Source organism: Streptomyces sp. RFCAC02, from assembly GCF_004193175.1.
Lineage (GTDB): Bacteria > Actinomycetota > Actinomycetes > Streptomycetales > Streptomycetaceae > Streptomyces.
In genome coordinates this window covers 847,501-902,762 of record NZ_SAUH01000001.1, presented here as the reverse complement: position 1 = coordinate 902,762, position 55,262 = coordinate 847,501, and the positions used below count along the sequence as shown (strand labels likewise).

55 protein-coding genes, 5 pseudogenes and 1 riboswitch (2 of these 61 only partly in view) are annotated in these 55,262 nt (G+C 74.3%); of the genes and pseudogenes, 36 read left to right on the top strand and 24 right to left on the bottom strand.

Going from position 1 to position 55,262, the window contains the following annotated elements; translation table 11 throughout:
* From EMA09_RS04040 to erm, 10 genes are all read left to right on the top strand, one after another.
* Positions 1-643, top strand: partial view of an ABC-F family ATP-binding cassette domain-containing protein gene (locus EMA09_RS04040; protein WP_129838950.1) — the final stretch only. The gene continues 956 nt to the left of window position 1, outside the view; only the last 643 of its 1,599 coding nucleotides appear in the window; the start codon falls outside the window, past its left edge; the stop codon is at positions 641-643.
* A gap of 379 nt (positions 644-1,022) precedes the next feature.
* Positions 1,023-1,244 (top strand): helix-turn-helix domain-containing protein, encoded by a 222-nt coding sequence (locus tag EMA09_RS04035; RefSeq protein ID WP_206305894.1) that lies wholly within the window; start codon positions 1,023-1,025, stop codon positions 1,242-1,244.
* 116 nt (positions 1,245-1,360) lie between these two features.
* Complete coding sequence (locus EMA09_RS04030) at positions 1,361-2,152, top strand: enoyl-CoA hydratase/isomerase family protein (protein WP_129838948.1); 792 nt, start codon at positions 1,361-1,363, stop codon at positions 2,150-2,152.
* Between the two features lie 119 nt (positions 2,153-2,271).
* The gene (locus tag EMA09_RS04025) at positions 2,272-2,742 is read left to right on the top strand and encodes an Asp23/Gls24 family envelope stress response protein (RefSeq protein ID WP_129838946.1); all 471 of its coding nucleotides are present in this window, start codon (positions 2,272-2,274) and stop codon (positions 2,740-2,742) included.
* 55 nt (positions 2,743-2,797) lie between these two features.
* Entirely contained in the window at positions 2,798-2,992 is a 195-nt protein-coding gene (locus EMA09_RS04020) for a hypothetical protein (RefSeq protein WP_129838944.1), read from the top strand.
* A 3-nt stretch (positions 2,993-2,995) separates the two neighbouring features.
* A complete protein-coding gene (locus EMA09_RS04015; protein ID WP_240796220.1) occupies positions 2,996-3,403 on the top strand; it encodes a hypothetical protein in 408 nt (135 codons plus the stop codon).
* A complete protein-coding gene (locus EMA09_RS04010; protein ID WP_129838942.1) occupies positions 3,400-4,020 on the top strand; it encodes a DUF6286 domain-containing protein in 621 nt (206 codons plus the stop codon). The genes EMA09_RS04015 and EMA09_RS04010 overlap by 4 nt, the downstream gene beginning before the upstream one ends.
* A 50-nt stretch (positions 4,021-4,070) precedes the next feature.
* Positions 4,071-4,640: an alkaline shock response membrane anchor protein AmaP gene (gene amaP / locus EMA09_RS04005; protein ID WP_206305893.1), complete on the top strand. Its 570-nt coding sequence runs from the start codon at positions 4,071-4,073 to the stop codon at positions 4,638-4,640.
* Between the two features lie 382 nt (positions 4,641-5,022).
* A complete protein-coding gene (locus EMA09_RS28805; RefSeq protein ID WP_240796219.1) occupies positions 5,023-5,193 on the top strand; it encodes an rRNA adenine N-6-methyltransferase family protein in 171 nt (56 codons plus the stop codon).
* On the top strand, positions 5,178-5,873 hold the full coding sequence (gene erm / locus EMA09_RS04000) for a 23S ribosomal RNA methyltransferase Erm (protein ID WP_346655865.1): 696 nt from the start codon (positions 5,178-5,180) through the stop codon (positions 5,871-5,873). The genes EMA09_RS28805 and erm overlap by 16 nt, the downstream gene beginning before the upstream one ends.
* Positions 5,874-6,087: 214 nt before the next feature.
* Here the strand turns inward: erm and EMA09_RS28800 are convergent.
* Positions 6,088-6,249 (bottom strand): annotated as a pseudogene (locus EMA09_RS28800) (LysR family transcriptional regulator); the annotation flags it as partial.
* A gap of 123 nt (positions 6,250-6,372) precedes the next feature.
* Here EMA09_RS28800 and EMA09_RS03990 point away from each other — a divergent pair.
* Together EMA09_RS03990 and EMA09_RS03985 are read left to right on the top strand one after the other, a co-directional pair.
* Positions 6,373-6,879 carry a nuclear transport factor 2 family protein gene (locus EMA09_RS03990; RefSeq protein WP_129838938.1) on the top strand — a complete coding sequence of 169 codons (507 nt, stop codon included), beginning with the start codon at positions 6,373-6,375 and terminating at the stop codon, positions 6,877-6,879.
* Positions 6,880-7,039: 160 nt separating this feature from the next.
* A complete protein-coding gene (locus EMA09_RS03985) occupies positions 7,040-7,438 on the top strand; it encodes a VOC family protein (protein ID WP_129838936.1) in 399 nt (132 codons plus the stop codon).
* An 89-nt stretch (positions 7,439-7,527) separates the two neighbouring features.
* On the opposite strand, the pseudogene EMA09_RS03980 reads toward EMA09_RS03985, so the two are convergent.
* A pseudogene (locus tag EMA09_RS03980) lies at positions 7,528-8,660 on the bottom strand (NAD(P)/FAD-dependent oxidoreductase).
* Positions 8,661-8,768: 108 nt separating this feature from the next.
* Here EMA09_RS03980 and EMA09_RS03975 point away from each other — a divergent pair.
* Positions 8,769-9,473: a TetR family transcriptional regulator gene (locus EMA09_RS03975; protein ID WP_129838934.1), complete on the top strand. Its 705-nt coding sequence runs from the start codon at positions 8,769-8,771 to the stop codon at positions 9,471-9,473.
* Between the two features lie 21 nt (positions 9,474-9,494).
* Here EMA09_RS03975 and EMA09_RS03970 read toward each other — a convergent pair whose 3' ends face one another.
* On the bottom strand, positions 9,495-10,355 hold the full coding sequence (locus EMA09_RS03970; RefSeq protein ID WP_129838932.1) for an SURF1 family protein: 861 nt from the start codon (positions 10,353-10,355) through the stop codon (positions 9,495-9,497).
* 29 nt (positions 10,356-10,384) lie between these two features.
* Positions 10,385-11,431, bottom strand: a complete 1,047-nt coding sequence (locus tag EMA09_RS03965) for a DEDDh family exonuclease (protein WP_129838930.1) — start codon at positions 11,429-11,431, stop codon at positions 10,385-10,387.
* Positions 11,432-11,638: 207 nt separating this feature from the next.
* On the opposite strand from EMA09_RS03965, the gene moaA reads away from it, so the two are divergent.
* Positions 11,639-12,628, top strand: a complete 990-nt coding sequence (gene moaA / locus EMA09_RS03960; protein ID WP_129838928.1) for a GTP 3',8-cyclase MoaA — start codon at positions 11,639-11,641, stop codon at positions 12,626-12,628.
* Here the strand turns inward: moaA and EMA09_RS03955 are convergent.
* The 3 genes from EMA09_RS03955 to tyrS form a co-directional block, all read right to left on the bottom strand.
* Positions 12,611-12,880 carry a hypothetical protein gene (locus tag EMA09_RS03955; RefSeq protein WP_129838926.1) on the bottom strand — a complete coding sequence of 90 codons (270 nt, stop codon included), beginning with the start codon at positions 12,878-12,880 and terminating at the stop codon, positions 12,611-12,613. The two genes, moaA and EMA09_RS03955, sit on opposite strands and share 18 nt — an antisense overlap.
* Before the next feature lie 311 nt (positions 12,881-13,191).
* Positions 13,192-13,530, bottom strand: a complete 339-nt coding sequence (locus EMA09_RS03950) for a DUF3099 domain-containing protein (protein ID WP_129838924.1) — start codon at positions 13,528-13,530, stop codon at positions 13,192-13,194.
* A 41-nt stretch (positions 13,531-13,571) separates the two neighbouring features.
* Positions 13,572-14,972, bottom strand: a complete 1,401-nt coding sequence (tyrS, locus tag EMA09_RS03945) for a tyrosine--tRNA ligase (RefSeq protein WP_129838922.1) — start codon at positions 14,970-14,972, stop codon at positions 13,572-13,574.
* 180 nt (positions 14,973-15,152) lie between these two features.
* Between tyrS and EMA09_RS03940 the strand changes: the two genes are divergently transcribed.
* Positions 15,153-15,950 carry an alpha/beta fold hydrolase gene (locus tag EMA09_RS03940; RefSeq protein ID WP_129838920.1) on the top strand — a complete coding sequence of 266 codons (798 nt, stop codon included), beginning with the start codon at positions 15,153-15,155 and terminating at the stop codon, positions 15,948-15,950.
* Positions 15,951-15,973: 23 nt separating this feature from the next.
* Positions 15,974-16,741 carry a MerR family transcriptional regulator gene (locus EMA09_RS03935; protein WP_129838918.1) on the top strand — a complete coding sequence of 256 codons (768 nt, stop codon included), beginning with the start codon at positions 15,974-15,976 and terminating at the stop codon, positions 16,739-16,741.
* A 74-nt stretch (positions 16,742-16,815) separates the two neighbouring features.
* Here EMA09_RS03935 and EMA09_RS03930 read toward each other — a convergent pair.
* A pseudogene (locus EMA09_RS03930) lies at positions 16,816-17,598 on the bottom strand (inositol monophosphatase family protein); the annotation flags it as partial.
* Positions 17,599-17,694: 96 nt separating this feature from the next.
* On the opposite strand from EMA09_RS03930, the gene EMA09_RS03925 reads away from it, so the two are divergent.
* Complete coding sequence (locus EMA09_RS03925; protein ID WP_129838916.1) at positions 17,695-18,570, top strand: glycosyltransferase; 876 nt, start codon at positions 17,695-17,697, stop codon at positions 18,568-18,570.
* 32 nt (positions 18,571-18,602) lie between these two features.
* Here EMA09_RS03925 and EMA09_RS03920 read toward each other — a convergent pair whose 3' ends face one another.
* The 4 genes and pseudogenes from EMA09_RS03920 to EMA09_RS03905 all read right to left on the bottom strand — a co-directional run bounded on the left by EMA09_RS03920 (position 18,603) and on the right by EMA09_RS03905 (position 22,103).
* A complete protein-coding gene (locus EMA09_RS03920; protein WP_129838914.1) occupies positions 18,603-19,457 on the bottom strand; it encodes a bifunctional 5,10-methylenetetrahydrofolate dehydrogenase/5,10-methenyltetrahydrofolate cyclohydrolase in 855 nt (284 codons plus the stop codon).
* A 22-nt stretch (positions 19,458-19,479) separates the two neighbouring features.
* Positions 19,480-19,567, bottom strand: a riboswitch (ZMP/ZTP riboswitch).
* A 108-nt stretch (positions 19,568-19,675) separates the two neighbouring features.
* Positions 19,676-20,467, bottom strand: coding sequence for an ABC transporter permease (locus EMA09_RS03915; RefSeq protein WP_129838912.1), 792 nt, complete (start codon positions 20,465-20,467; stop codon positions 19,676-19,678).
* A pseudogene (locus EMA09_RS03910) lies at positions 20,464-21,405 on the bottom strand (ATP-binding cassette domain-containing protein). The gene EMA09_RS03915 and the pseudogene EMA09_RS03910 overlap by 4 nt, the downstream one beginning before the upstream one ends.
* A 26-nt stretch (positions 21,406-21,431) precedes the next feature.
* Positions 21,432-22,103 (bottom strand): DUF4097 family beta strand repeat-containing protein, encoded by a 672-nt coding sequence (locus EMA09_RS03905; RefSeq protein ID WP_129838910.1) that lies wholly within the window; start codon positions 22,101-22,103, stop codon positions 21,432-21,434.
* A 225-nt stretch (positions 22,104-22,328) separates the two neighbouring features.
* Here EMA09_RS03905 and EMA09_RS03900 point away from each other — a divergent pair, with 225 nt between their 5' ends.
* Positions 22,329-23,087, top strand: a complete 759-nt coding sequence (locus tag EMA09_RS03900; protein WP_129838908.1) for a helix-turn-helix domain-containing protein — start codon at positions 22,329-22,331, stop codon at positions 23,085-23,087.
* Between the two features lie 275 nt (positions 23,088-23,362).
* On the opposite strand, the gene EMA09_RS03890 is transcribed toward EMA09_RS03900, so the two are convergent.
* The 3 genes and pseudogenes from EMA09_RS03890 to EMA09_RS03880 form a co-directional block, all read right to left on the bottom strand.
* Positions 23,363-24,586, bottom strand: coding sequence for a hypothetical protein (locus EMA09_RS03890; protein WP_129838906.1), 1,224 nt, complete (start codon positions 24,584-24,586; stop codon positions 23,363-23,365).
* 286 nt (positions 24,587-24,872) lie between these two features.
* Positions 24,873-26,278: pseudogene (locus EMA09_RS03885) on the bottom strand (metallopeptidase TldD-related protein).
* Positions 26,279-26,401: 123 nt separating this feature from the next.
* The gene (locus EMA09_RS03880; protein ID WP_129838904.1) at positions 26,402-27,928 is read right to left on the bottom strand and encodes a TldD/PmbA family protein; all 1,527 of its coding nucleotides are present in this window, start codon (positions 27,926-27,928) and stop codon (positions 26,402-26,404) included.
* A gap of 279 nt (positions 27,929-28,207) precedes the next feature.
* Here EMA09_RS03880 and fabG point away from each other — a divergent pair, with 279 nt between their 5' ends.
* Complete coding sequence (fabG, locus tag EMA09_RS03875; protein ID WP_129838902.1) at positions 28,208-28,927, top strand: 3-oxoacyl-[acyl-carrier-protein] reductase; 720 nt, start codon at positions 28,208-28,210, stop codon at positions 28,925-28,927.
* Between the two features lie 2 nt (positions 28,928-28,929).
* A complete protein-coding gene (fabI, locus tag EMA09_RS03870; protein WP_129838900.1) occupies positions 28,930-29,709 on the top strand; it encodes an enoyl-ACP reductase FabI in 780 nt (259 codons plus the stop codon).
* 59 nt (positions 29,710-29,768) lie between these two features.
* Here fabI and EMA09_RS03865 read toward each other — a convergent pair whose 3' ends face one another.
* The 4 genes from EMA09_RS03865 to EMA09_RS03850 form a co-directional block, all read right to left on the bottom strand.
* Positions 29,769-30,230, bottom strand: a complete 462-nt coding sequence (locus tag EMA09_RS03865; protein ID WP_129838898.1) for a hypothetical protein — start codon at positions 30,228-30,230, stop codon at positions 29,769-29,771.
* Positions 30,231-30,271: 41 nt separating this feature from the next.
* Entirely contained in the window at positions 30,272-31,267 is a 996-nt protein-coding gene (gene galE / locus EMA09_RS03860) for a UDP-glucose 4-epimerase GalE (protein ID WP_129838896.1), read from the bottom strand.
* Positions 31,268-31,325: 58 nt separating this feature from the next.
* Positions 31,326-31,994 (bottom strand): Sua5/YciO/YrdC/YwlC family protein, encoded by a 669-nt coding sequence (locus tag EMA09_RS03855; RefSeq protein ID WP_129838894.1) that lies wholly within the window; start codon positions 31,992-31,994, stop codon positions 31,326-31,328.
* A gap of 117 nt (positions 31,995-32,111) precedes the next feature.
* A complete protein-coding gene (locus EMA09_RS03850) occupies positions 32,112-32,525 on the bottom strand; it encodes a hypothetical protein (RefSeq protein ID WP_129838892.1) in 414 nt (137 codons plus the stop codon).
* A gap of 322 nt (positions 32,526-32,847) precedes the next feature.
* On the opposite strand from EMA09_RS03850, the gene EMA09_RS03845 reads away from it, so the two are divergent.
* A complete protein-coding gene (locus tag EMA09_RS03845; RefSeq protein WP_129838890.1) occupies positions 32,848-34,557 on the top strand; it encodes a protein kinase in 1,710 nt (569 codons plus the stop codon).
* Positions 34,558-34,596: 39 nt separating this feature from the next.
* Complete coding sequence (locus EMA09_RS03840; RefSeq protein WP_129838888.1) at positions 34,597-38,427, top strand: CHAT domain-containing protein; 3,831 nt, start codon at positions 34,597-34,599, stop codon at positions 38,425-38,427.
* Positions 38,428-38,437: 10 nt separating this feature from the next.
* Here EMA09_RS03840 and EMA09_RS03835 read toward each other — a convergent pair whose 3' ends face one another.
* Positions 38,438-39,127 carry an FCD domain-containing protein gene (locus EMA09_RS03835; RefSeq protein WP_129838886.1) on the bottom strand — a complete coding sequence of 230 codons (690 nt, stop codon included), beginning with the start codon at positions 39,125-39,127 and terminating at the stop codon, positions 38,438-38,440.
* A gap of 64 nt (positions 39,128-39,191) precedes the next feature.
* On the opposite strand from EMA09_RS03835, the gene EMA09_RS03830 reads away from it, so the two are divergent.
* The 5 genes from EMA09_RS03830 to EMA09_RS03815 all read left to right on the top strand — a co-directional run bounded on the left by EMA09_RS03830 (position 39,192) and on the right by EMA09_RS03815 (position 42,793).
* Positions 39,192-40,463 carry an MFS transporter gene (locus EMA09_RS03830; protein ID WP_129838884.1) on the top strand — a complete coding sequence of 424 codons (1,272 nt, stop codon included), beginning with the start codon at positions 39,192-39,194 and terminating at the stop codon, positions 40,461-40,463.
* A 17-nt stretch (positions 40,464-40,480) separates the two neighbouring features.
* Positions 40,481-40,597, top strand: coding sequence for an SGM_5486 family transporter-associated protein (locus EMA09_RS29245; RefSeq protein ID WP_276324154.1), 117 nt, complete (start codon positions 40,481-40,483; stop codon positions 40,595-40,597).
* Between the two features lie 320 nt (positions 40,598-40,917).
* Complete coding sequence (locus tag EMA09_RS03825) at positions 40,918-41,880, top strand: EamA family transporter (RefSeq protein WP_129838882.1); 963 nt, start codon at positions 40,918-40,920, stop codon at positions 41,878-41,880.
* A 109-nt stretch (positions 41,881-41,989) separates the two neighbouring features.
* Complete coding sequence (locus EMA09_RS03820) at positions 41,990-42,202, top strand: hypothetical protein (RefSeq protein WP_129838880.1); 213 nt, start codon at positions 41,990-41,992, stop codon at positions 42,200-42,202.
* A gap of 72 nt (positions 42,203-42,274) precedes the next feature.
* Positions 42,275-42,793, top strand: coding sequence for a histidine phosphatase family protein (locus tag EMA09_RS03815; protein WP_129838878.1), 519 nt, complete (start codon positions 42,275-42,277; stop codon positions 42,791-42,793).
* 82 nt (positions 42,794-42,875) lie between these two features.
* Here EMA09_RS03815 and serB read toward each other — a convergent pair whose 3' ends face one another.
* On the bottom strand, positions 42,876-44,138 hold the full coding sequence (gene serB / locus EMA09_RS03810) for a phosphoserine phosphatase SerB (protein WP_129838876.1): 1,263 nt from the start codon (positions 44,136-44,138) through the stop codon (positions 42,876-42,878).
* 228 nt (positions 44,139-44,366) lie between these two features.
* Between serB and EMA09_RS03805 the strand changes: the two genes are divergently transcribed.
* From EMA09_RS03805 to EMA09_RS03785, 5 genes are all read left to right on the top strand, one after another.
* Complete coding sequence (locus EMA09_RS03805) at positions 44,367-46,886, top strand: FHA domain-containing protein (RefSeq protein ID WP_129838874.1); 2,520 nt, start codon at positions 44,367-44,369, stop codon at positions 46,884-46,886.
* 184 nt (positions 46,887-47,070) lie between these two features.
* A complete protein-coding gene (locus EMA09_RS03800; protein WP_129838872.1) occupies positions 47,071-48,255 on the top strand; it encodes a GAF domain-containing sensor histidine kinase in 1,185 nt (394 codons plus the stop codon).
* Entirely contained in the window at positions 48,248-48,937 is a 690-nt protein-coding gene (locus EMA09_RS03795; protein WP_240796218.1) for a response regulator transcription factor, read from the top strand. The genes EMA09_RS03800 and EMA09_RS03795 overlap by 8 nt, the downstream gene beginning before the upstream one ends.
* A gap of 199 nt (positions 48,938-49,136) precedes the next feature.
* Positions 49,137-49,376 (top strand): chaplin, encoded by a 240-nt coding sequence (locus EMA09_RS03790; RefSeq protein WP_129838870.1) that lies wholly within the window; start codon positions 49,137-49,139, stop codon positions 49,374-49,376.
* A gap of 154 nt (positions 49,377-49,530) precedes the next feature.
* Positions 49,531-49,770 (top strand): chaplin, encoded by a 240-nt coding sequence (locus EMA09_RS03785; protein WP_129838868.1) that lies wholly within the window; start codon positions 49,531-49,533, stop codon positions 49,768-49,770.
* 111 nt (positions 49,771-49,881) lie between these two features.
* Here the strand turns inward: EMA09_RS03785 and EMA09_RS03780 are convergent, their stop codons facing one another.
* Positions 49,882-50,679, bottom strand: a complete 798-nt coding sequence (locus EMA09_RS03780; protein ID WP_129838866.1) for a hypothetical protein — start codon at positions 50,677-50,679, stop codon at positions 49,882-49,884.
* A 108-nt stretch (positions 50,680-50,787) separates the two neighbouring features.
* Here EMA09_RS03780 and EMA09_RS03775 point away from each other — a divergent pair, with 108 nt between their 5' ends.
* The 3 genes from EMA09_RS03775 to EMA09_RS03765 all read left to right on the top strand — a co-directional run bounded on the left by EMA09_RS03775 (position 50,788) and on the right by EMA09_RS03765 (position 53,101).
* Positions 50,788-51,579, top strand: a complete 792-nt coding sequence (locus EMA09_RS03775) for an ABC transporter ATP-binding protein (protein WP_129838864.1) — start codon at positions 50,788-50,790, stop codon at positions 51,577-51,579.
* A gap of 75 nt (positions 51,580-51,654) precedes the next feature.
* Complete coding sequence (locus EMA09_RS03770; protein WP_240796620.1) at positions 51,655-52,086, top strand: NfeD family protein; 432 nt, start codon at positions 51,655-51,657, stop codon at positions 52,084-52,086.
* Positions 52,087-52,144: 58 nt separating this feature from the next.
* A complete protein-coding gene (locus EMA09_RS03765) occupies positions 52,145-53,101 on the top strand; it encodes an SPFH domain-containing protein (RefSeq protein ID WP_129838860.1) in 957 nt (318 codons plus the stop codon).
* A 66-nt stretch (positions 53,102-53,167) separates the two neighbouring features.
* Here the strand turns inward: EMA09_RS03765 and EMA09_RS03760 are convergent, their stop codons facing one another.
* Together EMA09_RS03760 and EMA09_RS03755 are read right to left on the bottom strand one after the other, a co-directional pair.
* Positions 53,168-53,695, bottom strand: a complete 528-nt coding sequence (locus tag EMA09_RS03760; protein WP_129838859.1) for an HNH endonuclease — start codon at positions 53,693-53,695, stop codon at positions 53,168-53,170.
* Between the two features lie 180 nt (positions 53,696-53,875).
* Complete coding sequence (locus EMA09_RS03755) at positions 53,876-54,415, bottom strand: YbhB/YbcL family Raf kinase inhibitor-like protein (RefSeq protein WP_129838857.1); 540 nt, start codon at positions 54,413-54,415, stop codon at positions 53,876-53,878.
* 315 nt (positions 54,416-54,730) lie between these two features.
* Between EMA09_RS03755 and EMA09_RS03750 the strand changes: the two genes are divergently transcribed.
* Positions 54,731-55,262, top strand: partial view of a DNA-3-methyladenine glycosylase gene (locus EMA09_RS03750; protein WP_129838855.1) — the 5' portion only. 170 nt of this gene lie beyond the right edge of the window; 532 of the gene's 702 nt are visible here — the first part of the coding sequence; its start codon is at positions 54,731-54,733; the stop codon falls past the right edge of the window.

Genomic DNA, 55,262 nt, shown 5'->3' with positions numbered 1-55,262 from the left:
GCCGTGCGGCAGGACGCCGCTGACCGCCGACGGCCTGTCGAAGTCGTACGGCTCGCTGGAGATCTTCACCGACGTGTCCCTCGCCATCGACAAGGGCTCCCGCGTCGTCATCCTCGGCCTCAACGGCGCCGGCAAGACGACGCTGCTGCGGCTCCTCGCGGGTGTCGAGAAGCCCGACACCGGCCGCGTCACCCCGGGGCACGGCCTCAAGCTCGGCTACTACGCCCAGGAGCACGAGACCCTCGACCCCGACCGCACCGTCCTGGAGAACATGCGGTCCGCCGCCCCGGACCTCGACCTGGTCGACGTCCGCAAGACGCTGGGCTCGTTCCTCTTCTCCGGCGACGACGTGGACAAGCCGGCCGGCGTCCTCTCCGGCGGCGAGAAGACCCGCCTGGCCCTCGCCACCCTCGTCGTGTCCTCGGCGAACGTCCTCCTGCTGGACGAGCCCACCAACAACCTCGACCCCGCGAGCCGCGAGGAGATCCTCGGCGCGCTGCACAGCTTCACCGGCGCCGTCGTCCTCGTCACGCACGACGAGGGCGCCGTGGACGCGCTCCAGCCCGAGCGCGTCATCATGCTGCCCGACGGCGTCGAGGACCTGTGGAGCCCGGACTACGCCGACCTCGTCGCCCTGGCCTGAGCCGCCGCCGCACCGTGCCCGGGGCGCCGCCCCCGCCCGCCGTGACCCCCCGTGACGGCCGGCGTCCCGCCCCGGGCACCGCAGGGTGATCATGGCCGGGTGGATCATTCGGCCGATGCTTGATCATTCATCTGAGTGAGGGGGGCTCGTACCCCGGCGTGTTGGCGCCCCGGCGCAGCCGCCCCGCCCCCGCCCCCGCGCTCACCCCGCTGACCTGCGCTTTCCCCGCCTTCACCCGCCGCACCCCCCATCACGCGCCCCCCACGCCCCACGTCATCCGTGGTCCGTTTGTCGTACGGGCGGAGACGAATGGGTGGCCAGGATGACGGATAGGGGTGATCATGAGAGTCACAGAGCGCACTTCCACGAGGAGGCACGGGTGGCCGAGACTCTGAAGAAGGGCAGCCGGGTGACCGGCCCCGCGCGCGAGCAGCTCGCGGCAGACCTGAAGCGCAAGTACGAATCCGGTGCGAGCATCCGCGCCCTGGCCCAGGAGACCGGCCGGAGCTACGGATTCGTCCACCGGATGCTGAGCGAGGCGGACGTCACCCTGCGCGGCAGGGGCGGCGCCACGCGCGGCAGGAAGAACCCCACTCCCTGATCCCCTCCCGATTCCCCCCGACCCCCTGACGGGCGGGGCGGCCCCACCGTTACGCTGCGGGTACCGCCGGGCAAGCCGGCCGGCGGGTTCCCGGCCCCTGTGACGGAAGGCCGCCCATGACCCTGCTCGACCGTGACGGTGTGCGTGTCACCGTCCAGGACGCCGTGGCGACCGTGACGCTCGCCCGCGCGGACCGGCGCAACGCCCAGACCCCCGCCATGTGGCGCGCCCTGGCCGAGACCGGGCGCCTGCTGCGGGGGGACGTGCGGGTCGTCGTCCTGCGGGGCGAGGGTCCCTCGTTCTCCGCGGGCCTGGACCGGCGGGCGTTCACCGCGGGCGGTCTCGCCGGGGAGCCGGGCGGCGATCTTTCGCTGCCCGAGCTGGCACGCTACGACGACGCCGCCCTGGACGCGGCCCTGAGCACGTTCCAGGAGGCGTTCACGTGGTGGCGCCGCCCGGACATCGTGTCCGTCGCCGCCGTGGGGGGCCACGCGATCGGCGCGGGATTCCAGCTCGCGCTGGCCTGCGACCTGCGGATCTGCGGTGACGACGCGGAGTTCGCCATGCGCGAGACCTCCCTCGGCCTGGTCCCCGACCTGGCCGGCACCAAGCCGCTGACCGCCCTGGTGGGGTACGGGCGCGCGCTGGAGATCTGCGCGACCGGCAGGTCCGTGGGGGCCGACGAGGCCGTCCGCATCGGCCTGGCGCAGCTCGCGGTCGCGCGCGCCGATCTCGACGCGGCCGCCACCGACCTGGCCGCGGCGCTGCTCGACGCCCCGCGCGACGCGCTCGTCGAGACGAAGGCGCTGCTCCTGGGTGCTGCCGACCGCGACTACGACGCCCAGCGCGCCGCCGAGCGCGCCGCGCAGGCCCGGCGCCTCCGCGACCTGGCGGGCCTCGGCGAGTAGGGGACGGCGAGCGGGCCGGCCACTCGTTCGGCCCGCGGTGATCACGCCGTCGCGCGTGCCCGCATAGTGTGGCAACAGGACCGGCACCACGCCATGCCCGGAAGGGGTGAACGGAAGTCATGACCGACGCCGCCACCGACGGCACCACCGAGGTGCCCGGCAGCACCCCGCCGCCCGCCGCCCGCCGGGGCACGGCCGAACCCGCCGACCGCGGCCGCACGACCATCGCGGACGGCGTGGTCGCCAAGATCGCCGGCATGGCGGCCCGTGACGTGCCGGGCGTGCACGCCATGGGCAGCGGCCTCGCCCGCACGTTCGACACCGTGCGGGACCGGGTACCGGGTGGGAGCAGGGCCGCCACCCGGGGCATCAGGGCCGAGGTGGGGGAGGTGCAGACGGCGCTCGATCTCGAAATCGTTGTGGAGTACGGCGTATCGATCGCCGAGGTCTCCCGTACGGTACGGGAGGGCGTCGTCGCGGCCGTGGAGCGGATGACGGGCCTCGAGGTCGTCGAGGTCAACATCGACATCGGTGATGTGCGGCTCCCGGACGACGGCGGTGACGAGGAGGAACGGCCGCCGCTGCAGTAGCGGCGCCGCTGAGCACGGGCAGGGCACGCGGGGCACGTGACCCGAGGAGCGCAGGATGAACATGGCTGTGGCCGGCATGATCGCCGGCATGGCACTCGGTTTCGCCGGGTACTTCGGCGGGTTCGCCGCCTTTCTGCTGGTGGCCGCCCTGGGGGCGATCGGGTTCGGCAGGTTCGCCGACGGCGACCTGGACCCGGGGGACTTCTTCCGGCCCCGTGACCGCGAACGCCGCGACGACCGGCGGGGCTGACCCGTGGAGCCGGTCCTGACGGCGCCCGTGCCCGCCGCCGAGCGCGGCACGACCCGGGTCTCGGAGCGCGTGGTCGCCAAGCTCGCCGCCCAGGCGGCGTGGGAGGCCCTGCGCGCCGGCCCGGAGAACACGCGCCCGCGCACGCCGGACGCCAGGCCGCGCGCGACGGCGGTCGTGCGCCGCCCGCCCGGCCCGGCGGGCACCGGCGGTCTCGCCGGCGTGCGGGTCGAGTTCGAACTGGGCTACCCGTGCGACATCGCCGCCCGCTGCCGCGCCGTGCGCGGCCGGATCGCGGAACGGCTGCGGGAGCTCGCGGGCATGGAGACCAGCGCCATAGAGCTGGAGATCACGCGCCTGCACTCGCCGCACAGCGCCGGCTCCGCGGGCGCGGGCAGGAGACGGGTCCAGTGAGCGCGCCCCCCGGCACCGGCGCGGAGACCGGTACGGAGCGCGGCGAGGACCGCCCGCCGGCGCGGGACGGCCGCGCGGCCGGCCGGTTCTGGTCCGAGCGCCGCGTCCCGGCCGCCCTGACCGCGGCCGCCGTCGTCGTGACGTGCGGCCCGCTGCTCTACGACGTGATCGCCGTCCGCGCCGACCGGCCGGCGGCCCAGTGGCGCCGCCGCCTCGCCGACGACCTCGCGGCGCGTGCCGTGGACGGCGCCTGGGTGGTGACGGGCTGCGTCGTGGCCGTCCTGCTCGGCGCGTGGCTGCTCGCGCTCGCGCTCACGCCCGGCCTGCGGACGGTTCTCCCGATGCGCCGCCGCGCCGCCGAGCACGTCCGCGCCGGCATCGAACGGGGTGCCGCCGCCGTGGTCCTGCGGGACCGCGCCCTGGAGGTCTCCGGGGTGCGCGCGGTCCGTGTCAAGGCCGGCGGGCGCCGCGTCACGGTGTGGGCCGAGGCGCACTTCCGCGACCTCGACGTGGTGCGGGCCGACCTCGACGCCGTCCTCACGGACGCCGTGCGCGGCCTCGGCCTGGCGCGGCAGCCGTCCCTCACCGTCCACGTCCACCGGCCCGCGAAACGCTAGGGTCCGGGACCACGCGCAGGAAAGGAGCGGCAGACCCCGTGCTCCGCGTCATGAACCGTGTTCTCCTCGCCCTCGTCGGCCTGCTGCTGGTCCTCGCCGGCCTGGCGGGCCTCGCCACGGCGGCCGGGGTCGTGCCGTCCGGCCGTCCCTGGCCGTGGCACCGGACGGACGACGTGATCCTGAGCCACGCCGAACGGCTCCACCTCCGTTCGCAGGGCTGGTGGTGGCCGGTGGTGATCGCCGTGCTGTCGGTCGTGCTGCTGCTGGCGCTGTGGTGGCTGTTCGCGCAGGCACGGCGCCCCCGGCTCGGCGCGGTGGCGGTCGACACGGGCGACGGCGGGTCCGCCGTGCTGCGGGGGCGTGCGCTGGAGGAGGTGATCGCGGCGGAGGCGGAGGCGCTCCCCGGGATCGACCGGGCGCGCGTCACCCTGATCGGCCGCCGCGCGCAGCCCCGGCTGCGGGTGGGTCTGATCCTGGCGCCGCAGGCCCGCCCCGACGAGGCGCTGACGGCGCTGCGCACCGTCGCGATCGAGAACGCCCGCGTCTCCGCCGGCCTGCGGGAACTGCCGGCAGAGGTGCGCCTGCGCTCGGCGGGCCACGCCCCCGAGCGCGTGAGCTGACGTCTCCGGTCCTCTTCTGCCGGGCGACGCCGTACGGGAACGGGAGGTGGCCGGCCGGCTCCCGCATCTCCCGGTAGGTCACCGGCGGCGACCGTACGACGGGGGGCGGGTGCTTCCACTCGCTGCGCACGGCGCGGCAGGACCCTTTGTCCGGACCGCCGGTTCACCGGCCGTGCGCGGAAAAGCGGTTGCCGGGGGAGCGGGTCGTCCGGGTAGCGTGGGCGGCATGTGTGCGTCCGCTTTCGCAGCAGCAGCGATGACGAGGCCCCGCCGCCCGTAGCGGCGGTCTTCGCGAACCCTCCGAGGAACCGCCGCCCGAGTGCGACCCCGCCGGGCGGCCCGCTCCGTGCTGCCCGGCTTCCCTCGAAGCCGCGGAGATCCTGTGCACACCCACCGTCCCGGCCGTCATGAACTGGGCCAGAACTTCCTCATCGACCCCGCCGTCATCGACACCGTCGTGGGCCTCGTCGCCGCCACCGGCGGCCCGGTCGTGGAGATCGGCGCCGGCGACGGCGCCCTCACCCTCCCCTCCAGCGGCTGGGCAGGCCGCTGACCGGCATCGAGATCGACGACCGGCGTGCCGCCCGGCTCGCGCGCCGCGTCCAGCCGCCCACGCGCGTCGTCCGCGCGGACTTCCTGCGCCACCCCCTCCCCAGCACGCCCCACGTCCTCGTCGGCAACCTGCCGTTCCACCAGACGACGGCCATGCTCCGCCGCGTCCTGCACGCCCCCGGCTGGACGGACGCCGTGCTGCTCGTGCAGTGGGAGGTGGCCCGCCGCCGCGCCGGTGTGGGCGGCGCGACGATGATGACGGCCCAGTGGTGGCCGTGGTACGACTTCCGGCTCGTCCGCCGCGTACCCGCCGCCGCGTTCCGTCCGCGCCCCGGCGTCGACGGCGGGCTGATGACCGCGACGCGGCGGGACAGGCCCCTCGTGGACCCGGCGGACGGCGAGCGGTACCGGGCGTTCGTCCAGCGGGTGTTCACCGGCCGGGGGCGGGGGCTCGCCGAGATCCTGCGCGCCGCCGTGCCCCGGGCCGCGCAGGGGCGGCTCCGGGCCTGGCTGCGGGCGAACCGGGCGCTGTCCACGGCCCTGCCGAAGACGCTGACGGCCGAGCAGTGGGCCGACCTGTTCGCGCTCCAGCGGGACAGCCCGCCCCGCGCGCCGGAGCGGCGTTCGGGTCAGGGGCGGCCGTCCTCCTGGGACCGGGCGGCGACGGGCAGGACGAGGTAGACGCCGAGGCCGCGCGGGCCGGTCGCGGCGGTGACGGCCTCGCGCAGCCGGTCCGCCCGCCGCTGCCGGTCGGCGGCCCGGTGGAGGCGATCCGCGGCAGCCCGGTCAGTCCCCTCCCGGCGTCGACGGCCCGCTCGTACGCGTGGGTGATCCGGGACCAGGCGGGGCGTATCCCTTCGTACGACTGCCGTTCCGGCGGGGGCGGCTCCACCCGGCGGCTGGTGCGGTCGGACAACAGGACGCCGATGCGGCGCTCCAGTCCGGCGACGGTCTGGCCGACCCGGGCGGTGGAGACGTGCAGCCGCTCGGCGGTGCGGCCGGAGTGCAGCTCATCGGCGAGCGTCAGGAACGCCTCCACCTCGTGCCGCTCCGGCATCCCGCTCCTCCCATCGTTGACCGACGCTTCACGGTCGTTCAGCAGATGCGCATTGATGCCCTGTCCGGACCGCAGCAGGATCGGAGCCGTTGAAAGGCCACCTCACGTGCACAGGAGAACTTCATGTACGTCACTCGCGACCGCGCCCTGACCGCCCCCGCGCGCGACACCGCCGCGGCCGTCGCGGAACTCAGGGACCGTGCGGAGATCACCGACGCGCTCCTCCGCTTCGGCCTGGGCCAGGATCTGAAGGACAAGGAGCTGTTCGCCTCGGCCTTCGCCGCAGACGCCGAGCTGGACTTCCGCCCGGCCGCGGCCAAGTGGGGGGCCGAGCCGCCGCTGATGTCCGGGCGCGACACCATCGTCACCACCATCCTGGCCATGTTCACCGGCCGGGTGGACACCACTCACCAGATCACCAACACGCGGATCCGTATCGACGGTGACACCGCCCGGCTCACGGCCCTGGTGGAAGCCCAGCACCTGCTCATCGCCGACCCCGCCACCCACGCGCTGCTGAAGAACCCCTACGAAGTCGACCTGGTCCGCGACGGCGACCGCTGGGTCATCCGTCGGCTCCGCATCGACAACACCTGGTACACCGGCGAACCCACCGCGATCTTCGGATGACACCCGTCCCTCCCCGGGCGGGGTCCCCGACCCGGAGACCTCCCGGCCCTCTCGACCTGCGCCCACCCGGCCGGATGACGCGTGGCGAGGCAGACGCCGAGCTGTTCGGCGCCCCGTGCGTCGGCGGCCCCGTCCGGTGGGCCGCCCCGGAGGGTTCGGCATGATCGACTCCACCGTCCCGGTCCGGGTGGCCCGGCCCTCGCGGGACCTCGCCGCCGCCGAACGCTTCTGGGTGGACGGCCTCGGCCTGGCCGTGCTGTGGCGCACGACCGGGCGCGTTCCGGACGAGCACGACCTGCTGATGGTCGGCCCGCCCGGCGCCGCTTGGCATCTCGAACTCACGTACGACCCGGGGCGGCCGCTGGAGCCGACCCCGACGGTGGACGACCTGTTCGTCGTCTACCTCGGCAGGCCGGCGGACGCGTCCCTGATCGACCGCCTGGTCGCGTTCGGCGGCACCCGCGTTCCGGCACACAATCCGTACTGGGACGAGCACGGGGTGACGATCACCGACCCGGACGGCTACCGCTTGGTGCTGTGCTCCCGCACCTGGGTCTGAGCTGCGTCCGGGCCGGTCATGAACGCGGGCGGAGCGGGATCGCGGCGGCGTGGTCACCGGGCTGCGCGTACGGGGCGTACGCCTCTTCCTCACGCTGCTTCGGCCTGGCCGGTGAACAGGCCGATCAGGCCGTGGGGCGCGTCGTCGCCGAACATGCGCTCGTGGAGGTCGGCCGCGTCGGCGGCCTCCGCCGCGCAGCGCCGGAACATCTCCCGCTCGTAGTCCCGAGCGCGGCCTCGATGTCGTCCGGCCGCGCGGCGATGGCGTTGCCGAGTTCCGCCGCGTCCTGCATGGCCAGGTTGGCGCCCTCGCCGGACGGGATCATGAGGTGGGCGGCGTCGCCGAGCAGCGTCACGCCCGGCACACGCTCCCACCGGTGCTCGTCGGGCAGCGCGTGGAGGGGCCGCAGGACCGGCGCGGAGTCGCCCCCGGTGATCAGCGCGGTCAGCTCCGGCGCCCAGCCGTCGAACTCCTGGGCGATCCGTGCGGCGGACGCGGCCGGGTCGGTGAAGTCGACGGCCGCGAACCAGTCGCGCGGCTCGCGGAGTGCCACATACGTGTGGAGCGTCCCGCCGGTCTCCCGGTGCGCCGTGATGCCCTTCCCCGGCGCGAGCGCGAACATCGAGCCGCCGCCGACGGCCGCCGCGCTCGCGGGGTGCCGGGTGTCGGCGTCGGACAGCCAGGTCTCGACGTACGACATGCCGGTGTACTCGGGTGCGGCGGCGGACAGGAGCGGCCGGACCCGTGACCAGGCGCCGTCCGCGCCGACCAGCAGGGTCGTGACCTCGGTGCTGCCGTCGGTGAAGGCCACCTCGTGGCGGCCGTCCCCGAGGGAGCGGACGCCGCCGACCTTGCGGCCCCACCGGACGGTGCCGGCCGGCAGTGAGTCGAGCAGCATGCGCCGCAGCTCGCCGCGCAGCACCTCGGGGCGTGAGCCCGTGCCGTCGTCGGGCTCGTCGAACAGTACGGTCCCGTCGGGGGCGAGCACCCGTGCCGCCTCCCGGCCCGCGAGGACGAGGCGGCGGAACTCCCCGGTCAGCCCGGCGGCCGCGAGGGCCGGCTGGCCGTTGTGCGCGTGGATGTCGAGCATCCCGCCCTGGGCGCGTGCCGTCGGGGAGGGCTCCGCCTCGTGGACGGTGGCGGGGATGCCGTGGACGTGCAGGACGCGGGCGAGCGTGAGGCCGCCGAGTCCGGCGCCGATGATCGTGACGTGGGGGGTCATGGTGTCTCCCTGGGGTGTGTGGAACGCCGTTCCATACCCACCGTGGAACGGCGTTCCAGGAATGTCAAGCTGGAACGTCGTTCCAGCGAGGTGTGTCAGGATGGCCCCATGGCACCGAGGACGCGTCGCTCCGAGCGACGGGAGGAACCGCTCTCCCGCGAGCGCATCGTCGGCGCGGCCGTCGAGCTGCTCGACACACACGGGGAGAAGGGGCTGACGTTCCGGGCGCTGACCGAGCGCCTCGCCACCGGCCCCGGCGCGATCTACTGGCACGTCGCGAACAAGGACGAGCTGCTGGGCGCCGCCACCGACGCGGTCGTCGCCGCCGCCGTCGGGGCGGCCGCTCCTGCCGCGTCACCGCGCGACGGCGTCCGCGCCGTCGCGCTCGGCCTCTTCGAGGCGACCGAACGGCACCCGTGGCTCGCGCCCCAGCTCGCCACGCAGCTCTCCCGCAGCCCCGCGGGGACGGTCGTGCCGCGGATCTTCGAGGGCATCGGCCGGCACGTCGGCGCGCTCGGGGTGCCCGAGGAGAGCTGGTTCACCGTGACCTCGGCGCTGATGCACTACGTCCTCGGCGCCGCCGGCCAGAACGCCGCCAACACCGCGAGCGCCCGCACCGCCCCGCCCGGCGGGGACCGTGCCGCCTTCCTCGACGGGGTGTCGGCGGCGTGGGAGGGGCTCGCCCCGGACGCCTACCCGTTCACGCGGGCCGTCGCCGGCCGGCTGCGCGAGCACGACGACCGCGAGCAGTTCATCGCCGGGGTCGATCTCGTCCTCGCCGGCATCACCGCGCTCCACCCGCCCGCCGCGTGACCGGCCCGACCGCACGGGAGGTCAGGGAGTGACGCCGGCCCCCGCGGTTGACTTCCCGGCGACCGGCCCGGCATCCGGCGTGCCCGCGGCCCCGGCCGCCTTCTTGGCCGCCTTCCCGGCCGCGGCCCGCTGGTCGGCGATCTCCCGCCGGAACAGGATCACCCACCCCACCGGCACGCCCGCCGTGAACAGCCACCACTGGATCGCGTACGCGAGGTGCGACCCGATGCTCGTGTGGTCCGGGTCCTTCAGCAGCTCGGGCTGCGCCGCCGCGTCCGCCGGCGCCGGCGACGTCTCCGTCAGCGCGAGATAGCCGCCGAGCGTCGGCACGCCGTCCATCGCGGCCGACCGCTCCTCGCTGTTGATCATCATGACCATGCCGTCCGGCAGCCCGGAGCGTTCACGGATGCCGGTGTTCCCGGTCGTCTCGTCCGGCATGAGCCGCCCCGTCACCGTGACCTCGCCGTCCGGCGGCGCCGGCACGTCGGGGACCGCCGTCGGGTCGTCGCCCGAGGAGATCCAGCCACGGTTCACGAGTACCGCCGTGCCGTCGTCGCGCAGCAGCGGCGTCAGCACCCAGTACCCGATCGACTCGTCGTTCGAGCTGCGGTTGCGCACCACGACCTGGTGGTCCGTGTCGTAGGTGCCCTCCGCCGTGACCCGCCGGTACCGGTCGCCGTCGGCCGGCTCCCCGCCCACGGCGGTCAGCTCGTCCACCGGCACGACGGGCGCCGACAGGGACGCGCCGATCAGGTCGTTGCGCGCCACCCGCTGCTCATGGCGGTGGAGCTGCCAGAACCCGAGCCAGATCATGCTCGGGATCAGGATCAGCGCGATGAGGGTGAGGACCACCCATTGCCGCGACAGCAGAAACCGGTACACACCACCCGACCGTACCGGAGCGCCCTGCCTCAGCCGTCCGCAGGGTCCTCGTCGGGCACCGGCGTGCCGGGCGCCACGTCGCCCAGGAGGCGGGTGAACGTCACCTCGTCCACGACGGGCGTGCCCAGTTGGCGGGCACGGACGGCCTTGCTGGTGGGGGCGAGCGGGTCGTTGGTGACGAGGAGGCTCGTCAGCCGCGACACGCTCGTCGCGATGTGGAGGCCCGCGTCGAACGCCTGGTCCTCCAGCAGTTCGCGGTCGGTCTCGGTGTCGCCGGAGAACGCCACCCGCATGCCCTGCACGAGACGCCCGCCCGGTTCGTACCGCCCCGGGTTGCCCCACAGGCAGGGCGGCCGCCGCTTCACCATCCGGCGCCCCGTGCCCCACCGCACGCCCCTGGCCGCCTGGGCCGGCGACGGGACGGCCGGCGCGTCGCTCCACCGCGTCACCGGCAGGCACGCCAGCAGCGGCAGCGGCAGGCCCGTCCCCGCGGCCTGGTGCAGGCTCGGCCGGAACGCCTCGGCCAGCACCCGCGCGTCGTCCAGCGCGTGGTGCGCGCGCCGCTGCTCGACGCCCCAGTAGGAGACGAGCGTCTCCAGACGGTGGTTGGGCAGCGGCAGGGCGAGGGCCTTCGCCAGGTGGATGGTGCACAACCGCTGCTTCACGGGCGCCACACGGCCCGCGCGCGCGTACTCGTGGGCCAGCATCGACCAGTCGAACTTCGCGTTGTGCGCGACGAGGACGCGCCCGGCGAGGCGGTCGGCCAGCTCGTCCGCGATGTCGGCGAACAGCGGCGCGTCCGCCAGCATCGACGCCGTCAGCCCGTGGATGTGCACAGGCCCCGGATCGCGCTGCGGATTGACGGTCGTGTACCAGTGGTCCTCCACGTCCCCGCGCGCGGTCAGCCGGTACACGGCGGCCGAGACGACGCGGTCCTGGACGGCCAGCCCGGTCGTCTCCACGTCCACCACCGCGTAACCGGTCGGATAGCCCGAGGGCCAGGGACCGAGCGGAGCCGACGGGACCGCCACCGGGGCGGGGACGTTCAGCGCGTGTGCCTGCTGGTCTTCGAGCATGGTTTCAGAGGATACGGGCCGCCTCTGACACCGCCCGCCGCGCGTGCCCGCCACGCCGCGTGCGCCGCCCGCCAGTTGGCGAAGGTCCCGGGCACGCGGCCCGATCGCCTCCGGTCCGCTGTCGGACCCGTGACGTACGCTGCCGGTATCCGGCCCGGAAGAACTGGCCAGAAACGACCAGGCGCGAACGCGGCGGAGGTTCCCCCCATGCTGCTCGACACCCACGGCCGCAGGGCAACCGACCTGCGCGTCTCCCTCACCGACCGGTGCAATCTCCGCTGCACGTACTGCATGCCGGAGGAAGGGCTCGCCTGGCTCGGCCGGCCCGAGCTGCTGACGGACGACGAGATCGTCCGCCTCGTCGGCCTCGCCGTCCGCGAACTCGGTGTCACCGACGTCCGGTTCACCGGTGGTGAGCCGCTGCTCCGCCCCGGCCTCGTCGGCATCGTCGAGCGCTGCGCGGCGCTCGCCCCCCGGCCACGCCTCTCCCTCACGACGAACGGCGTCGGGCTCGCCCGCACCGCGGCCGCCCTGCGCGCCGCGGGCCTCGACCGGGTCAACGTCTCCCTCGACACCCTCGATCCGGAGACGTTCCACCGCCTCACCCGCCGCCGCCGGCACGCCGACGTCCTCGCCGGCCTCGACGCGGCCCGCGCCGCCGGGCTCACCCCCGTGAAGGTCAACTCGGTCCTCATGCCCGGCGTCAACGACACGGAGGCCCCCGACCTCCTCGCCTGGGCCATCGCCCACGGCTACGAACTCCGGTTCATCGAGCAGATGCCGCTGGACGCCCAGCACGGCTGGCAGCGCGACGGCATGGTCACGGCCGACGCCGTCCTCGCGTCCCTCCGCACCCGTTTCGCCCTCACCCCGGAGGACGGCGGCCTGCGCGGCTCGGCCCCGGCCGAACGCTGGCTGGTCGACGGCGGCCCGCACCGGGTCGGCGTCATCGCGTCCGTCACGCGCCCGTTCTGCCGCGCCTGCGACCGGACCAGGCTCACGGCGGACGGCCAGGTGCGGAACTGCCTGTTCGCCCGCGAGGAGACGGACCTGCGCGGCGCCCTGCGCGGCGGCGCCGACGACACGGAGCTGGCCCGCCTGTGGCGGGCCGCGATGTGGGGCAAGAAGGCGGGCTCGGGACTGGACACCCCCGGCTTCACGCAGCCGGAGCGCCCGATGTCAGCGATCGGCGGCTGACCCCCCGGCCGCGCCGGCCGGCCGGTCCTCCCACTCGCCCAGCGCGACGACCTCCTTCAGGAAGCCCCGCACCCCGAGGAAGTGCGACAGATACTCGCGGTGGTCCTCGCACGCCGTCCACGTCTTGCGCCGCTCGGGCGTGTGGAGCTTCGGGTTGTTCCACGCGAGGACCCACTCCGCCGGCGCCCGGCACGCCTTCGCGGAACACACGACGGCGGCGTCCCCGTCCGGCGCACCACCCGGCTCGTTCATCACATGTCCCACCCTTCACGGTCGCATCACACCCGCACTTCTTCCACACCGGACGCGCGGTCGCGGCGGGGACGGGCGGGGGAAAGCTTAGTGCGGCGCCGGAAAACACCTCGGCACACGGCGACGCCGGGCAGCCACGGGGGGAGCCGCCCGGCGTCGTAACGTCGCTCCGACGGGGGATGCGGAGCGCTCTAGAAGTATGACATGCAATGCCCGTCCCAGCGCAGTGGAACGCGTCAATTCGCGCCGGGCCGCTACTGTTTCACGCCTTCCCGCCCCTCGCGCCCGCCCTCCGCGCGCCCCCGGAAGGGTCAGTTCCGGTTGTGCAGGTGCTCGTCGGCCGGCGGCAGGGCGGACCGTCCCGACGTGAGAAGTGCGGACGGGAGGGACGGCACGTTCTCCCGGCCGGCGTTCGCGACGACGACGGCGATGTACGGCAGCAGCGCGCCCGCCACCAGCGTGACGACCGCGACGGGCCTGCTCACGTTCCACAGCAGCACGGTCGCGATGACGGCGACGGTCCGGATCAGCATCGAGATCACGTACCGCCGCTGCCGTCCCCGCACATCGTCGGTCAGCCCCTGGCGGGCACCCGTGATCCGGTAGACCTCGCCGCCACCGGCCGGCTTCTTCCCTGTCCGCGTACGCATGTCACATCACCCGCGTCCACGGTACGCCTGCCGTCCGCGGCTCAGGACGCGACCCGGGCCAGCTTCCGCCCGGCCTTCAGGTACACGCCCCCGGGGGCACCGCCCGCGCGCTCGGCGACGATCTCGGCGAGGGGCCGCAGCGCGTCACCCTCGGCCAGGACCTCGGTCCGCTGCCCGCCGGCCTCCTCCACGACGAGCCGCAGCCCGTTCTGCTTGGCGAGCCGCCGCGCCGCCGACGCCGACGCCGCGAAGCCGAGGACGCCGGTCAGCACCGCCGTCACGGCCTCGGCGCCGTGGGCCGCGAGGGACACCTCGGGCAGCGCCTCGACCTCGGTGAAGCTCCGGCGCGAGAACTGCGCCGCGAACGCCTCGCGCGCCGCCATCGCCGTGTCCACGTCGTACAGGGCGGCCACGATCTCGCCGGCCAGGACCCGCTTCAGGTCCATCGGGTGCAGCGTCCCGTCGGCGATCCGCTGTGTGGTGAGCATCACCTCGGCGTCGGTCCACTCGGTGAGGGACCGCAGCCACGGGTCCATCAGCCGGTCCGGGATCGACATGGCCTTGCCGAACAGGTCGTCGGCGGACGCGGACAGGCCGATGTAGTTGCCCTTCGACTTGGACATCTTCGCGCCCGACCCGTCGGTGCCCTCGATCAGCGGCATGGTGACGACGAGCTGCGGACGCTGCCCGTAGATCTCCATGACGCGCCGCCCCATCTGGAGGTTGAGGAGCTGGTCGACGCCGCCGAGCTCCACGTCGCACTCGATCTCGGCCGAGTCGATCGCCATGGCGACCGGGTAGATCAGCTCCGACATCGACAGGCCGTGCCCGGCCTCCAGGCGGGTGCGGAAGTCCTCGCGCTGGAGCAGCGCGGACGCGGACACCTGCGACAGGATGCCGATGAGCCGGGGGAGCGTGATCCCGGCGAGCCACTCGCTGTTGTGCCGGAACCTGACCCGGTCGAAGTCGAAGAACGGCCGGACCTGCTCCCGGTACCCCGCGAGGTTGCGCGCGATGTCCTCGTCGGTGAGCGGCGGGCGCTCCGTCGACCGGCCGCTCGGGTCGCCGATCCGCGCCGTGATGTCGCCGATGATCAGCGTCACGTCGTGCCCCATCCGCTGGAAGCGGCTCAGCACGATCATCGGGACGGCGTGCCCGATGTGGACGTCGCTGCCGGTGGGGTCGATGCCGAGCTTGACGTGCAGGCCGCGCCCCTCGGCGCGGGCGGCGTCGATGCGCTCGGTGAGCGACTCGGCGGACGGCAGGATGTTCACGGCACCGGCGGCGACCAGCTCGGCCTGCTCGGCCGGCGGCAGGTCGGAGAGATCCAGATAACGCCGGGCGCTCGTCTCCGTCAGCAGCTCCCGCACGGTGGCGGCGGAGGAGAGGTCCTGCGTCAGCAGCGCGGTGGCGCGCTTCACGGAGTCGCCGAGGCGTGTCACGTTCGGTCCAGAGGGTCGTCGCGGATGGTGGGAACCCGCCCATCCTACGGTCGTCCGACGCCACCGGCCGTGCGCGGGTCGGGGCTCCCCCGCGGGCACCGCGCGGTTGACCCTGACGCAGGGGCAACCCCGCAGCATGGCCGGGCACGACGGGGAGCCGGACGAGAGAGGCGACAGAAGATGAGGCACTTCACGATCGACCACGACGGTGTCACGATCGCGGTCTCCCGCGGTGGCCGAGGGCGCCCGCTGGTCCTGTGTCCTGGGCTCAACACGACACAGGACGACCTGCGCGAACTGATCGGGCTCCTGCGGCGCGACCACGACGTGGTGACATTCGACCTCCGGGGCCACGGCCTGTCCTCGGCCGCCGACCGCTACTCGTTCGACGGGTTCCTGAGCGACCTCGGCGCCGTGCTGGCGAAGACGTCACGCCTCGCCCCGGCCTGGGAGGCGCCCCTGCTCGTGGGCTACTCCCTGGGCGCGGACCTGGCCGTGCACCATGCCGCCGCGCATCCCGGCGGCTTCGCGGGTCTCGTCCTCGTCGACGGGGCGAACCCGCTCCCCGAGCCGTTCATCACCGAGGCCGACACGGCGGCGTTCCGCGCCCTGGCCGAAGACCTGGCGACGCGGCAGACGACCGGGCACATCGGCAACGCCGCACGGCGGGTGCTGCTCACCGCCGAGGAGATCCACGCCCTGAACCTGGAGGTCGACGTGGTCCGCTCCTCGCTCCTCGACCGGTATCGTCGCATCGACCGGCCGATCACCATGATCATGTCCACCGCGATCGCCGGTGACAGCACCGAGGGGCGCGCTCCGCGGCACAACCGGCTCTGGCGCGCGGGCGCCGAACGCCTCGTCCGCGAGCGGCCGCACGTGTCCGCGACCTGGCTGGACGCCGACCACGGGCTCGTCCTCACGCACGCCCCGAAGATCGCGCGGATCATCGGGACCGCGTACCGTCCGGCCCGCTGAGCAGACACCGGGGGACCGAATCCATGCTGACCATCGGCGAGCTGGCGTCGTACGCCGGGGTGACGGTGCGCGCGGTGCGGCACTACCACGCCAGGGGGTTGCTGCCGGAGCCCGAGCGTGACCACGCCGGCTACCGGCGATACGACGCCGGAGCCGTCGTCGAACTCATCCGCATCCGCACCCTCGCCGGGGCGGGCGTCCCGCTGGCGCGCGTCCGGGAACTGCTGCGGGCCGGTGAGGAGGAGTTCGCCACGGCGGTCGCCTCGATCGACGAGCGGCTGCGGTCGGAGATCCGGGAACGGCAGCGCCTTCGCGAGCGGATCGCCCGCCTCGCCGCCGGGGACGGCCTGGCGCTGCCGCCGGAAGTGGTCGCGCATCTCGACCGGCTGCGGGCACTGGGCGTGGACGAGCGGATCGTCCGGGTGGAACGCGACGGTTGGATCCCGCTGGCCGCGCGCTCGCCCGAGCGGGTCGCGGAGTGGGTGGCGCGCAAGCGCGAGCAGATCGCCGACCCGCGGTTCGCCGGCTTCTACCGGACCCTGAGCCGTGCCCTCGACCGGCCCGACGACGATCCGCTGCTGGCCGACCTCGCCGACGAACTGGCCGCCCACCTCACGCAGATGGCCGACGAAGAGGGCGACGACTATGTCGACGACACCGGCGTCGAGCCGTCGTTCGCCCGGCTGATGGACGCGCTGGCCTTCGACGCCGTGCCACCGGCCCGCAGGCTCATCGAGCTGCTGGAGGAACGCGGCTGGTCCGGCTGGACCAGACTCCGGCGCGTGCGCTGACGGCGTCCCGGGCGCCGCGGTGCCCTCCTCCGGCCGCCCCGCGGCCCGCCGTCACCGGAGCCGGGGGCGCCGTGGATGATCGACATCAGGAGGGCGTGTGTGTCGGCGTCCGCCGCGGCCACCAGGCCGCGGGCGCCCTGTCCGACGGGGGCGCCGTCGATGCCGGTGACCACGCAGCCGGCCGCCCGGCACAGGGCGATGCCGGCGGCGAAGTGCACGCTTTCCGAGAGGTCGCCGCCGTCCGTGACGTACGCGGCGCGCCTGCCCGCAGCGACCCAGGCCAGCGCCAGCGACGTGGAGACGACCCGGGGCCGGAACCGTTCGATGAACACCGGATGGGCCAGCACGTCCGTGGCCCGGAACGCGGGCGCGCCGGGGAACGGCGGGTCCAGGTTCACGTCCACGAGCCGCGTGGCCGATGTGGGTGTCAGGGGCGCGTCGGCTCCGTCGCGCCGGACGCGGGCGCTTCGGCCGTCGGTCAGGAACACCTCGTCGGCGAAGGGGTCGGCGACCGCCGCGGGACCGCCGAGCAGCGCCACGTTGACCGCCACGCACAGCATGCCGGCGGCGTGGTTCAGCGTGCCGCACAACGGGTCCACCAGCCACTGGCGTTCGGCACCGGCGGCGCCCTGCCGTCCGCCCTCCTCGCCGAGCAGCGCGTCATCGGGCCTGGCGGCGCGGATGACACCCACGATCGCCCGCTCGGACTCGATGTCGGCGGCGGTCGCGAAGTCCCCTGCGCCCTTGTCGACGCGGGCGAGCCGTTCGCCGAACCCGGCACGCACGATGGCGGCGCCCGCGCGTGCGGCGGCCACGGCGAGTTCGGTGTCGTCGGGGTCCGAACCGGAATCGATCACACCGCGCAGACTAATGGCACGCACTCCTCAGCAGGGCGGACACGGGTGATCAGGCACTAGCATCGGCGTCGCCGCCGACCACTGGAGTTCGCCCTCATGTCACTGCCGCGTATCGGAGTCGTCGTCGTGACCATGGGCACGCGTCCGCGTGAACTGGAGGCCCTGCTCGCGTCGGTGGAGAAGCAGGACGTCGCGGCCGAGCGGGTCGTGCTGGTGGGGAACGCGACGCCGCTCACCGATGTCGCGACGGACGCCACGAAGGTCCCGCTGACGGACAACCTGGGCTGCCCCGGCGGCCGCAACGTCGCCCTGCGCCTGCTGCGGGACGCGGGCGATGTCGACGTCGTGGTCGAACTGGACGACGACGGCCTGCTCGTCGCCGACGACGTGTTCCGCACGGTCCGGCGGCTGTTCGCCGAGGACCCGCGGCTCGGCATCGTCGGGTTCAGGGTCGCCGACGAGCACGGCCACACGGAGCGCCGCTGGGTGCCGAGGCCCGGGGCCGCCGATCCGATGCGCGGCGGTGAGGTCACCGGTTTCCTGGGCGGGGGCCACGGCCTCTCGATGCCCATGCTCCGGCAGATCGGCCTGTGGCCGGGGGAGTTCTTCTTCGGCCACGAGGAGTCCGACCTCGCCTGGCGGGCGCTCGACGCGGGCTGGCGGATCCTGTACGAGCCGGACCTCGTCCTGCAGCACCCGAGGACGTCCCCCGCCCGGCACGCGGGCCACTACCGGTTCACCGCGCGGAACCGCGTCTGGCTGGCCCGGCGCCGCCTGCCGGCGGCCCTGGTCCCCGTCCACCTGGGCGTGTGGATCGTCCTCACCACGCTGCGGACGCGGTCGCCGGGCAGTCTGCGGGCGTGGTGGGGCGGCTTCTTCGAGGGCCTGCGGACACCGTGCGGCCCGCGCCGCCCGATGCGGTGGCGCACGGTCTGGCGCATGACCCGCCTGGGCCGCCCGCCGATCCTCTGACGTGCCGTGGGGCCGGCGGGCGGTCGCGGACGTCAGCGCGCCTGCACCCCCAGTTGGTGTGCGGCGGCCCGCACGGTCTGCGCGAGCAGGACCGCGATGGTCATCGGCCCGACCCCGCCGGGGACGGGAGTGATCAGGCCGGCCCGGGCGCGGGCGGTGTCGAAGTCGACGTCGCCGACGTTGCCCGCGTTGTACCCGGCGTCGATCACGACCGCGCCGGGCTTGATGTCCTCGCCGCGGATCAGCCGGGGCCGGCCCACGGCCGCGACGACGATGTCCGCCTCCCGGACGATCGCCGGCAGGTCCGCGGTGCGCGAGTGGCAGTACGTCACGGTGGCGTCCCCCGCGAGCAGCAGCATCCCGACCGGCCTGCCGAGGATCGCGCTGCGGCCGACCACCACGGCGCGCTTGCCCGCGAGGCCGACGTCGTACGCGTCGAGCAGCCGCATGATCCCGCCGGGCGTGCAGGACACGAACCCGGGAAGTCCGAAGCCCATCGCGGCGAAGGAGTGCATCGTGACCCCGTCGACGTCCTTCTCCGGGGCGATGGCCTCGAACGCCGCACGCTCGTCGATGTGCGGGCCGGCGGGATGCTGCATCAGGATGCCGTGCACGTCCGGATCGGCGGACAGATCCGCGATCGTCGCGACCAGTTCGGCCGTCGTGGTCGAGGCGGGCAGGGCGATGTGGCGCGACCCGATGCCGGCCTTGGCGCACCGGTTCCTCTTCATGCGGACATAGGTGACGGACGCGGGGTCCTCGCCCACCAGGACCGTCGCCAGGCAGGGGGCGGTTCCCGTGCGCCGGGTGATGTCGGCGGCCGCGGCGGTGGTCTCCTCGACGAGGCGCCGCGCGAGAGCGGTTCCGTCCATGAGCTGTGCGGGCATTCGTGTCTCCCGGGCATTGCTGACCACTCGCCCAGGCGCACCGGCATTCGGCATCTCGCCGGGCCGCTCCCCGGTGGTGCTCCACCTCAGCGCCAGTCACGGCCCGGGAAGCACTGTAGCCGTACGCGGAAAGGGCGGCGTACTCCGGCGTGGTGCCGGGGGTACGCCGCCCTGGGGCGGTGGCCGTGCGGCGGGGCGTGCCCGCGCCGTCACGGCGGTCACCTGGGGTCGCGGTTGAACACCGACTTCGACCAGAGGTAGCCGAGAAGGGTCAGCGCCAGGCTCCAGGCGATCGCGAGCCACCCGTTGTGGCCGATCTCGCTGCCGAGCAGCAGGCCGCGCAGGGACTCGATGACGGGGGTGAACGGCTGGTACTCGGCGACCGGCTGGAACCAGCCGGGCATCGCGTCGATCGGGACGAACGTGCTGGAGATCAGGGGCAGGAAGATCAGCGGCAGCGCGTTGTTGCTCGCCGCCTCGGCGTTGGGGCTGACCATGCCCATCCCGACGGCGATCCAGGTGAGGGCCGTGGCGAACAGGACGAGCAGTCCGAAGGCCGCGAGCCATTCCAGGACGGTGGCGTCGGTGGAGCGGAAGCCGATGGCGAAGGCGACCACACCGACGAAGACGACGCTCAGGACGGCCTGCAGGACGCTGCCGACGACGTGCCCGATGAGTATGGAGCCGCGGTGGATCGCCATGGTGCGGAAGCGGGCGATGATGCCCTCGGTCATGTCGTTGGAGATGGACACCGCGGTGCCGATCGTGGTGCTGCCGATGGTCATCAGCAGCAGGCCCGGCACGAGGAAGGCGACGTAGTCGGAGCGGTCCGCGTCGCCGCCGCCGATGCCCGTGCTCAGCACGTCCCCGAAGAGGTAGACGAAGAGCAGCAGGAGCATCACCGGGGTGAGCAGCAGGTTCAGGGTGAGGGACGGGTAGCGCCTGGCGTGCAGGAGATTGCGGCGCAGCATGGTGGAGGAGTCGCGCACGGCGAGGGAGAGGGTGCTCATCGGTCGTTCTCCTTGGGCTGGTCGCCGGTGAGGGCGAAGAACACGTCGTCGAGGTCGGGGGTGTGGACGGTCAGTTCGTCGGCCTCGACGCCGGCGGTGTCCAGCCGGTCGAGGAGGGCGCGCAGTTCGCGCTGCGTCCCGTCGGACGGGACGCGGAGGGTGAGTGCCTGGTCGTCGAGGGACGTGGTGTCCAGGACGTCGGCCGCGGAGCGGTAGGCGGCCGGGTCCGTGAAGCGGAGGCGGATGTGGCCGCCGGGGACGATGCGCTTCAGCTCGTCCGCGGTGCCCTCGGCGGCGATGGTGCCGTTGTGGAGGACGGCGATGCGGTCGGCGAGTTCGTCGGCCTCCTCCAGGTACTGGGTGGTGAGGAAGACCGTGACGCCGCCGGTGACGAGTTCGCGGATGATGCCCCACATCGAGTGCCGGGAGCGGGGGTCGAGCCCCGTGGTGGGCTCGTCGAGGAAGATGATGCGCGGGTCGCCGACGAGCGTCATGGCGATGTCGAGGCGGCGCTTCATGCCGCCGGAGTAGGTGGAGGCGGGCTTCTTCGCCGCGTCGGCGAGGTCGAACCGTTCCAGGAGTTCGGCGCTGACCCGCCGGCCCTCGCGCTCGGACAGGTGCTGCAGGTCCGCCATCAGGAGCATGTTCTCCTCGCCGGTGATCAGCCCGTCGACGGCCGAGAACTGGCCGGTGACACCGATCGCGGAGCGGACGGACTACGGGTCGGCGGCGATGTCGTGCCCGCCGACGCGGACCTCGCCGGCGTCGGGGCGGATCAGGGTGGAGAGGATCTTCACGGCGGTGGTCTTGCCCGCGCCGTTCGGGCCGAGCAGGGAGAAGATCGTTCCTTCGGGGACGGTCAGGTCGACGCCGTCGAGCACGGTGTGGTCGCCGTAGGACTTGCGCAGACCGCTTGCCGCGATGGCCGGGGTGGTCATGGTGGATGCTCCTCGGAAGCTGTCGGTCACAGGCTGCGGGCGACGATGTCGCCGTGGGCGGTGGTCGCGTGGATGGTCAGGCCGGCGGCGGCGCCGTCGGCGTTCTTGAGCGAGTTCTCGATGCGGCCGTAGCCGGTGCCGGCGTCCAGGGAGGCGGAGACCCCGGCGGCGGCGCCGATCGTGATGCCGCCCTGCTCGGTGCGGAGGGTCACCGTGCCGCGCACGGCCTCGGCGACGGTGATGTCGCCCTTCTGCGTGCTGATCTCGCCGGGACCGGTGAGGCGGCCGACCGAGATGTCGCCCGCGCTGAGGGTGATACGGGCGCCGGCGGCCTCGTCGAGTTCGACCGAGCCCCGCGCGCTCTCCAGGGAGACCTCGCCGAGACGGCCGCTGGCGCGGAGTTCGGTGTCGGCCGTCGCGACCCGGACCGACGAGCCGGCGGGGAGGTGGACCGTCACCTCGACGGATCCGGAGGCGCCGAACATCTGGTTCCTGGCCTCCGGGGCCTCGATCCGCAGGACGCCGTCGGCGAGGGAGACCGTGGTCTGCTCCGCGGCCTTCGTGTCGCGGCCCTTGGAGGCGTCCGCCGGCAGGACCCCGACCGTGGTGTCGGCGCGGTCGGCGGCGATGAACCGGACGCGCCCGGCGGGGATGTCGAGGACGGTGGAGATGGGGGCGGGGGTGGTGAAGGTCTGCATCGTTCTCTTCCTTCGGCTCGTTGTTTCCGACGACGCAAAAGCTACGTTGCATTCACGGATCCCGCAACGCTTGCGTTGCATCAAAACTCAATCACCGCAGGTCAGATGGCAGAATTCGTTGCAACGAGAATGTCGCTTAACGCAACGAAGTGGCTTGGGTCGTTGCAATCTAACGGTGAGTGGTCGGTATGCTGCGGTGACGTACCGACGATGGAGGAGGCCCGGATGCCGGGAGGCAGGCTCACACAGCAGGAACGCCAGCAGATCGCGTCCGGACTGGCGGACGGCCTCGCGTACGCGGAGATCGCCAGGCGTCTGGACCGCCCGACGTCGACGGTCACGCGCGAGGTGACGCGCAACGGCGGCCCGGCCGGCTACCGGGCCGACCTGGCCCACCGCACCGCCGAGCGCCGCGTCAAGCGCCGCAGGCAGGCCGTGCCCCGGGCGCAGCAGGCACCCGAGCAGTCCCACGGGCGTGACGCCGAGGCCGTGCGCGAGTTCGAGGAACTGTTCACCACCGTCCTCATGGCCTCGGGGCTGCCCAAGATGATGGCCAGGGTGCTGGCCGGCCTCACCCTCGCCGACGCCGGGAGCTGCACGGCGGCCGAACTCGTCCGGCATCTCCAGGTCAGCCCGGCCTCGGTGTCGAAGGCGGTCGCGTACCTGGAGGAGCAGCACCTCATCCGCCGCGACCAGGACGAACGCCGCCGCGACCACTACGTCGTCGACGACGACGTCTGGTACCAGTCGCTGACGGCCAGCGCGCGGGCTTCGGCCGAGCTGGTGGCGATCGCACGGCAGGGCGTCGCCGTCTTCGGCCTCGGGACCCCGGCCGGCGACCGCCTGGACGGCATCGCCCGCTTCAACGACTTCGTGACCGACATCCTCATCCGCGCCACGGAAGAGGCCCGCGAACTGTTCGGCAGGGACACCGGAACACCTCCGGACACCGCCCCCACCGACCCGGACCCCGCCACCGGATAACCGACCGCCCGCTGCCCGTTCGGGGGAGCGGACCATCGGGGAAGACGTCCGATGAAGGTCCTGTCAGGAAATCGTCTCACGGCGTCGCGGTTCCGACTGGGCAGCGGAACGGGCCGTCCTGCGGGTAATCCGCTGGACGGCCCGAATCGGGGAGTGCAGTGGTGAAGCTGGCCGATGAAGGAGGACCAGGCAGCACGGCCCACAGTGAGCCGGTCGCCCTCGATGTCCTTGGAGTCACGGACGTGGGGGTCCCCGCCCGCCGCCGAAGGTGCTGTTCAGATTTCCGGCAGGCAGTCCACCAGGCAGTTCGTGATGGTTCCGATGGACGAGACCGGATCGAGCAGGCAGGTGTTGAGGCCCGGCCCCGCGTCCACCGTGCCTGCGTCGCTGGTGTTGGACACGACCGGCAGCCCGGCGGTCAGTGCGATGGTGTCGTCCCCTCCGGCGCCGGCGACGGTCGCGTCCACCGCGTTGGCGGTCCCGCCCTCCTCGGAGCCCGTGCCGCCCGTGAGGGTGATGGTGTCGCCGCCGTCCCCGCCATCGACGCTCCCGCCCGGCCCGTTGGCGTCACCGCCCTGCGGACCGGTGCTCGCGCCGCCCAGGACGTCGATGTCGTCCCCGGCTGGGCCGCCCTCGACCGTTCCCGTGTTCGCAGCCTCGGGGGCCGGAGCCGCGCTGCCCGTCGAGTCGCCCGCCGCCACGGTGATCGAGACGGGGGACGCGCTGGTCGCGGTGATCGTGCCGGTGTTCCCGGCGCCGCCGCCGACACCGTCGCCGCCGGCGACGGTCATGACCGTGGTGCCCTGCGACGCGTCCCCGGCCGTGATGGTGCCGGTGTTCCCGTCACCGCCGGTGGCGTCGTCCGTGCCCGTGCCGCCCGTGACGGTGAGGGTGCCGGACTCGCCCGCCGTGACGGTGCCCGTGCTCCCGGCCCCGCCGCTGCCGCTGTCGGCCGCGCCGCCGGTCAGGTCGATGGTGGCGTCGGCGCCGCCCGCCTCGATGCCGCCCGAGTTCGCCGCTCCACCGGACGCGCCCGCGCCCTCGCCCCCGCTGATGGAGATGTCCGCCGTGTCGGCCGTCACGGTGATCGTGCCCGCATTGCCGTCCGGCGCCGTTGCCGACGGGGCGCCCGCGCCCGCCACGACGGTCAGTGACGCGGCGTCGCCCGCCAGCTCGACCGTGCCCGTGGGCGCGATGCCCTCGCCCACCAGCGGCAGGATCTCGATCGTGTCCATCGTCCCGCCCGCGACGACCGTCCCGGCCACGGTCCCCGTGACGGTGAGGGTGTTCGTGCCGCCGCTGCCCAGAGCGATCGTCTCCCCATCGGCCAGTGCGCAGGAGCAGACGATCTCGTTGTCCTGCCCGGCCACACCCGAGATCGTGAAGCCGTTCGCCTCCACGGCCACCTGCGGCACGCCGTTCACCATGCAGACCGTCCCCATCGCCCGTGCCGGTGCCACACCGGCGCCGGCGCCCAGCAGGACAGTGGCGAGAAGCACCGCGGCCAGCCGCCCATGGTGGCCGCCCCGCCCCTGTCTTCCGCGTTCTCGCGCCGTCCGCCGCACGGTACTCGACAGGACGGCGGCATTCGCAACCGCACACGTGTCATCGCACGCTCCACTCGGGGTGAGAGGGAAGGGAACCGGCGCGCGCGATCCATGCGCGGCGCCCGGCACCACCAGCACAACCCGTGACCGGAGCGTGCGCAGCCGGTGAGCACCCTGCGGGGTGGCCATTCACCGCAAAGGCTCACCGGCCCCGGCCGTCCGGGCGGCCCGCCGCCGGTCAGACGCCGGTGGCGACCGTGCTCATGTTGAAGTCCGGGACACGCAGCGCCGGCATGGCGACGCGGGCCGCGTCGTCGCCCCACTCGCGGGACCGGCAGCGTTCACGCACCCCGGCCTCGGTCGCGCGGGCCAGCAGATCGACGGGGGACTCGTTGAAGCGGAAGTTGTTCACCTCGGCCGTGACCTCGCCGTCCTCCACCAGGTACACGCCGTCGCGCGTCAGCCCCGTGAGCAGCAGGGTGCGGGGATCGACCTCGCGGATGTACCAGAGCGAGGTGAGCAGCAGGCCGCGTTCCGTGCGGGCGACCAGCTCGTCCAGGGAGGCGGTGCCGCCCGCGTCGAGCAGCAGGTTGCCGGGCAGCGGGTTCACGGGCAGGCCGGTGAGGCGGGCCGTGTGCCGCGAGGTGACGAGCCCGGTGAGCACACCGTCCCGCATCCAGTCCGAACGGCCGAGCGGCAGGCCGTTGTCGAACACCGAGGTGGTCGGCATCATCGCGCTCACGGAGCTGTGCACCATCAGGTGCGGACTCGACGCGAGGCCCGGCGCCGACGGGTCGGACCACAGGTTCACGGGCAGGTGCGCGATCCGCTCGCCGACGCGCGTGCCGCCGCCCTGCCTGCTGAAGACGCTGCGGCCCTCGTGCGCGGTCCGGCCGTCCGCCCTGAACTGCTGGAACGCGACCAGGTCCGCGACGGCCGACGGCGGCAGCAGCGTCTCGTACCGCCCGGCCGGCAGCTCGACGCGCCGGTCGCCCCACGCCAGGCGCCGCGCGAGCGCCGCGTCGAGCGCCACCGGGTCGCAGGCGGCGAAGTCGTCCACCGGCAGCACAGCGAACGAGGTGCGGGCGCGGCCGTGCGACTTGGCGTTCAGCTCGATGTGCCCGGCCGGCTGCTCGTGCCGCAGCCGCAGCCCCGACGACGTGCCGAGCCAGGTCGTCGTCACCCGCCTGCGGGCGAACCCGAACAGCTCGCGCCCGCCCGCCGCCGCGCTCCGGAACGCCTCGCCGAGCGCCGGCGCGAACCCCGCGAACACGTCGGGCTCCGCGCGTCGCGCGGCCTCCTCGTACCCGGGCGCGGTGGCGCCGTCCCCGGGGGCAGCTCCATGGCGTCCTCCGCCACCGGCGACTGCCGCGCCGCCTCCTCGGCCGCCCGCACCAGGTCCGGCACCGCGTCGGGCGTGACGGCCGACCACGACACGACGCCCACCCCCACGCCGTCGTCCCGCCGCACGCCCGCCACGACCGTGACGCGCTGCGCCTGCACCGCGCCATTCGTCGTGAGCGCGTTGCCCGCCCACCGCAGATCCACCGACGACGTCTCGTCGACGAGCACCACCGCGTACTCCGCGCGCGCGGCGCCGAGCGCGCGTTCGACGATTTCCCCGGCCGTCCCGACTTTCCTCATCGCACCGCTCCCGTGTCGTGGCCGCGCACCGTGACGCGTTCGTTCCTGTGCGCCGACGAATGGCGCGTGACCGAAATCCCCGATGTGAACGCGGGCATTACCACCGCGTCCCGTCCCCGTTTCTCACGAGCGGCCCGATTCCCGCGCGGTGTTGAGAACGGTGATTCCCCGGAAGAGCGCCGAGGGACACCCGTGACTCACCGCCGCGACCTGTCCGGGCTGTCCCTTTCCGCACATGAAAGTGCCGCCGAGCACATACGTGTCCGGGCCGCCGACCGCCTCCATCGCGCCCCAGAATTCGGGCGTGCTGCCCTGGTACGCGACATCGCGGAGCTGCCCCGCGAGGCGGCCGTTCTCGATGCGCCAGAACCGCTGCGCCGTGAACTGGAAGTTGTAGCGCTGCATGTCGATGGACCAGGAGCCGCGCCCCTCCACCCAGATGCCCCGCTCCACCCGGCCGATCAGGTCCGCCGTGGCGGGGCCTTCCGGGTCGGGGCGCAGCGACACGTTCGCCATGCGCTGGATCGGCGCGTGCGACGGGGCGTCGGCGAACGCGCAGCCCGTGGACCGCCCGAGGCCCTGGAGCGCGGCCGTACGGCGGTCCGTCTGGTAGCCGACGAGGACACCGTCGCGCACCAGGTCCCACGACTGGGCCGCCACGCCCTCGTCGTCCCAGCCGATCGTGGCGAGCCCGTGCTCGGCCGTGCGGTCGCCGGTCACGTTCATGGCGGGCGAGCCGTAGCGCAGCGTCCCGAGCCGGTCCACGGTGGCGAACGACGTGCCGGCGAACGCCGCCTCGTACCCGAGGGCGCGGTCCAGCTCCGTCGCGTGGCCGACCGACTCGTGGATGGTGAGGAACAGGTTCGACGGGTCGATCACCAGGTCGTACGCGCCGGGCTCCACCGAGGGGGCGGCCATCTTCTCCGCCAGCAGCTCCGGCAGGCGGCCCAGTTCGCCGTCCCAGTCCCAGCCGGTGCCCGTCAGGTACTCCCAGCCGCGCCCGGCGGGCGGGGCGAGGGTGTTCATCGAGTCGAAGCGGCCCGTCGCGGCGTCCACCGAGGTCGCGGTCAGCTCCGGCAGGACGCGGACGCGCTGCTGCGTCGTGACGGTGCCGGCGGTGTCGGCGTAGAACTTGTTCTCCTGCACCGCCCACAGGCGCGCGGTCACGTGCGTCACGCCCCGGCCGCCGAGGAGCCGCGCGCTGCGGTCGGCGAGCAGGCCGACGCGGTCGGCCTCCGGCACGTCGAACGGGTTCACCTCGTACGCCGAGACCCACGTGCGCTCGCCGTGGGACGGTTCAGGGGCCAGCTCGACCGGCGCCGCCGTGCCGGCCGCGGCGCCCGCGCGCGCCGAAAGACGTGCCATCTCCACCGCCCGGGACGCGGCGCGGGCCGCGCCGTCCGGCGTCAGGTCGACACCCGAGGCGAAACCCCACGCGCCGCCGTGGACGACGCGGACCGCGTACCCCGTGTCCGTGCGGTCCTGCGAGCCGGCGAGACGGGCGTCCCGCAGCAGCCAGTTCGCGCTGCGGACGCGCTCCAGCCGGAAGTCGGCGTGGTCGGCGCCCAGGGAACGGGCGCGGGCGAGCGCGGCGTCCGCGAGCGGGCGGCAGGGGAGGGCGAGGAACGAGTCGTCGATGGTGCTCGGCACGGTGTCTCCTGTCCGTGTGCCACGGTGCGGGCGGCGGGGGCGGGCGCAGACGGACGGGCCGGGTGGGACGCCCCGCGCGTAGATCATGCATGGTGAAGGGGGTTCCGCCCAAGGGGTCACCGCCGCCCGGTGCCCGCCCGCACGGGGGTGGGGAGGCGCCGATATCTGTGGGGTTCCCACAGCGGGGCGCCGTACCGCCTGTCACGCCCCGCTCCCTGCCCCGACGGGCCGGGGGACTAGCGTTGTCCGGAGCATACGACTGAGAAAGCAGGTGTTCCCTTGAGCCGCTCGGTTCTGGTCACCGGAGGCAACCGCGGGATCGGCCTGGCCATCGCCCGCACACTGGCCGACGCGGGCGACAAGGTCGCCTTCACCTACCGTTCGGGAGAGCCGCCGAAGGAACTCGTCGAACGCGGCTGCCTCCCGGTCCGCTGCGACATCACCGACGGCGAACAGGTGGAGCAGGCGTACAAAGAGATCGAGGCCGTCCACGGCAAGGTCGAGGGGCTCGTCGCGAACGCGGGCATCACCCGCGACCAGCTCATGCTGCGCATGTCGGAGGAGGACTTCGACTCCGTCCTGCAGACCAACCTCACCGGCACCTTCCGTGTCGTGAAGGCCGCGTCCAAGGGCATGCTGCGCGCGCGGCGCGGCCGGATCGTCCTCATCTCCTCGGTCGTCGCCATGATGGGCTCGCCGGGGCAGGTCAACTACGCCGCCTCCAAGGCGGGTCTGATCGGCTTCGCGCGCTCCGCCGCCCGTGAACTGGGCTCGCGCAACATCACCTGCAACGTCATCACCCCCGGCTGGGTGGACACCGAGATGTCGCGCGCGGTCAGCGAGGAGCGCCGCGCCGCGATGCTGTCGGAGATCCCGCTCGGGCGGTACGCGCAGCCGGAGGAAGTAGCCACCGTCGTCCGCTTCCTGCTCTCCGACGAGGCCACGTACATCACTGGAGCCGTCATCCCCGTTGACGGCGGATTGGGCATGGGTCACTGAACATGAGCGGACTTCTCGCCGGCAAGCGCGTCCTGGTCACCGGGGTGCTCACCGAGTCCTCCATCGCCTTCCACACGGCGCGGCTCGCGCAGGAGGAGGGCGCGGAGGTCGTCCTCACCGGCTTCGGCCGGCTCAGCCTCGTCGAGCGGATCGCCAAGCGGCTGCCGAAGCCCGTTCCCGTCATCGAACTGGACGTGCAGAACGGTGAACACCTCGCCGGGCTCGCCGACAAGGTGCGCGAGCACCTGGGCGAGGGCGTCGGGCTCGACGGTGTCGTCCACTCGATCGGCTTCGCGCCGCAGGACGCGCTCGGCGGGAACTTCCTCAACACGGAGTGGCCCTCGGTCGCCACGGCCGTCGAGGTGTCGGCGTACTCCCTCAAGTCCCTGACGATGGCGCTGCTGCCGCTGCTGGAGCAGCGCGGCGGGTCGGTCGTCGGCATGGACTTCGACGCGCAGGTGGCGTGGCCCAAGTACGACTGGATGGGCGTCGCGAAGGCCGCGCTGGAGGCGACCGCCCGCTACCTGGCGCGGGACCTCGGGGAGAAGAACATCCGGGTCAACCTCGTCTCCGCCGGGCCGATCAAGTCGATGGCGGCCAAGTCCATCCCGGGCTTCGACGAGCTGGCCGACGTCTGGAACAGCCGGTCGCCCATCGGCTGGGACCTGTCCGACCCGGAGCCCGCCGCGCGGGGCGTCGTGGCGCTGCTGTCCGACTGGTTCCCGAAGACGACGGGCGAGGTCGTGCACGTGGACGGCGGCGTCCACATGATGGGCGCCTGAGCCGGCCCGTCCCGCTGTTCCGTCCCCCCGCGACGCGTTCGCGGGGGGACGGGCGCGCGTCAGCCGCCCGGCGCGGAGGCATGGGCGGCGAAGCCCAGGTAGTCGTACTCCTCGGCGAGGACGGCGACCAGCACCGTCCCGTCCGCCGACACGGCGAAGAGGTCCTCGCCCAGCGCCGCGCGGACGGCGGTCGCCCAGCCGCTTCCCGGCAGGACGCACTCCAGCCAGGGGAAGAACCGCATGCCGGTCCCGATCAGGACGTGGTCGCCGAGGCCCCGGTCGCGGGCGAACGACTCGATCCAGTCCGCGAGGCGCTCCGGCCCGGCGTCCTCCCCGATCGTCGCGACCGGGACCGAGTCGGTCCGGATGAACCCGGCGATCGCGGTGGCGACCCAGGCGGGGAGGTCCGTCTCCTGCCGGTAGCCGCCGCACCGGATGCCGGGCAGCCGGTCCGGCAGGGCCGCGGCAGTCTCGCGTTCCCTGGCCTCCTGGAGCATGCGGCGCAGCCGCTCACTGGCCATTCCCCCGACGCACCCCCCTGTTCGTCCGGACGCCGGGCCGGTCAGCCGTCCAGGCGTTCGGCGCGGAGGGCGGCCCACTCCAGGGAGTGGCGGATGCCCTCGGCGACGGTGAACCGCGCCTCCCAGCCGAGCAGGTCGCGGGCGCGGTCGGTCCGCGTGTAGGCGCCGACGACATCGCCCGGGCGGCGTCCGGACTCGATCACCTCGATCGGCTTGTCGGCCACGCTGTTAAAGGCATTGGCCAGTTCGCGCACGGTCGTGCCCGTTCCGGTGCCGATGTTGATCGCGGTGGAGCCGTGGCGGCCGGGCAGGACCCGGTCGAACGCCTGGAGCGCCGCGACGTGCGCGCCCGCCAGGTCCCACACGTGCACGTAGTCGCGGATGCCGGAGCCGTCCCGCGTGGGGTAGTCGGTGCCGGTGATCTCGAACGGGACGCCGTCCTCGTACGCCTGGATCATCTTCCCGAGCGCGTGGCTCGGCCGCCGGGCCTGGAGGCCGGTGCGCATCTTCGGGTCGGCGCCGATGGGGTTGAAGTAGCGCAGCGACAGCACGCGGATCGGCTGCGTGGCGGCGATGTCCGCGAACATGCCCTCGCACATCACCTTCGTGCGGGCGTACGGGCTCTGCGGGGCGAACGGGGACTCCTCGTCCACGGTCAGGTCGTCGCCCGGCTCGTAGATCGAGGCCGACGAGCTGAAGACGAGCCGTTCGCAGCCGTTGCGCAGGAGGTGCGCCACGAAGTCGAGGCTCTTGCTCACGTTGGCCCGGTAGTAGCCCACCGGGTCGGCCACCGAATCGGGCACGACGATGAGGGCCGCGGCGTGGATGACGGCGTCGATGTCCGGGTGCTCGGCGAACACGCGGTCGATCAGGTCGCCGTCCGCGATGTCGCCCGCGTAGAACGCGCGCCCCTCGGCGAACTCGGCCCGGCCGGCCACCCCGCTGTCGAGCAGCACCGGGGTGATCCCCGCGTCCAGACAGGCGGAGGCGACCGTGCTCCCGATGTAGCCGGTACCGCCGCTGATGAGGACCTTCACGCGAGACCCCTTCCCCGGACTCAGTGAATCCGACAGAAACGAACAGTCCCCGGCGAGCCTACCGACGGCCGTCGGCGGCGAGGCGGCGGAGGTAGGCGTCCGGGTCCGGGTACGGGCGGTCCTGGGCGCCGCGGCGGTGCAGGGTGAGCCGGCCGCCGGGGTCCAGGCGCACGGTCGTCGTCGCGCTCCTGGGGCCGGGCGCCGGCGTGCGCGGGGGCGCGAGGACGGGCACGGCCGCCGGGAACATGGCCCGTGCCTCCGCCGCGGTGGCGGCGGGCGGGTGCCCGGTGCGGTTGGCGCTGCTCACGTACAGCACGGGGTGCGCGTCCAGGACCGGCCGCAGCGGCTCCCAGCGGGCGCCGAACAGGAGCGTCCAGCCGTCCCGCGCGGCGGGCGCGAGCCAGGGCGGCGTCATCGCCCCCGGCCGCAGGGGCAGGAGGACGGTCAGGTGCTCGTCGGCCAGCAGCCGCCCGGCGAACGCGCGGTCGGCGGGGGAGAGGTCCCACACGGGGGCGAGCGTGCGCAGGGTGTCGGGGCGGTGTGCCCACAGGGCGACGGGCTGCCCGGCGGGCCTGCCCTTGGCCTCGTTGACGGCCGGCGCGTGCGCGGCGGCGACGACATGGGTGAGCGGCGCGGGATTGGGCAGCACGACGGCACCGCCCCCGCCCAGGGCACGCAGTACCTCCGCCGGACCGGCGGTGCCACGGGGCGGCGGGGCGTCGTTCACGGGAGACTCCTGGTGGTATGGCGCGGGGTACGGGCCTGCCGGGGGTGGCAGCCGCCCCCGGGTACCCGCTGACGCGGCGCGGCGGGCCGCGGGCCGCGCCGCGTCACGCGAGCGGTGTCAGGAGACGGCCCTGGCGTGGGCGCAGTCCGCGAGGTTGTCGCCCCAGTAGTTGCAGACGTCGATGAACACCACGTGCTCCTCGACGAAGTAGTTGGTGGCCCAGGAACGGCACTGGCCGTCGTGCGACGGGTCCTTGAAGGTGTAGGTCTTGTAGTCGCCGCCCGGTGTCACCGCCCCGACGTACGCGACGATGCCGCGGCCGTCGGTCAGGTTGTCGCACACGGTGATCTTCTCGTACCCGGCGTAGCCGTTCAGGTCGGCGTCGAAGAAGACCGCGCCGCTGCGGTTCAGCGTGTAGACCCAGCCGGCGTTCTGCGACGCACTGGCCTGGGTCGCGGTGGCGAAGACGACCGCGGCCAGCATGGCCGTCAGCAGACCGAGCCGCCGTATGCCTCGCGTGATGTGGCGCATGGGGGAACCTTCCCGTTCGAGGGTGTGGTCACGTCGGGGTGACCGGCAGGCATCCTAGCCCTCCCGCGCTGCCGTACCGCGCGCCAAATAACAAGTGAAAACGCTCAGTTGGCAAACGCCGCACACGAAAGGACCGCCGCCCCGGGGACAGGTGGACGCGCTCCGCCGCGGCCTCCCGATCCCGCGGCACCTCGGCGTACGCTCGTCGTCCTTCTCCGGTCTCCGGCCCCCGGCGAGGAACCGGTGACCCGGCCCGGAGCGTCGCAGACCGTGCCGGGGCGTCCGGCGGTGGGACAGGGACGAAGGACGAGGAGGCCCGGGCGTGCAGCCGTTACGGGACCACGATCCCGACCGGATCGCCGACTACCGGCTCATCGGCCGGCTGGGCGAGGGCGGCATGGGGGTGGTCTACCTGGCCCGCTCCTCCCGGGGCCGGACCGTGGCGGTGAAGACCATCCGCGCCGAACTCGCGGCGTCCCCCGAGTTCCGCCGCCGGTCCGCCCGGGAGACCGCCGCCGCCCGGCGGGTCGGCGGCGACAGGGCGGCGCCCGTACTCGCCGCGGACCCGGACGCGCCGCTGCCCTGGGTGGCCACGGCCTACGTCGCCGGGCCGACGCTGCACGAGGTGGTTGCGGCGCGGTACGGACCGCTGCCCGAGTACTCGGTGCGCGCCCTGGCGGCCGGGCTGTGCCGAGCACTGGACGACATCCACGCCGCCGGACTCGTCCACCGCGACCTCAAGCCGTCGAACGTCCTGATCACCATCGACGGGCCCACGGTGATCGACTTCGGCATCGCCCGCGCGCTGGACGACTCCCTCACCGGTGGTCTCACCACGACCGGGGCGGTGATCGGTTCGCCCGGTTTCATGTCACCGGAGCAGGTCAGGGGCGAGACGCTCACGGTGGCCAGTGACGTCTTCGCGCTGGGCGCGGTCCTCGCCTTCGCCGCCTGCGGGCGGTTGCCGTTCGGCGCGCCCGACGGGGCACCGCATGCCCTCATGTACCGCGTGGTGCACGAGTCCCCGGACCTCGCCGGGGTGCCGGAGCCACTGCGCGGGCTGGTCGGGCACTGCCTGGCCAAGGACCCGGCGGACCGGCCGGCCCTCGCCGAACTGAGGGACCGGGAGGAACTGCGCGGCGGGACGACCGGCCCGTGGCTGCCGCCCGAACTGCTGGCGGGGCTCGGCAGGGACGCCGTACGGCTCCTCCAGCACGAAGACCCCCGCGGCCCCGCCCCGCACGTCTCCACCGAGGCCCGTGCGATCGCCGCCGCCCCCACCGCGCCGGCCACCGCGCCCTCCGCGGCGCCGGCGCCCGACCGCCGCGACGGACGGCCGGCCGGCGAACGCGCCCGTACGCGCGGGCGCGCGGCCGAGGTCTCCGTCATCCTGCTGCTCGCCCTGTTCGCCGCGGTCTCCCTGGTCACGGCGGTCCACCAGATCTCCGTCGCGATCGGCATGGGGGAGATGTACAGCCGCTACGACGACTACACCGCCGACAAGCAGGCATGGGTGGACGTCTTCTCCGTCCTGATGCCCGCGCAGATCGCCGTCGGTGCGGCGCTCGTCGTGTGCTGGCTGATCTGGTTCGCCCGGCTGCGCGCCGTCGCCGGGGCCATCGCTCCGGGGCGACTGCGTCACCGTCCGTCCCTGGCGGTGGCCGGCTGGCTCGTCCCGGGCGTCAACCTCTTCGTCCCGAAACGGATCGCCGACGACATCTGGCGGGCCTCCACCCCGTCCGGTCGGCGGCCCGCCGGCGCGAGGCCGCCGCGGGCGTGGTGGATCGCCTGGCTGGCGACCTTCCTGACCTGGCCGGGTTTCTGGTTCCCCTGGACCCTGGGGCTGCGCGAGGACTGGGTCGGTCTCGATCCGGCCGCCGGCTCCGGCGAGCACCTCGGCCTGCAGTACTCGTTCACACCGTCGGCGTGGATCGCCCTCGTTCTGCACCTGACGGCGGTCCCGGCCGCGATCGTCACGGCCTCCCACGTGCACCGGCTGTCGGCCGCGCAGGCGGCCCCGCGCGGGCACTGACCGGACGGGACAGCGCGCGGGGGGAGGCGGGGCGGGCCGATGACGGACACGGAGCGGGACCGGTGTGTCGCGTTCGTCCTCGACCGGGTCGAGCGGTTCGCCGCGGAGGGGGACGCGGCGGTCCTCACCGACCCCGGGGTGAACGGCGCGGTGCAGCGGTTGGCCGGACTGGCCGACCTCACCACCGACATGACGGCCCGCCACGCGCTGGGCTGGTTCTTCGTCTGCCGCTCCGCCGCCGCCGTCCCGCCGCGCGCCGAGGTCGACGGCGCGTGCGCCGGAATGCTGCTGCACCCGGTGTGGGTGGCCGACCCGGGCGCCGTCCCCGAGGAACTGGCCGACGGGTACGCGGCCGCCCCGGGGCCGCGCCCGGACCCGGCGGGTGCCGACGGTCCGGGCGAGTGGTCGGCCCTGTGCGCCGCCGGCGTCCTGGCCGCGGACGAGCGGCCGGACGGCACCGGCCCGCCGCGCTCGCCCGCGACCCCGCCGGGCATCGTGGACCTCGCCGGCTTCCTCCGCGCCACCGGCCGCACGCCCGCGGACCACCTCGTCTCCGCCCTCGCCGCCGGTGAACTCGCCCTCCTCGCCACACCGGCGGACAGCCCCCACCACGCCACCTGCCTGGCCGACCTGGCGGTGGCCCTCGACGCCTGCGGGGAGCACTGGGGCGACCCGGCGGCCCGGGAAGCCGCCGTTCTCCTCGCCCGCCGGGCCGCCGACCTCGACCCCGACGCCGTCGTCGGCCTCCACAACCTCGGCGTGCGCCACCGCGCGCGTCACGAGGAGACCCACGACCCCCATGCCCTCGACCTGGCGATCGGGCTGGCCCGCGAGGTCATCGCCCGCGCGGACGAACGCCACCCCGGACACGGCGGCTTCCTGGCCGCCCTCGCCGACGCGCTCCGGCTCCGTATCCGCCGCGAGGGCGGCGCCCCGGGCGACCACGACGAGGTCGTGGACCTCTACCGCCGCGCCGCGCCCCGCGACCCGAACGGCCCGGGACCCGCCGGGCACAACCTCGGCAGCGCCCTGCTGCACCGGCACACCCGCACCGGCGACCCCGCCGACCTCGCCGAGGCCGTCACCGTCCTCGAACAGGCCCTGGACGCCACCGCGACCACCGCGCCACGGGACCGTTCGGTACGGGCCTCCCTCCTCAGCACCCTCGGCGTCACGCTGCGCACCCGCTACGGCCGTTCCGGTGACCCCGGAGACCTCGACGCGGCCGTCGCCCGGTCGCGCGAGGCCCTCGCCGCCCTTCCCGGTGAACCGACCGTGCGCACCGTGAGCTGCCTCGTCCACCCGGCGCTCACCCTCCGTGCCCGCGCCGACCGGGACGGCGGCACGGCCGACCTGGACGAGGCCGTCGGCCTGCTGCGCCGCGCCACGGCCGTTCTCGGCCCGGGGCACCCCGAGCGCCCGGTCGTCCTGGACAACCTGGGCATGACCCTCTCGACCCGCCACCGGCGCACCGGCGACACCGACGACCTGGCCGGGGCGATCGAAGCGCTGCGGGAGGCCGTCGCCGCCACCGCGCCGGGCCACCCCGAGCTGGCCACGCGCCTCATCAACCTGGGCGGCGCCCTCATGGACCGCCACCAGCTCACCGGCGACACGGCCGACCTCCGCGAGGCGCACGCCTGCCGCCGGCGGGCCACCGAGGTGCCGGGCCATGACGCGGCGGGCCGCGCCGTCACGTTCGGCGCGGCCGGGCTGGCGGCCCTGCACCTCGCGGAACGCACGGGCGACCCCCGGCTCGCCGACGAGGCGGTGGACGCCCTCGACCGCGCCCTCGCCCTGACGCCCGCCGACGACCCGCTGCTGCCCCAGCGCCGCATCAACCTCGCCATCGCGCTGCGCGCCCGCTCCACCGTGCCGGGGCACCGACGCGACATCCGCCGCGCCCGTGCCCTCGCCGAGGCTGCGCTCGACGCCCTGCCGCCCGGCTCCCCCCGCAGGCCGTCCTGCGCGGTCCTCGTCGCGGAGATCCGCCTCGCCGGTCTCGGGCCGTGGCTCTGGCCGCCCGCCCTGGAGGCGGCCATCGCGCTCCAGCGCGAGGCCGTGATGGCGACCCCGGCGGACGACCCGGCACGCGCCCGCCGGCTCGCCACGCTCGGCGACTACCAGGAGACGGCCCACTCCTACCTCACCGCCCTGGCGGACGCCGCGGCGACCGCCGGACCGAACCGCCTCGTACGGGCGGTGGGACGCGTCGCACGCCGCGCCGTGGGGCTGCTGCCGAACGAGGCGGCCGTCACCTACCGCTCCGCCGCGCTCGCCGAGCACGGAACACCGGCCGACCGGCTCGCGGCGGCGTGGAGATGGGGTCTCGTCCGGGCGGAGAGCGGCACATGGGGCGAGGCCGTCGAAGCGTTCACCGTGGCCGTGGACCAGTTGCCCGCCCTGTCGCCGCGCCGCCTCGCCCGCGACGACCAGGAACACCTCCTCGGCGGCATGGTCGGCCTCGGCGCGCAGGCGGCCGCCTGCGCGGTGCGCCTGGGTGACCCCGCCCGCGCCGTCCGGCTCCTCGAACAGGCCAGGGGCGTCCTGCTCGCCCAGACCTTCGAGGCGGACAGCGATCTGACGAGCCTCCGCGCCCGCGACCCGGCCCTCGCCGACCGCTTCACCGCCCTGCGGGACACCCTCGACGGCCTCACGGACACGGACACCGACGCGCGCCACGACGCGGCCGGCGCCTGGGAGCGGCTCCTCACCGGCATCAGGACGGCCCATCCCGATCTGCGGATGTTCCGGCCGGTGGGGGAGTGGGACGACGCCGAGCTGCGCGCGGTGGCGTCGGACGGTCCCGTCGTCCTGATCGTCACCTCGGCGTGGGGCAGCTCCGCGCTCGTCGTGACCCCCGGTGGCGTGACGGCCGTTCCGCTGCCCGACCTCACACCTGAGGCCGCGGAACGCCGCACCCGCGACTGCCACGCCGCGCTGGCCCGCCTCGCCCGGCCCCGCCGCGGCCGGGCGGCCACCGTCGTGGCGGCCCGGACCGTGCGGGACACCCTCGCGTGGCTGTGGACCGCGGTCACAGGCCCCGTCCTCGACCACCTCGGCATGGCGCCGGTCGCTCCCGGAGCGCCATGGCCCCGGATCTGGTGGTCACCCGGCAACGCCCTCGCCGCGCTGCCCCTGCACGCCGCGGAGGACGGCACGGTGCCCGGCGCGCTCGACCGGGTGGTCTCCTCCTACACGCCCACCCTGCGCGCCCTGCGCCACGCGCGGGACCGTACGGCCCGCCGCGCCGCACAGCCGGGACCGCGGCCCCGTCTGCTCGTCGTGGCCGTCCCGGACGCCGCGGGGCTCCCCGCACTGCCCGGCGTCGAGGAGGAGGCCGCCTGGCTCAAGGACCTTCTCCCCGCCACCAGCGTCATCACCGGCGCCGCCGCCACGAGCACCGCCGTGGAGGCGGCGCTGCCGGAGCACGCCTACGTCCACTTCGCCTGCCACGCCCACGCCGACCCGTTCCGTCCGGGCGCCGGGCGGCTCGTCCTCACCGACCACGCGACACGCCCCCTCACCGTCCACGCGGTGTCACGGCTCCGTCTGCCGTCCGCCGCGCTCGCCTACCTGTCGGCCTGCGACACGCACCGCACCAGCGCCGAACTGGCCGACGAGGCGGTCCACATCGCCAGCGCCTTCCAGATGGCGGGCTATCCGCACGTGGTCGGCTCGCTGTGGCAGCTCCCCGACACGACCGGCGCGCGCGTCGCACGGGCCGTCTACGCGGACCTCGCCGCGCCCGACGGCACCCTCGCGACCGCGCGGACGGCCGAGGCGCTGCACACGGCGCTGCGCGCGGTCCGCGCCGGGGCTCCTGCGGCCCAGGCGCTGTGGGCGCCGCTGATCCACGTGGGACCCTGAGCCCCGCGGGTCAGGAGGGCGGGCCGGCCGTCAGCGCCCGGAGGCAGTCCAGAGCGTGCGCCCCCGCCTCCCGCCCGGCCGCCGCGGCGTCGGCGGCGCGGATCGCCGCGACCAGGCCCGCGTGGTCGGCGTACGCGGTCATCCGCAGCTCGGTCCCGACGTTCCGCCGCAGGAACGCCCGCACGACCCCGCCGAGGTCCGCGTACAGGGCGCTCAGCACCTCGTTGCGCGACGCCTTGACGACGGCCATGTGGAACGAGGCGTCCGCTTCGACGAACCGTTCCGCCTCCCCGGCCTCCCACGCCTCCTCGCGGCGCGCGAGCAGTGCCTCCAGGTGCCGTACGTCCGCCTCGTCGCACCGCTGTGCCGCCAGCCGTGCCGCCTGGGCCTCCAGGGCGCTGCGCAGCTCGGCGACGTCGCGCGGCTCGGCGTCCTGGAAGCGCCGCAGCATCACCCCGGCCAGCTCGCTGGTCGCCGTCACGTAGGTGCCCGAGCCCTGGCGGATGTCGAGGAGCCCGTTGTGCGCGAGGGCGCGGATCGCCTCGCGGACGGTGTTGCGGGCGACGCCGAGCCGCTCGACCAGCTCCGGTTCGGTGGGGATGCGGGAGCCCACGGGCCAGGCGCCCGAGGTGATCTGGTGCCGCAGCTCCGCGATGACCTGGTCGGCCAGGGCGGAGCGGCGGGGCGCGGTGAGTGACATTGGCCTCTCCCGAGGAGTCCTGAATCCCGGCACGGGATTCATCCCATGATTCTATGATGTGCTCATGGAGCTGGCGAAGGATGACCGTACCCTGCACGACCGCGCCCCCGGCGGCGCGCCGCCCGCGCGCGCCGCCCGCCTCGGACCCTGGCTGCTCATGGCCGGCCTGGTGATCACGGCGTTCAACCTCAGGCCCGCCATATCCGGCCTCAGCCCCCTGCTGGAGGAGGTGCGCGACGACCTGGGCATGAACGGCGTCGTCGCCGGCCTGCTCACATCCGTGCCGCCGCTGTGCTTCGCCCTGTTCGGGACCACGGCGCCCCGCCTCGCACGCCGCCTCGGCCCGGCCGTCGTGGCGGCCGCCGGACTCGGCGCCATCGCCGCCGGCCTGGTCCTGCGCTCCCTCGCCGGCGGAACCGTGTTCTTCCTGGCCGCGAGCGCCCTCGCCCTCGCCGGGATCGCCGTCAACAACGTGCTCATGCCGGTCCTCGTCAAGCGGTACTTCCCCGACCGCGTGGGCACCGCCACCGGCTTCTACTCCACGGCGTTCGCGCTGGGCACCTCGTCCGCCGCCGCCCTCACCGTCCCCCTCACGCACGCCGCCGGCGAGAGCTGGCGCGTCAGCCTCGCCCTGTGGGCCGTCGTCGCGCTGCCCGGCATCCCGGCCTGGCTGCTCGCCGAACGCCACCGCCGCGCCGCCGCACCGGCCTCCGCCGCCGCGTCCGCCGGCACGGCACCCGCCGCGGCCACCGGCCGGCCGCGCCTGCTGCGGTCCCGCACCGCGTGGGCACTCGCCTGCTTCTTCGGCCTCCAGAGCACCGCCGCCTACGTCACCATGGGCTGGGTGCCGCAGATGTTCCGCGACGCGGGCGTCTCCGCCGGCACGGCGGGCGTCCTCCTCGCCATCATCATGGGCATCGGCGCCCCCCTCGGGTTCGTCATCCCGCGGCTCGCCACCCGCTACCGCCGGCAGGGACCGCTCATCGCCGTCCTCGGCGTGAGCGGCCTCCTCGCCTACGCCGGCCTGTGGCTGGCGCCGGCCGGCGGCGCCTGGCTGTGGGCGGTCCTCCTCGGCATCGCCAACTGCGCCTTCCCCGTCGCCCTCACCATGATCGGCCTGCGCTCCCGCACGAGCGCGGGCGTGGCGCGGCTGTCGGCGTTCGTCCAGAGCTTCGGCTACCTCATCTCCGTCCCCGGACCGCTCCTCGTCGGCACGCTCAACGACGTCACCGGCGGCTGGGAGGTGCCGCTCGCGCTCCTCGCCGTCCTGATGGCCGCGCAGATCGCGGTCGGCTTCGCCGCCGGGCGGGACCGGTGCGTGGACGACGGCCACTGAGTGGGAGACTGGGCGGCATGCCAGCGCTCGACCCCAACCCCACCGGCGGCCAGCGGAAGCTGCTGCTCGTCCTCGGCGCGATGCTCGGGATCACGATCGTCATCGCCGTCATCGCGACCATCGCCTCCCCGTAGCCCGGTCCACGCCGCGCGCCGCAGTACCCGGCCGGGGGCGGACACCGTCTCCGGCCCCCGGGACCGCCCCTCGGCGCGCCCACGGGCCGGCACCGTCGCGATCGGCCTGCCGCGCCCGGCGCCGCCGCGCCGGAGCCCGTTACCCTCGATCCGTGGACTCCTCCTGGCACCGCGTCCTTCCGCCGCCCGCCTGACCGGGCGCGCGCCGACGACCCGCGTCGTCCCCGTCCCCCGGCCGGCCCGTCCGCCGCCCCGGGGGCGCCTCGCCGTGCGCCCGTTCCGCATCCCCGACGGAAGGCGACGAACGGAAGTCCACGACTGTGCGGCACCCCACCACTCCACGCCCCCTCACCGCTCCCCTCGGCGGGGTCCCCATCCTCACGGCCGCCGCGCTGTGGGGCACCACAGGCACCGCCGCCTCCCTCGCCCCCGCCGGCGCGCCTGCCGCCGCCGTCGGATCGGCCGGCCTCGCGCTCGGCGGCCCGCTCCTGCTGCTGACCGCACGGGGCACCCGCACCCTCATCCGCACGTCCACCCGCCGCGAACGGTGGCTCCTCGCCCTGGGCGCACTCGCCGTGGCCGGGTACCCGATCGGCTTCTACCCGGCGGTGGCCCGTACGGGCGTGGCCGTCACCACCGTGATCGCGCTGGGCAGCGCACCGGTCCTCACCGGGCTGCTGGCCTGCCTCACCCGCCGGGCGCGCCCGACCGCCCGCTGGGTCTCGGCCACGCTGCTCGCCGTCATCGGCTGCGCCCTCCTCGTCCTCGGCCCGCGCCTCACCGGCGGGGGCGCGCCCGTCGACGCGGCGGGCGCCGCCCTGGCCGGCCTCGCCGGTCTGTCGTACGCCGGCTACACGCTGATCGGTGCGCGGCTGATCGCGGGCGGGCACCCGTCGGGCGCGGTGCTCGGGACCATGTTCGGGGGAGCGGCGCCGCTCGTGCTGCCCGTGGCGCTGTCCGGCGGCGTCCAGTGGCTCACCGCGCCACGGGGCGCCGCGGTCGCCGCGTACCTGGCGCTGTGCACGACGTTCCTCGCGTACCGGCTCTTCGGCCACGGCCTGCGGCACGCCACCGCGCACGTCGCGACGACCCTGACCCTGGCGGAACCGGCCGTGGCGGCCGTCCTCGGTGTCGCGGTGATGGACGAACGGCTGCCGGCCGTCTCCTGGTGCGGGCTCGCGGCGCTGGCGGGAAGCCTGGTGTTCCTCACCGTCCCGCCGGCCGCGCGCCGCCGCCGGCCGCGCGGACTCCGGCATGGTGGTGCCAGCACCACCACCCCTTAGGGGGTGAGCTTCAGGGTTGACTGGGTGGCTCACCGGATGGGACGCGACCGCCAGGCCCCGTAGGTTGATACGCGTAGTCACCCGCCGACCTCTGGAGGCGACCCGCGTCATGTCCGCCCAGGCACACCGAGCCCGAGGACAGCGCCCCGTACCCGAGATACGTCTGCGGTGGTGGGCGCTCGCCCTCCCGGCGACCGTCTTCGCCGCGTTCCTCGCGCTGCTCCTGTGCGGCAGCGGCGCGCAGGCCGCCCCGACCGCCGACTGGGAGCCCGTCGCCGGCGCGCTGGACCACCTCCGGCAGGCCATCGCGGCGCTCGGCTGACACCCCCTCCGCGTCCGGGCGGATTCCGGCATCCGCCGAGGCCGGAAGCCGTTTCATGGGAAGCTTGCACACATGAGCGCCGAAGTTCCCCGCAGGATCGTCCTTCTCCGCCACGCCAAGGCCGACTGGCCCCAGGTGTCCGACCACGACCGGCCCCTCGCCGACCGCGGCCGCAAGGACGCGCCGGCCGCCGGGCGCTGGCTCGCGGGCGCCGGCGTGCACCCCGGCCTCACCCTCTGCTCGACGGCGGTCCGCGCCCGCGAGACGTGGAAGCTCTGCGCCCCCGAACTGCCCGAGCGCCCCAGGACCAGCTACGACGAGCGGCTCTACGAGGCGTCCGTCGGTGAACTCATCGCCGTCGTCAACGGTGTCGACGACGCCGTCCGCGATCTCATGCTCGTCGGCCACAACCCGGGCATCCACGGCCTGGCCGACGCCCTCGCGGGCGAGGCCGATGGCGACACCCGTGCCCGGATGAACCGCGGCGGTTACCCGACCTGCGGCACGGCCGTCCTCACGTTCACCGGCGGCTGGAAGTCCGTCGAGCACAACGTGGCGCGCCTCGTGGCGTTCTGGACCCCCCAGGCGTGACCCGCGGGGCGCCCGCCGCCCCGCCCCCTCGGCGGACGACCGCTCCCGCACACCGCGGGAGCACGTTCCGCCCCCGGGCGGATCAGGCCGAGCGCAGGCCCGCCGTGACCGGGCCGCCCTGCGCGTCCGCCGCCTCGACTTCCTCCCGGGTGATCCCCAGCAGGTACAGCACGGTGTCGAGGAACGGCACGGACACCGCCGTGTGCGCGGCCTCCCGCACCAGCGGCTTCGCGTTGAACGCGACCCCGAGCCCCGCCGCGTTCAGCATGTCGAGGTCGTTCGCCCCGTCGCCGATCGCGACCGTCCGCGACAGCGGGACGCCCGCCCGCGCCGCGAACTCCCGCAGCAGCCGCGCCTTCCCCGCCCGGTCCACGACGGGCCCGGTGACCCGTCCGGTGAGCTTCCCGTCCTCGATCTCCAGCGTGTTGGCCGCCGCGAAATCGAGCCCGAGCCGCTCCGCCAGCGCGTCCGTGACCTGCGTGAACCCGCCCGACACCACACCCACCTGGCAGCCGAGCCGCTTCAGGGTGCGGATCAGCGTCCGCGCCCCCGGCGTCAGCCGGACCTGGCCGCGCACCTTGTCCACGACCGACGCGTCGAGGCCGGCGAGCAGCGCCACCCGCGCGTGCAGCGACTGCTCGAAGTCCAGCTCGCCGCGCATCGCCGCCGCCGTCACGGCCGCGACCTCCGCCTCGCAGCCCGCGTGCCCCGCGAACAGCTCGATGACCTCGTCCTGGATGAGCGTCGAGTCCACGTCCATGACGACCAGCCGCGGCGCCCGCCGCGCCAGCCCCGACGCCACCACCGCCACGTCGACGGACCGCGCCGCCGCCTCCGTCGCCAGCGCCGTGCGCAGCGCCTCCGTCGCCACCCCCGACACGGCGAACTCGACCGCTGTCACCGGATACTTCGCGAGCCGGAAGATCCGGTCGATGTTGCCGCCCGTGGTGGTGATGCTGGCCGCTATGGCCGCCGTCGTCTCGGCCGTGAGCGGCGCGCCGAGGACGGTGACGTGCGAGCGCCCCACGCCCCGCGACGGGTTGTCGCCGGTGCCGGAGATGATCTCGGCCTGCATCCCGTGCGCCTCGGCCCACCCGTGCACGGTGGCCCGCAGCCCGCCCTCCGTGCCCGTGCCGTGCGCCGGCGCGCTCACCAGCGCGCACAGCACGATCCGGCCCCGGGTGACGACCTGCTCGATGTCGATGACATCGACCGCGAAGGCCGCCAGGGTCTCGAACAGGCCGGCGGTCAGACCGGGCCGGTCCTTGCCGAAGATCTTCACCAGCAGGGTGGGCGTGTCCGCGGCGGGGACGAGGCCCCCGGCGGCCGTGTGTGCGGAAGACATGGTGCTTCCCACGGTAGCGGCTCCGCCCGGACGCGCCGCGCCGGGGCGTGCCCGCGCGCCCGCGCACGGGCGAACGTCACATCCCCGCACACGGTTCGCGACAGCTTCGTCACTTCCGGGGGGCGGCTTCCCGATCATGGTCCGGGCCTGGAATAGTTCCCCCACACGACAACCATTCCTGGACCTCCGGCCGGAGGTTGCCCGGGGGACGACTTTGTGGGGCATGGAGTGCCGGAACTCGTACTCGAACTGAACGGACAAACCTGGCCGTTGGACGTCGCCAGGTCGTACACACTCGGGCGCGACCCGCAAGGGGACCTGGCCCTCCAGGACTCCCGCGTCTCCTGGCGCCACGCGACCCTCCGCTGGGACGGCCGGCAGTGGCTGCTGGAGGACCACGGCAGCACGAACGGCAGCTACGTGAACGGGCAGCGCGTCCAGTACCTGCCGCTGGCCCCCGGCACCGTCGTGCACCTGGGGAACGCCACCGACGGACCGCGCCTCACGTTCTCCGCCGCCGGCACAGCGGGCACACCGCAGCCCCCCGCCCACGGCTCCGTCCCCGCGCAGGGCGCGCCGCAGCAGCCGCAGTACGCGCCCCAGCCGCAGTTCCAGCAGCACGGCCACGCGGCGGGCCCGCCCCCGCAGACACCGCCGCAGATGCCGCCGCACCGGCCGGCCCCCGGCGCCACGCCCAACCCGCACGCCGACGCCCTCGCCGCCGACCGCGGCGCGACGAGCCTGCACCAGCTCGCCGTCGGCCGGGTCACCCGCATAGGCCGCGCCCTGGAGAACGAACTCGTCGTCTCCGACCTCCAGGTGTCCCGCCTCCACGCCGAGTTCCTCGCCCAGCCGGGCAACCGGTTCGAGATCCACGACCTGGGCAGCCACAACGGCACCTTCGTCAACGGCCAGCGCCTGGAGAAGAACGGCCGCCGCGCCATCGGCCCGCAGGACACCATCGGCATCGGCCACTCCACGTTCCGCCTCGTCGGCAACCAGCTCCAGGAGTTCGTCGACACCGGCGAGGTCAGCTTCTCCGCCCGCCACCTCACCGTCCAGGTCAACGACGGCAAGCTCACCATCCTGAACGACGTCTCGTTCGGCGTCCCCGAGAAGTCGCTCGTCGGCGTCATCGGCCCGTCGGGCTCCGGCAAGTCCACGCTCCTGCGCGCCCTCACCGGCTACCGGCCCGCCACGTACGGCGAGGTCCTCTACGACAACCGGAACCTCTACACCCACTTCGCCGAGCTGCGGCACCGCATCGGCCTCGTCCCCCAGGACGACATCCTCCACACCGCGCTGCCCATCCGGCAGGCCCTGCGCCTCGCCGCCCAGCTCCGCTTCCCCGGCGACGTCGGCGAGGCCGAGCGCAACGCCCGCGTCGAGGAGGTCCTCACCGAGCTGAAGCTCAGCCACCACGCGACCAAGCGGATCTCCTCCCTCTCCGGCGGCCAGCGCAAGCGCGTCTCCGTCGCCCTTGAGCTGCTCACCAAGCCGTCCCTGATCTTCCTGGACGAGCCGACCTCCGGCCTCGACCCCGGCATGGACCGCGACGTGATGCAGCTCCTGCGCGGCATGGCCGACGGCGGGCGCACCGTCCTCGTCGTCACCCACTCGGTGGCCGAGCTCGACCTGTGCGACCGCCTCCTCGTCATGGCCCCCGGCGGCGGCGTCGCCTACTTCGGCCCGCCCAAGGAGGCCCTCAACTTCTTCGGCTACGAGACCTGGGCCGACGTCTTCTCCGCCTTCGAGAACTACCGCGACTACGACTGGATGGGCCGCTGGCGCGGCTCGCAGCACTTCCGCATGTACGCGGCCGACGCGGACGCCGCCGCGCCCCAGCCGCCGCAGCAGCATCAGATGTACCCGCCGATGGCCGGCATGGCGCAGCAGAAGGCCCAGACCTGGGGCTCCCAGGTGTGGACCCTCATGCGCCGCTACATGGCCGTCATCATGGCCGACCGGGGCTTCCTCGGCCTCACCCTGGCCCTGCCGGTCGTCCTCGGCCTGGTCAGCGCCGTCATCCCGGCCGACCACGGCCTCGGCTACGGGCCGGTCGACCGCGGCGGCCGCAACGGCAGCGCCAGTACGGTCCTGATGGTCCTCGTCATCGGCATGTGCTTCGCCGGCTCGGCCAACGCCGTCCGCGAACTGATCAAGGAGCGCGTCATCTACGAGCGGGAACGGGCCGTCGGCCTGTCCCGCTCCGCGTACCTCATGTCGAAGGTCTTCGTCCTCGGCATCGTCACGGTCCTGCAGGCCGCCCTCCTCGCCGCGATCGGCTTCGCGCCCCGCGACATGCCGGCGGAGGGCGTCATCCTGACGGACTCGCCCGCCCTGGAGATGACGTTCGTCCTCATGGTCCTCGGCTGCACCTCGATGATGATCGGCCTCGTCATCTCGGCACTCGTGCGCACCTCCGAGATGACGATGCCCCTGCTGGTCATGATCTCCGTCATCCAGCTCGTCTTCACCGGCGCCCTGTTCGACATCCGCGGCACCCTGGGCGTCGAACAGCTCGCCTGGCTCATGCCGTCCCGCTGGGCGTTCGCCGGCACCGGCACCACGGCCGACCTCAACACCCTCGCCGCCTCCGGTGAGGAGCCCGACCCCGACCCGCTGTGGAAGCACGAGGCCGGCTTCTGGCTCCTCGACGTCGCCATGCTCGGCGTCCTCGCCGTCGCGTGCGGCTACCTCGTCATGAAGTTCCTGCGCCGCCACGAGCCCGAGGTCATGCGCGACTGACCCGCGCCCCGACCGCGCCGCGCGCCCCCGGCCCCGCCCTCACGCGGGACCGGGGGCGCGCCGCTTTCCCCGCACCACGCGCACAGGGACCCCCGCGCCCTGCCCCGGACCTACGACCACCGGCCCACGGCCACCCGGCGGCCGTCCGATCCGCCACCGGCCCGCCCGCGCTACCGTTCGACCCATGGCCCCCCGCACCGGACTGGCCGCCGTCAGCGCCGCCCTGCTCGCGATGAACCGCACCCTGGAGGTGCGCGACGTCCTCCAGACCATCGTCAGCAGCGCCCGCGACCTCCTCGGCGCCCGCTACGCCGCCCTCGGCATCCCGGACGGCAACGGCGGCTTCGCCCAGTTCCTCGTGGACGGCGTCAGCGAACGCCAGTGGAAGGCCATCGGCCCCCTGCCCCGCCAGCACGGCATCCTCGCCGCCATGCTCACCACCGCCACCCCCGTCCGGCTGGCCGACGTGCGCCTCGACCCGCGCTTCGAGGGCTGGCCGGCCGCCCACCCCGAGATGTCCGACTTCCTCGGCATGCCCATCACGGCGGACGGCGAGGTCCTGGGCGCCCTCTTCCTCGCCGGCAAGAAGGACCGCCCCACTCCCCGCAGGAACGGCCACCTCCGCGCGCCCGCGACCGCCCCGGGTCCCGAGGGCTGCGCCTTCACCGCCGAGGACGAGGACCTGCTGCGCCTGCTCGCCGAGCACGCCGCCATCGCCCTCACCAACGCCCGCCTGTACGAGCGCAGCCGCGAGCTGACGATCGCCGACGAACGCGCCCGCATCGCCCACGAACTGCACGACGCCGTCGCCCAGAAGCTCTTCTCCCTCCGCCTCACCGCCCAGGCCGCCACGGCCCTGCTGGACCGCGACCCGGCCCGCGCCCGCGCCGAGCTGCGCCAGGTGGCCTCCCTCGCCGCCGAGGCCGCCGACGAACTGCGCGCCGCCGTCGTCGAACTCCGCCCCGCCGCCCTCGACGAGGACGGCCTGCTCGCGACCCTCCGCGCCGAGATCAGCGTCCTGGACCGCGCCCACCCCGCCCGCGTCACCCTCGCCTGCCACGACCCGCGCCCGTTGCCGGCTGCGCAGGAGGAGGCGTTCCTGCGCGTCGCCCAGGAGGCCCTGCACAACGCGCTGCGGCACGCCCGCCCCCGCCATGTCCACGTGACCCTCGGCCGCGCCCGGGGCGTCACACGGCTGCGCGTCACGGACGACGGGGCCGGCTTCGACCCGGCCGCCGTCCGGGCCGCGGGGCGCCACCTCGGACTCGTGTCCATGCGCGACCGCGCCGCCGCCGTGGGCGGCACCCTGACCGTGCAGTCGGCCCCCGGCGAGGGCTGCACCATCGAGATGGAGGTGCCGGGTGCCTGACCCGACCGAGACGACCGGGCCGACCGGGACGACCGAGCCGTCCCCCGCGCCCATCCGGGTGCTCGTGGTGGACGACCACCAGGTCGTGCGGCGCGGCCTGCGGACGTTCCTGGAGATCCAGGACGACATCGAGGTCGTCGGCGAGGCCGCCGACGGGCCGACCGCCGTGGACCGCGCGAAGGAGCTCGGCCCCGACGTGATCCTCATGGACGTGAAGATGCCCGGCGGCGACGGCGTCGAGGCGTTGCGGCGGCTGCGGGAGTGCGGCCACCCCGCCCGCGTCCTCGTCGTCACCAGCTTCACCGAGCAGCGCACGGTCGTCCCCGCCCTGCGCGCCGGGGCCGCCGGCTACGTCCAGAAGGACATCGATCCCGAAGCCCTCGCCGGCGCGATCCGGTCGGTCCACGCGGGCCACGTCCTCCTGGAGCCCGCCATCGCCCAGGCGCTGCTGGCGCAGGACAGCGGCGGCGGCGCCGGCCGAGCCGGGAGCCTCACCGAGCGCGAGACGGAGGTCCTCGCGCTGATCGCGCGCGGCCGCTCCAACCGCGAGATCGCGCGGGCGCTCGTCCTGTCCGAGAAGACCGTGAAGACGCACGTCTCCAACATCCTCATGAAGCTCGATCTCGCCGACCGCACGCAGGCCGCCCTGTGGGCCGTGCGCAACGGGCTCGCCGGCGACTGAACGGCGGCGCGCGGCACGGCCGTTACCCCAGACCCGCGCGTCACGCCAAACCCGGGCGCCCCACCGGCCCAAAATTCATACCGTCGTGTGTATGTCACCCGGGCGGCGCATCCTCCCGCGCCCCACGGCCGTTTTCCAGGGCGAAACCGCGGTGCACCGCCGCGGGACACCTGGCTCGACACACACGAAAGGCCGAACCGTGAACCACCTCAAGAAGGCCGCCGCCGTCACCCTCATGGCGGGCGGCATCGCCGCCGCCGGCGCCGGCGCGGCGTTCGCCGAGTCCACCGCCGCCGGCTCCGCCGTGAACTCCCCCGGCGTCGGCTCGGGCAACTCGGTGCAGGCCCCCGTTCACGTCCCCGTGAACGTCACCGGCGACAGCGTGAACGTCATCGGCGTGCTGAACCCGGTGTTCGGCAACGCCAGCGTCGCCCACTGAGCGCCGTGCCGCTCCTGACGTGACGGCCGCGTGTTGGGCCGATCGTGGGTTACGGGCCCCCTGCCCGTGCCGTGCGATCGGCCCACGCGTTGTGCAGCGCGTGACTCCGAGCCCAGGGAGTCGCGAGCGTCAACGTCCAAGAGGAGCACAGCTCATGAACACTGCCAAGAAGGCCGCTCTGGTGCTGGCCGCCGCCGGTGCCGCCCTCGGCGCGGGTGCCGGGAGCGCCGCCGCCGACGCCGAGACCCAGGCGGTCGCGGCCAAGTCCCCGGGCGTCATCTCCGGCAACAACGTTCAGATCCCGATCGAGATCGCCCCCCAGCTCGTGGGCAACTCGATCAACGTCATCGGGTTCCTGAACCCCGCCTTCGGCAACACCGGCGTCATCGACTGACGCGGCGGGCGCCACGGGACCCGGCCGGGTGACGAGGCCCCCCGACCGTCCCCTTCCCGGTCAGCGCACCGGGAAGGCGGACGGCGGGGGGCCTTCCCGTGCCCGCCGCCGTCACGCCCGCCGGCGCTCCAGCTCCTCCGTGTAGGCGTTGTACGCCGCCACGCGCGCCCGCCGCGCCGCCCGCTCCACCGGCCGCAGCAGCCGGTCCCGCTCCGCGATCTGCCCCGCGCTCACCGCGGCGCCCGGCGCCATGCCGTCCGGCTCCACCGCGATGTCCACCAGCGCGCCGACCCGCTGCGCCAGCTCCAGCACCCGCACCGCACGCGGCGGATAGCCCGGCGCGAGCACCTGACGCCCCCGCTCCATCCGCGCCCGGTACGCGTCGAGTCGCGCCGTTGCCACGGGGCCGGCGCCCGCCACGTCGAGCCGCAGCAGGGCGTCCGTCGTGTCCCGCAGCACCTCGGCCAGCTCGCGCTCCGCCTCACCGAGCGAGGGGACGTCGGCCGGCGGCACCGGCCGTACCGCCATGCACCGCCACACCACCTCGGTCAGCACGTCCCCGGCAGGACCGGCCTCGTTCACCTCGGGGACGAGCCCGAGCGCGGCCCCCGAGGCGACGACCGCCTCCCCGGCCGCGAGCGCCGCCGCGTTGAACTCCGGCGGACCGCTCAGCCCCAGCGGATGCCCGGGCGCCGGCAGCGCGATCCGCAGCCCGTAGACGCCGAGCGCCCGCATCCGGCCCAGCGCCAGCGTCAGCCCGACCTGCCCCGACTCGCCCGGCAGGCCGGACACACGGTGCACCGTGTCGCCGCCCACGGCGCGCGACGCCGCGTCGTCCGGCGGGACAAGACCGGCGAAGAGCGCATTCCCCCAGGCGGCGAGCCGCCCCGCACGTGGTTCGGTGAGCATGCCATCTACCTTAGAGAACGAAGGCCAACAGCCCTCCTGACGACGGAACCCGGGAGGTGGTGGCGTAGGTTTTGTTCGACAGCGACTGCAAGGGGAGAGACCGCGCGCATGAGCGATGTACTGGACCTGCTGGACGTCACCGTGGTCCGCAACGGCCGGCCTCTGGTGGAGAAGGTCTCCTGGTCGGTGGCCGAAGGGGAACGCTGGGTGATCCTCGGCCCGAACGGCGCCGGCAAGACGACCCTCCTCAACGTGGCCTCCAGCTATCTGTTCCCGACCTCGGGCACCGTCCGGATCCTCGGTGAACAGCTCGGCGCCGTCGACGTGTTCGACCTCCGCCCCCGCATCGGCATGGCCAGCAGCGCCCTCGCGGGCAAGCTGTCCCGCCGCGCCACGGTCCTCCAGACCGTTCTCACCGCCGCCTACGGCATGACCGCCACCTGGCAGGAGAGCTACGACGACGTGGACGAGCGCCGCGCCCGCGCGTTCCTCGACCGCCTCGGCATGGGCGACCAGCTCGACCGCACGTTCGGCACCCTTTCGGAGGGCGAGCGCAAGCGCACCCAGATCGCCCGCGCGCTGATGACCGACCCCGAGCTGCTGCTCCTCGACGAGCCCGCCGCCGGCCTCGACCTCGGCGGGCGCGAGGACCTGGTGCGCCGCCTCGGCCGCCTCGCCCGCGACAGCTACGCGCCGGCCATGATCATGGTCACGCACCACGTCGAGGAGATCGCCCCCGGCTTCACGCACGTGCTCCTCGTCCGCCAGGGCAAGGTCCTCACCGCCGGACCGCTGGAGACGACGCTGACCTCGTCCAACCTCTCCCACTGCTTCGGCCTGCCCCTGGTCGTCGAGCGGCAGGGCGACCGCTGGACGGCCCACGGCCTGCCGCTGGGCTGACCGCCCGGCCGGGCCGCCTCCGCGTCCCGGCCGGTCACGGGGCCTGTCGGTGACCCCGTCCTCCGCTCTACGATGCTGCGCGTGGACTTCTGGGTGTGGTGGCTCGTCGCCGCCGGCGGATTCGCGATCGTCCTCGTCCTGACCGCCATGCCGGAGCTGGGCATGCTCGCCGCCGGCGCGGTCGCCGGTGCCCTCACCTCGGCCGTCACCGACAGCCTCGCCGTCCAGGTCGTGGTGTTCGCCGTCGTGTCGACGGCCCTCATCGCCGTCGTCCAGCCCATCGCCCGCCGCGCCCGCCGGGGCGCGCTGCCGGGCCTGCGCACCGGCGTGGACGCCCTGATCGGCCGCTCGGCGGTCGTCCTGGTCCGCGTCACCGGAGACGGGGGCCGCATCCGGCTCGCGGGGGAGGAGTGGTCGGCCCGCGCCCTCGACGAGGACGCCGTCCACGAACCGGGGAGCCAGGTGAGCGTCGTCGAGATCGACGGGGCCACCGCCGTCGTGATGTGATGGTCCGGTCACCACGCTGACAGAGTCCCAACTCATCTAGCGGCAGGGGGAGTACACGATGGGACCCATCATCATCGTGCTGGTGGTCCTGGTGGTGCTGGTCGTCATCGCGCTCGTCCAGACCATCCAGGTGATCCAGCAGGCCAGCGCGGCGATCGTCGAGCGCTTCGGCCGCTACACGCGCACGCTGAACGCCGGACTCAACATCGTCGTCCCGTTCATCGACCGTATCCGCAACCGCATCGACCTCCGCGAACAGGTCGTGCCGTTCCCGCCCCAGCAGGTCATCACCCAGGACAGCCTCGTCGTCAACATCGACACCGTCATCTACTACCAGGTGACGGACGCGCGGGCGGCGACCTACGAGGTGTCCAACTACATCCAGGCCATCGAGCAGCTCACCGTCACGACCCTGCGCAACATCATCGGCGGCATGGACCTGGAGCGCACCCTCACCTCCCGCGAGGAGATCAACGCGGCGCTGCGCGGCGTCCTCGACGAGGCCACCGGCAAGTGGGGCATCCGCGTCAACCGCGTCGAGCTGAAGGCCATCGAGCCGCCGACCTCCATCCAGGACTCGATGGAGAAGCAGATGCGCGCCGACCGCGACAAGCGCGCCGCGATCCTCCAGGCCGAGGGCGTCCGGCAGTCCGAGATCCTGCAGGCCGAGGGTGCCAAGGCGTCGGAGATCCTGCGCGCCGAGGGTGACGCGCGGGCCGCCGCCCTGCGCGCCGAGGGCGAGGCCCAGGCGATCCGCACGGTCTTCGAGGCCATCCACGCCGGGGACCCGGACCAGAAGCTCCTGTCCTACCAGTACGTCCAGATGCTCCCGAAGATCGCCGAGGGCGACTCCAACAAGCTGTGGATCGTGCCCAGCGAGCTGGGCGAGGCGCTCAAGGGGCTCGGCGGCAACATCGGCAGGTTCACCAACCCCGGCGGCCCCGACGCCGGCTCCGGCGGCGGTGCGGGTCCGGTGTTCGACAAGCCGACGCGGGAGCAGCCCCGCATCGAGTGACCCGGGCGTCCCCGACCAGGACCCCGCCCGGGGGCGCGGCGACCGCCGCGCCCCCGGGATCGGCGCTCAGGCCACCGGGACCGGCTCACCCGCCTCCGCCGGCGTGAGCCAGCCGGGCAGTACGTCGGCGTCCCGGGCGCCCAGCGCGAGCAGCAGCGCCGCGGCCGGCGTCGGTTCGAACGGCTGGACGAGCAGCCGCATGCCCGCCTGCGCCGGCGTCCTCGCCGCCTTGCGGTGATTGTCCTCGGCGCACGCGGCGACCGTGTTCAGCCAGGTGTCACCGCCGCCCTGCGCCCTGGGAACCACGTGGTCGATCGTCGTCGCCCGACGCCCGCAGTAGGCGCAGCGGTACCTGTCCCGTACGAGCACCCCCCGTCTCGACCACGGGGCCCGTTGTCGGAACGGCACCTTCACGTACCGCCGGAGTCTGATGATCTGCGGCACCGGCAGGTCGACGGCCGCCGCCCGTATCCGCAGGCCCGGGTGTGCCTGTTCCACCACTACCTTCTGCTGCACGACCAGCACCACCGCACGGTGCAGTGACACCGTGGACAGCGGTTCGTACGTCGCGTTGAGGACCAGCGTCTGCCGCACCCCGCCCACCTCCCGTTCCCTCCCCGCCCCGGCGGCGGGCCGGCTCAACTGTCCTCCCGCCGGGCGTGCCCGAACAATGCATTTAGCAGGTCCGGACCCCCGGACCCGGGGAAGACCTACCCACCCGGAGCCTGGGGCAGAGAGGGGTACGGAAGGTGACGCGCGACCGTTACCCGGATGTCAGCCCGCGGCCGGCACCTCGTACTCGCCGATGAGCTGGGCGCGGCCGATGGTGTGGAACCGCAGGTTGAACCCGACGACGGCAGGTGACGCGTCCTGGTCGGGGCCGAGCCGCTCGGAGTCCACCGCGTAGACGGTGAAGACGTAGCGGTGCGGTCCGTCGCCGGGCGGCGGGGCGGCGCCGCCGAAGTCGCGCGAGCCGTAGTCGTTGCGGGCGTGGACGGCGCCCGGCGGCAGGCCGGACAGGTCGCCGCTGCCCGCGCCGGCGGGCAGCTCGGTCACGGAGGCCGGGATGTCGAAGAGGACCCAGTGCCAGAAGCCGCTGCCGGTCGGGGCGTCCGGGTCGAAGCACGTCACGGCGTAGCTGCGGGTGCCCTCGGGGGCGCCGGACCAGCGCAGGTGCGGCGACAGATCGCCGCCGGACTGCACCTGGTCGTCCTTGAGGGACCCGCCGTCCCGCAGGTCGTCGCTGACGACATCGAACGGGGCGACGGGCGGGTGGAAGTCGTGGGGGAGCGGACGCCGCCGCTGCTCGGCCATGGGGAACCTCCGTATCGGATGAGCGGAAACCGCGGGCGCGGACGCCGGGGCTAGGGTCTGTCCGGCGGATCTCGGCGCGGCTCGCGGCGTCGGATGCGGTGCATCGCAAGGCGCCGGATCGCAGCTCATACCCGTTCGTATTCGCGCGATACGGCAACGCAGCGAGGTGCCGTAGCCGGCGTCGCGAGACAGGCAAGATCCGCCGGACAGGCCCTAGCCTAGGTGCGGGTACCCCGCCGGAACGATCACAGCGGCGGCCCGGCCGTGCCCGAAGCGGCGAACCGCACGTACGGAAGCAGGAGAGTCCGCAGCACCGTGAAGCCCGACGACCGAACCGCCTCGCCGGATCCGGCGCGACCGCTGCCCCGCGCGTTCTTCGACCGGCCGGTCCTGGAGGTCGCGCCCGATCTCCTCGGCCGGGTCCTGGTCCGCCGCACACCGGAGGGCGAGATGCGGGTCCGCCTCACGGAGGTCGAGGCGTACGCGGGCGAGATCGATCCGGGCAGCCACGCCTACCGCGGCAGGACGCGGCGCAACGCGACGATGTACGGCCCGCCCGGTCATGTGTACGTCTACTTCACCTACGGCATGTGGCACTGCATGAACCTGGTCTGCGGACCGGAGGGGCACGCGAGCGGTGTCCTGGTCCGGGCCGGGGAGCTGGTGGCGGGGGCAGACCTGGCCCGCACGCGGCGTCCCGCGGCGCGCGGGGACGCCGAGCTGGCGAAGGGGCCGGCCCGCCTGGCGACGGCCCTCGGGGTCGACCGGGCGCTGGACGGGGCGGACGCGTGCGGGGGTGACCCGGCCTCCCCGTTCCGGGTACTGACCGGCACCCCGGTGCCGTCGT

Excerpts from the sequence above, each read along its gene's own strand:
- EMA09_RS04030 (WP_129838948.1), top strand. The coding sequence starts at position 1,361 with ATGACCCTGCTCGACCGTGACGGTGTGCGTGTCACCGTCCAGGACGCC.
- EMA09_RS04025 (WP_129838946.1), top strand. The coding sequence starts at position 2,272 with ATGACCGACGCCGCCACCGACGGCACCACCGAGGTGCCCGGCAGCACC.
- EMA09_RS04020 (WP_129838944.1), top strand. The coding sequence starts at position 2,798 with ATGAACATGGCTGTGGCCGGCATGATCGCCGGCATGGCACTCGGTTTC.
- amaP (WP_206305893.1), top strand. The coding sequence starts at position 4,071 with ATGAACCGTGTTCTCCTCGCCCTCGTCGGCCTGCTGCTGGTCCTCGCC.
- EMA09_RS03990 (WP_129838938.1), top strand. The coding sequence starts at position 6,373 with ATGTACGTCACTCGCGACCGCGCCCTGACCGCCCCCGCGCGCGACACC.
- EMA09_RS03985 (WP_129838936.1), top strand. The coding sequence starts at position 7,040 with ATGATCGACTCCACCGTCCCGGTCCGGGTGGCCCGGCCCTCGCGGGAC.
- EMA09_RS03975 (WP_129838934.1), top strand. The coding sequence starts at position 8,769 with ATGGCACCGAGGACGCGTCGCTCCGAGCGACGGGAGGAACCGCTCTCC.
- EMA09_RS03965 (WP_129838930.1), bottom strand. The coding sequence starts at position 11,431 with ATGCTCGAAGACCAGCAGGCACACGCGCTGAACGTCCCCGCCCCGGTG.
- moaA (WP_129838928.1), top strand. The coding sequence starts at position 11,639 with ATGCTGCTCGACACCCACGGCCGCAGGGCAACCGACCTGCGCGTCTCC.
- EMA09_RS03955 (WP_129838926.1), bottom strand. The coding sequence starts at position 12,880 with ATGAACGAGCCGGGTGGTGCGCCGGACGGGGACGCCGCCGTCGTGTGT.
- EMA09_RS03950 (WP_129838924.1), bottom strand. The coding sequence starts at position 13,530 with ATGCGTACGCGGACAGGGAAGAAGCCGGCCGGTGGCGGCGAGGTCTAC.
- EMA09_RS03940 (WP_129838920.1), top strand. The coding sequence starts at position 15,153 with ATGAGGCACTTCACGATCGACCACGACGGTGTCACGATCGCGGTCTCC.
- EMA09_RS03935 (WP_129838918.1), top strand. The coding sequence starts at position 15,974 with ATGCTGACCATCGGCGAGCTGGCGTCGTACGCCGGGGTGACGGTGCGC.
- EMA09_RS03925 (WP_129838916.1), top strand. The coding sequence starts at position 17,695 with ATGTCACTGCCGCGTATCGGAGTCGTCGTCGTGACCATGGGCACGCGT.
- EMA09_RS03920 (WP_129838914.1), bottom strand. The coding sequence starts at position 19,457 with ATGCCCGCACAGCTCATGGACGGAACCGCTCTCGCGCGGCGCCTCGTC.
- EMA09_RS03915 (WP_129838912.1), bottom strand. The coding sequence starts at position 20,467 with ATGAGCACCCTCTCCCTCGCCGTGCGCGACTCCTCCACCATGCTGCGC.
- EMA09_RS03905 (WP_129838910.1), bottom strand. The coding sequence starts at position 22,103 with ATGCAGACCTTCACCACCCCCGCCCCCATCTCCACCGTCCTCGACATC.
- EMA09_RS03900 (WP_129838908.1), top strand. The coding sequence starts at position 22,329 with ATGCCGGGAGGCAGGCTCACACAGCAGGAACGCCAGCAGATCGCGTCC.
- fabI (WP_129838900.1), top strand. The coding sequence starts at position 28,930 with ATGAGCGGACTTCTCGCCGGCAAGCGCGTCCTGGTCACCGGGGTGCTC.
- EMA09_RS03865 (WP_129838898.1), bottom strand. The coding sequence starts at position 30,230 with ATGGCCAGTGAGCGGCTGCGCCGCATGCTCCAGGAGGCCAGGGAACGC.
- EMA09_RS03850 (WP_129838892.1), bottom strand. The coding sequence starts at position 32,525 with ATGCGCCACATCACGCGAGGCATACGGCGGCTCGGTCTGCTGACGGCC.
- EMA09_RS03840 (WP_129838888.1), top strand. The coding sequence starts at position 34,597 with ATGACGGACACGGAGCGGGACCGGTGTGTCGCGTTCGTCCTCGACCGG.
- EMA09_RS03835 (WP_129838886.1), bottom strand. The coding sequence starts at position 39,127 with ATGTCACTCACCGCGCCCCGCCGCTCCGCCCTGGCCGACCAGGTCATC.
- EMA09_RS03830 (WP_129838884.1), top strand. The coding sequence starts at position 39,192 with ATGGAGCTGGCGAAGGATGACCGTACCCTGCACGACCGCGCCCCCGGC.
- EMA09_RS29245 (WP_276324154.1), top strand. The coding sequence starts at position 40,481 with ATGCCAGCGCTCGACCCCAACCCCACCGGCGGCCAGCGGAAGCTGCTG.
- EMA09_RS03820 (WP_129838880.1), top strand. The coding sequence starts at position 41,990 with ATGTCCGCCCAGGCACACCGAGCCCGAGGACAGCGCCCCGTACCCGAG.
- EMA09_RS03815 (WP_129838878.1), top strand. The coding sequence starts at position 42,275 with ATGAGCGCCGAAGTTCCCCGCAGGATCGTCCTTCTCCGCCACGCCAAG.
- serB (WP_129838876.1), bottom strand. The coding sequence starts at position 44,138 with ATGTCTTCCGCACACACGGCCGCCGGGGGCCTCGTCCCCGCCGCGGAC.
- EMA09_RS03800 (WP_129838872.1), top strand. The coding sequence starts at position 47,071 with ATGGCCCCCCGCACCGGACTGGCCGCCGTCAGCGCCGCCCTGCTCGCG.
- EMA09_RS03785 (WP_129838868.1), top strand. The coding sequence starts at position 49,531 with ATGAACACTGCCAAGAAGGCCGCTCTGGTGCTGGCCGCCGCCGGTGCC.
- EMA09_RS03780 (WP_129838866.1), bottom strand. The coding sequence starts at position 50,679 with ATGCTCACCGAACCACGTGCGGGGCGGCTCGCCGCCTGGGGGAATGCG.
- EMA09_RS03775 (WP_129838864.1), top strand. The coding sequence starts at position 50,788 with ATGAGCGATGTACTGGACCTGCTGGACGTCACCGTGGTCCGCAACGGC.
- EMA09_RS03765 (WP_129838860.1), top strand. The coding sequence starts at position 52,145 with ATGGGACCCATCATCATCGTGCTGGTGGTCCTGGTGGTGCTGGTCGTC.
- EMA09_RS03755 (WP_129838857.1), bottom strand. The coding sequence starts at position 54,415 with ATGGCCGAGCAGCGGCGGCGTCCGCTCCCCCACGACTTCCACCCGCCC.